This window comes from Actinoplanes utahensis, assembly GCF_016862455.1.
Lineage (GTDB): Bacteria > Actinomycetota > Actinomycetes > Mycobacteriales > Micromonosporaceae > Actinoplanes > Actinoplanes utahensis.
In genome coordinates, this window is record NZ_BOMZ01000040.1 from 1 (window position 1) to 55340 (window position 55340).

The following is a 55340-nucleotide window of genomic DNA, read 5'->3' on the forward strand; positions in this document are numbered from 1 at the left end:
GTCTCACGCCTCCCGGCGGACCAGCACCACGGCCGCCGCCAGGAGGATCACCGCGGTCCAGGCCGGAGCCGCCGCGTCGTGCTCCGGAAGCCACGGCGCGAGATCCGCGAAGCGCCCCCGGACCATCGGCAGGACCATCCAGTACGCCGTGAGCAGCACCGCCACCGTCCCCACCGGATACCGCACGATCGTGCCCACCCCCGCCGCCAGCAGCGCGTCGAGCACCAGGAACCCGGCGCCGCCCGGCTCCCCGGCCGTGCCCGCCACCACCAGCGCGACCGGGGCGGCCGTCACCGCCAGCGCGACCGCCCGTGCCACCGCCAGCACCGGCCGCCGCGGCACCGCCAGCAGCGTGGTGCGGAACTGGCCACCGCCCTGATGCTCGTGCGTGGCCGCCAGCGCGCCCAGCACCAGAACCCCCATCTGCCCGAACGCCATCGCCGACCCGGCCGGCCCGACGACGCGCACCAGCAGCGTCACCGCCCAGGTCAGCCCCACCGTGATCCACAGCGCCGGCAGCGTGACCAGTTTGAGAACCTCACCGTGCACCGCGTTCGGCCACCCCCGTCGCGGTTCCTCCCGCAGCGGCCGCAGCGCAGTGCCGGTCACGCCTCCCTCCGGTCGAACCGCCAGGCCGCCAGGACCAGGAGGGCGGCCACCCAGGCGGTCATCACGAGACCGGCCCGGACCGGCGGGATCTGGATGTCGCCGGCGCCTATCGATCGCAGGAACATGTACGGCCCCACGATGTCCGGCAGGTAGGCGGCCACCGGCGTCACCTTCGTCAGCAGGTAGGACAGCGAGACGACACCGCTGTTCACGATCAGCAGGGTCAGCGTGACGACGCCGTTGCGGAAGATCAGGGTGATCGCGTACGCCAGGAGGGCGGTCAGCACCAGGTAGAACACCGCCCCGACGGCCCGGGCCGGCTCCGGCGTGGGGATGGCGTCCCCGTACTTCACGGTGACCAGGACCAGGGTCGTGGCCGTGGTGACCGCCCCCTGCACCGCCGCCACCAGCGCCAGCGCGGCCCCCTTGGCGACCAGCAGCGGGCGCCGGCGGGGCATCGCCGCCAGCGTGGTGGTGATCTGCCTGCCGCCCTCCTCGCCGGTGGGCGTGTACTCACTGCTGACCGTCACCACGCCGAGCGTCATCACGCCCAGCACCGCGATCATGAGGCTGTGGAACGCCAGATCGCTCACGTCGCCGTAGGAGCCGTCGGCGATCGCCGCCCGGTTGGGGCCCGCGTTCAGCAGCACCAGGGCCGGCGGCGCCACCAGGCCCATCGCCAGACCGATCCAGGCGGTCCGCAGCCCGAGGAGTTTTCGCAGCTCAGCGTGGAGGAGAGTCACCATGTGACCCCCTCGGTGGCGGTCCGGGCCAGGAACGCGTCCTCGAGCGTCGCGTGCCCGGCGGTCACCTCGGCCACCGTGCCGGCCGCCACCACCCGGCCCTTGTCGATGATCACCACGTCGTCGGCGGTCTCGGCCAGCTCGCCCATCAGGTGACTGGAGAGCAGCACGGTCCGGCCGCCCGCCGCGCTGTCCCGCAGGAACGTGCGCATCCACCGGATCCCGGCCGGGTCCAGACCGTTCACCGGTTCGTCCAGGATCAGCACCCGCGGGTCGCCGAGCAGCGCCGTGGCCAGGCCCAGCCGGCGGCTCATGCCCAGCGAGAACCTCCCGGCCCGCTTGCCCGCCTCGGCGGTCAGCCCGACGATCTCGAGGACCTCGTCGACCCGGGACCGGGCCAGCCCGTTGCTCGCCGCGACCCACCGCAGATGCGCCCGCGCCGACCGGGAACGGTGCGCCCCGCTGCCGTCGAGCAGGGCGCCGGCCACGGTCAGCGGGCGATCCCACGCGGCGTAGGGCCGGCCGTCGATCAGGGCGGTGCCGGCCTGCGGACGGTCCAGGCCCAGCAGCACGCGCAGGGTGGAGGTCTTGCCCGCCCCGTTCGGGCCGAGGAAGCCGGTCACCCGGCCGGGCCGGGCGGTGAATCCCACCTCGTGCAGGATCCGGGCCTTGCCCCGGATCCGGGTGACGCCGTCGATCACAATCATGTCCCCAGTGAACCGGCGGCCGCGACCGGGCACATCGGACCTGGAACCGATCTCCGCGGCGCCGTCTCAGACCTGGGTCCGAGGGATACCGTGGTGCGCGTGTTCGGTTCCCCGCGCCCGGCGTGGCGCAATCGGGCGGCTCCGGTCGTCGCGGTGTTCGCCGTGCTCCTGCTCCTGCTGCTGTGCACGGCCGGCGCCGAGGGCCCGGCCGCCCGGATCGTTCCGCTGGTGTTCGCCGCGGGCGCGGCCGGGACGGCGTCCTGGGCGGTGTGGCGGTGGCGGACCGACCGGGCGGTCTACGAACGGCAGCTCACCGAGTGGGCGGCGACCGAGGCGGTGCTCGGCGAGCGGCTGCGGATCGCCGGTGACCTGCACGATCTGGTGTCGCACGGGCTGGGGCTGATCACCGTGCGCGCGGCGGCCACCCGGCACCTGCCGCAGTCGGCGGAGATCCGGGCGGCGCTCGGCGACATCGAGGAGGCCGGCCGCACCGCGACCGGCGAGCTGCGCCGGATGCTGACCGTGCTGCGCCGGCCGTCGGCGGACGGGCCGCGCACGCCGGCCGAGGACCTGGCGTCGCTGCCGGAGATCGTCCGGGCCGCGGAGCGGACCGGGGTGCGGGCACAGCTGCAGGCGGCCCTGCCCGGCGAGGTGTCGTCGGGTGTGCAGCTGGCGGTCTGCCGCACGGTCCGGGAGGGGCTCGCCAACACGGCCCGGCACGCCGGTCCGGTGCGGGCGCTGGTGCGGGTGCACCGGGACGGGTGCCACGTGGTGGTGAACGTGGCCGACAGCGGCCCCGCCGACGGCTGGCGGCCCACCCCCGGCGCCGGGCACGGGCTGGCCGGGCTGCGGGAGCGGATCGGCAGCCTGGGCGGCACGCTGACGGCCGGCCCGGTGGAGGGCGGCTTCCGGCTGACGGCCCGCATCCCGGACGGGCCACCGCGATGACCGCCGGATGGCGGGTCCTGCTCGTCGACGATCAGCCGCTGCTGCGGCAGAGCCTGGCGATGGTCATCGGGCACGAACCGGATCTGGAGGTCGTCGGTCAGGCGGGGGACGGGGCGGAGGGCATGCTGCTGGCCCGGGCGACCCGGCCCGACGTGGTGCTGATGGACGTGCGGATGCCGCGTCTGGACGGGCTGGAGGCGACCCGGCGGATCTGTGCCGATCCGGTTCTGCGCGGCACCCGGGTGCTGGTGCTCAGCATGTTCGAGCTGGACGAGTACGTGTACGAGGCGCTGCAGGCGGGAGCGTCCGGGTTCCTGCTCAAGGACGCGCCGCCGGAGGACCTGGTGGAGGCGGTGCGCCGGACCGGCCGGGGCGAGTCGCTGTTCGCGCCGTCGATCCTGACCCGGCTGATCGCGCACTACGTGGCGGCGCCCCGGCCGGAGCGCCCGGCCGGGGAACTGCGGCGGCTCACCCCCCGCGAGGTGGAGGTCCTCGCCCTGATCGGGAACGGTCTCGCCAACGATGAGATCGCCGAGGCCCTGAGCGTCTCGGTGAAGACGGTGAAGACGCACATCACCCACCTGCTGGCCAAGCTGTCCGCCCGGGACCGCGCCCAGCTGGTGATCGCCGCCTTCAACGCCGGGCTGGTCCGGCCCCGCTGACCGGGCCTAGTCCTCCGGGCACTTCATCCAGGACAGCCGGTAGATCGTCTCCAGGTTGCCGTCGGAGGAGTCCATGGTGATGAAACTGGTGGTCTGCGGGGGCGACCAGCCACGCATCACCCGCAGTTCCGTGTTGACGTTCAGATAGCGTTTCTCGCCGCACGGCAGGAACGACATCGACTGGATCTCCACCTTGTCGCTGATCTGCCAGTCCTTGTCCATGAATCCCTGGAACTCGTGCCGGCTGCGGGTGGTGTGCGACTCGCCCTGGAAGTAGTAGAACGCTGTCTCGGTCGCCGTCGCCCCTTCTTCCAGGCGGGCGTATCCGCGGTAGTCGGTGCCGGCGACCGCATAGGTGTATCCCTCCGGCACCTGCACGTTCAGGGAGAGTTGACACTGTTTGCGGAAGTCGGTGGATTTCGCCTCCGGTCCGACCTGTGCCACGAATTCGCTGTAGGCGACGGTGAACGCCTTGTTGTCGGGCGACACGCTGACCTCCGCGGTGCCGTCCGGGCAGCCGGAGCCGTTGGCCGACACCACGTCGATGACCATGTGCTCCGGTGGTGGCTCGGCCACCTGCCAGCCTGCGGCCGGCGCGCCGAGGGACGACAGCATCATGGTTCCGGCGGTGAACGCGCTCAGCATCGTGTGCCTCCTGGAAAGTGCTGGGAAAGTGCACGGAATTGCGCCGTCCGGGCAGCCGCGTTCGCGGAAGGGGGCGCTCGATGAGAAACGTAATTGTCGTCCGTCGGAGAGCGCAGAGATAACGCGATGCAAACGCCTGCCGGTGGGGGTCCGGGACCGTTTATTGACCGTCCGGGCGCACCGCGCCCGGCCGTCCGGGCAGATTCTCCGCGATTCCGGCCCGAACCGCATCGATCGATGCTAGGCGTCTCGACAGGCAACCGTGCCGATGCGAACGTGGCTTCATGACTGACATCGATGTCGCGGAAGAGAACAAGAGACGGTTCCTCGACGCCTTCGGCCGCTTCGCGGCCGGCGACGTCGAGGTGCTTCGCGAGATCATCCGGGAGGATTTCGTGTCGCACAGCCCGGGGGCCCCGGCGGGCCGGGACCCCTGGATCGAGTTCATCGTCGCCTCGCCGATCGCCGGGGCGCGGCTGGACATCCGGCACGTCATCGCCGACGCGGAGTTCGTCGTCGCGCACTATGACCTGATCCCGGCGGGCGCGCCGGCGGAGGTGGTCATCGACATCTGGCGGTTCGAGGACGGCCTGATCGTCGAGCACTGGGACGCGAGCCGGCCGCTGGAGAGGGGGAGGTAGGGGGTCCGGCGCATCTATATCCTACCAGTAAGATGGGGTATGCTGGCCGGACCCCGACGACTGGAGACACCATGACGACCGTGCTGGAGACAGCCGGGCAGGACCTGCGCCGTGTCGACGATGCGGCCTTCCGGCAGCTGCTGGACCGCAACGCGATCTGGAAGCGGATGGTCGCCACCGGCGACCGGCTTCCGCTGGTGCCGCTCTACGAGGTCGACCTCGGCCCGGTCCACCTCGACCGGCTGCTCGACACCGGCCCGCTCGTGCTCGTCTTCGTCCGCTACGCCGGGTCGCCGTGGTGCGAGTCGCTGCTGCGGGCCTATTCGGCGGACCTCGAGCCGGCCCTGACCGGCCTCGGCGCCCACCTGGTCGCCGTCAGCCCGCAGGCCCCGCGCCGGCTCGCCGCCGTCAAGCACCGCGACGACCTGCGGATGCTCGTCACCTCGGACCCGCGGCACGTGCTGATCGACGCGCTGCGCATCGGCTTCTCCAGCCCCGGCGCGGACAAGCCGCTGGCCACCGGGCGCTCGGTGCTCCCGTTCGCCACGGTGGTCGTCGCCGACCGTTCCGGCACGGTGCGCTTCACCGACGTCCGTCCCAACTGGCTCGATCAGCTGCCGGCCGGCCGGATCGTCGAAGCGGTTCGCCCGCTCGTCTGACCGCACCCGGAGCCGGAGGCGGATATTCGGTCGCGTACCCGGCCCGCGGGAACTACCGTGCTGGTCATGTTCACGCCCGGTTCGCAGCTGCCGCCCACGGTGGCTCCCGCGTGCGTGCTTCCCGGCGCTGATACCCGAGTCTGACCCTTCCCCACCGGCAGCAGAACCCCGGGGAAGGGTGGCTGTCCCATGCCCGGGTTCTGACACGCCCCGCCTGGCGACGGGTCCGTGTTCCACCATCCCGCCTCGCATCCAGTGAGGACTGACAAACCATGGCCAAGAGCCGGTTCCTTCGTACGAAGCCGCACCTCAACATCGGCACGATGGGTCACGTCGACCACGGCAAGACGACCCTGACCGCCGCGATCACCAAGGTTCTCGCCGACCGCGACCCGGCAACCAACCGGTACGTCGCGTTCGAGGGGATCGACCGGGCGCCGGAGGAGACCGAGCGCGGCATCACCATCACCATCGCCCACGTCGAGTACGAGACCGCCCACCGCCACTACGCCCACGTCGACATGCCCGGCCACGCCGACTACGTGAAGAACATGATCACCGGGGCGGCGCAGGTGGACGGCGCGATCCTCGTGGTGTCGGCGCAGGACGGGTCGATGCCGCAGACCCGCGAGCACGTGCTGCTCGCCCAGCGGGTCGGCGTCCCGCACCTGGTGGTCGCCCTGAACAAGAGCGACATGGCCGACGACCCGGAGCTGCTCGACCTGGTCGAGCTGGAGGTCCGTGAGCTGCTGTCCGCTTACGGTTTCCCCGGCGACGACGTGCCGGTGGTACGGGTCAGCGCGCTCCGGGCCCTCGACGGCGACCCGCGCTGGGTGGACTCGATCATCGAGCTGCTGGACGCCGTCGACGCGTACGTGCCGATCCCGCCGCGGGAGCTGGGCGTGCCGTTCCTGATGCCGATCGAGAACGTGCTGTCCATCTCCGGCCGCGGCACCGTCGTCACCGGCAAGGTGGAGCGGGGCGAGTTGCGCGCCGGCGAGCCGGTCGAGATCGTGGGCCTCGGCCCGACGGTCACGAGCGTCGCCACCGGCCTGGAGACGTTCGGCAAGGTCCTGGAGTCGGCGCAGGCCGGTGACAACGCCGCCGTCCTGCTCCGCGGGGTCAAGCGCGAGCAGGTGCAGCGGGGCCAGGTCCTGGCGGCGCCGTCCAGCGTGCGGCCCCACCGGGTCTTCACGGCGCGGATGTACGCCCTGACGAGCGCCGAGGGCGGCCGGCACACGCCGTTCGCCGCCGACTATCGCCCGCAGTTCTACTTTCACACCACCGACGTGTCCGGCGGTTTCGACCTCGGCGACCGTGACCTGGTCATGCCCGGCGACACCCTGGACACGGTGACGGTGACCCTGGGCCGGCCGGTCGCCCTGGAGGTGGGTCTCGGCTTCGCGGTCCGCGAGGGCAACCGCACGGTCGCGGCCGGCACCGTCACGGCTCTTCCGGACTGACCCGGCGGAGCCAGGCGCCGAGGCCGCGGGCCTGGTCGTCGCGGCCCGCGGCCGTCGCCGGCCCGGTCAGCGTCTCTCGCCACGCCCGGCGGCCACCCGGTCACCGTCGGCGGCCGGGCCGGGCACCGCGGAAACGGTGCCCGGCCCGGCCTGGCCGTGATCGAGGAGGATCACGAGGGGTGAGTTGTCTGTCACGGCGGTCCACGAGGCGTCGAGAGATCGAACGGTACGAACTCGCCGCCAGGGTAGGGGCCGCCTCCGACGGTTTCGGTCAGCGCAGGCCGGGCACGTCGAGGACGATCAGCTCGGTGTCGTCGGCGCGGCCCGGGATGCGGCCGTCGTTGCCCGGGAAGTTGTTGTCGTTGGCGACCAGGACCCGGTTCCCGCCGAGCGGCAGCACGGACTCGACCGACTGCAGCGGGAAGGAGAACAGCTCGCCGACGCCGTACTCGCCGGGGCGGGCCGGGGTGGACACGCCGGACCGGTCGGCGATCCGCATCAGGTCGGCGACGGTGCGCCGGGGCAGCGTCCCGTTCACGGCCTCGTCCAGGTCGGCCACCACGAGACGCTTGACCAGCGAGGTCGGTCCCATGCCGTTGTCGCGCTCGATCAGCAGCAGCCGGTTGCCGTCCAGCATGGCCGCGTCGCCGACCAGCAGCGACGCGTCGTCGGCGAGGAACGTCCAGGTGCGGCCGGTGTACCGGTTGGCGGTCACCGAGAACTCGTAGACGATCCGGCGCCGCTGGTTCGCGTCGTCGGTGCGGGCGCCTTCGAGGATCGGGTAGAGGGTCTTACCGTCGCGGCTGACGGCCATCGCCTCGAAGCCGCGGCTGCCGGGCACGGTCGCGGTCTCGCCGGCGGCCAGGTCGGGCGACTGCGGCGACTTCCCGCCGTCCGGCAGCGGGATCGGCGCCTGCAGCACCTTGCCGGTCCGGTCGGTCTTGATCAGGTACGGCCCGAACTCCTCACCGATCCACAGGTTCCCGCGCGCGTCCCGGGCCAGCGACTCGATGTCGAAGTCGGCCCCGGTGAGCAGCCGCTCCCGGGTGTTCTCGTTGACGATCGCGAACGGCACCTTGCGGTCCGGGTCCCGGAAGCTGATGAACCCGTTGACCCGCACCTGGTGGCGGCGGTAGTCCGGGGTGATGTCGTACGCCCGCAGCAGGAAGTCCGCCGAGTTGTTCTTCGCCCCGAACCCGTTGTCCGGCATGGCCAGCAGCCGGGACCCGCCGGAGGTCAGCGGGATCACCGCCGAGAACCCGGGGATCGGCTGGCCGGGGAACGGCGCGGTGATGCCGTTGACCGGCGCCGTCGACAGCTGGGTTCCGGAGACCGGCCCCGGCTGGTACGCGGTCGCCGGCAGGATCGCCCGGCTCCTCAGCGTCACCTCCGGCCGGATCGTGACCGCGAGGGTGTAGAGCCGGGTGATCTGGGTGGCGCTGCCGTTGTCGTCGGAGATCAGGTGCAGCACCCGGCGGCCACCGGGCAGCGTCCCGCCGAGCGCCGCGCCCTCGATGTTGTCCAGCAGCGGGTTCGGCTGCGGCTGCTTCGCGGTGGCGCCCGACGCCGGGCAGTTCGCGATGTCGGCGATCAGGGTCTTGCCCAGCCAGACCCGCGGGTCGGTGACCGTGGACAGGGACGCGACACCGGTGACGTCGCCGGCGCCGGTCGCCGACACCTGGTAGATCCGCACCGTGTTGCCGGTGCCCGCGGTGAAGCCCCGCTCCACCGCGATCAGCTGGTCCCCGCCGAGCGCCACCAGCTCCACCAGGCCGAGCCCGGCGTCCGTGCGATACGCGTGCTGGGCGGTGCTCCCGCGCTCGTAGCGAAGGATCCGGTTGTTGCCGGCGCCGTCGGTGGACAGCGCGCCCTCCATGCCCGCGTAGATCACCCGGTGATCGGGTGTCGCCGTCAGCGCCTCGAACGTCTGGTTGGTCGCGGCCTCGCCGGCCGGCGCGACCTGGAACCGGGACGGCACCGGCAGCGCGCCGATCTCCCGTCCGTCGGAGAGCCGGAACCGCCGGATCGACGGCTCCCTCTCCGAGCTCGCCAGGATCGTCCGGCCCCCGGCCTCCACGATCAGACCTTCACCATCGAAATCACTTCCGGTGTACGGGGAACCGTCCGCCCGGGTCAACACGGTGACGCCGGTGATCTTCGGTTTCGCCAGGTTCACCGTGTAGACCCTGGCCGGGGTCGTGCCGATGTTGTCCACCAGCGCCAGGCCGCGGTCCCGCCCGGTCACCGCCAGCGCCGACAATCCGGCCACCGGCGTGCCGGCGAACGTCGTCTTGTCGAGCGCGTCGGAGAAGCCCAGCAGGGACGCCTCGGGAGAGCACACCGCGTTCTTGAGGGGTGCGGTCGCGGGTGCAGTCGCGTGGGCCGGGGCCGCCGGAACCAGAAGGAGCGCGGCGGCCGCGGACGCGAGAATCGCTTTGTCAGCCACGTCCCGAGACGATCCGATGCCGGTCCGAACAGGACGTGAACACCGTCCCTGCCCCGGGTATCCGGCTGCCATATGCTCGACTGCCGACCCGGGTTCAGGCCGGTTGGAAACGGCGCAGGCGCAGGCTGTTGGCGACCACGAACACCGACGAGAACGCCATCGCGGCCCCGGCGATCATCGGGTTGAGCAGGCCGGCCGCCGCCAGCGGCAGCGCCGCCACGTTGTAGGCGAACGCCCAGAACAGGTTGCCCTTGATGATGCGCAGCGTACGGCGGGACAGCCGGATCGCGTCCACCGCGGCGGTCAGGTCACCGCGCACCAGGGTCAGATCCGACGCCTCGATCGCCACGTCGGCGCCGGTGCCCATCGCCAGTCCCAGATCGGCCTGCGCCAGGGCGGCCGCGTCGTTCACCCCGTCACCGACCATCGCCACCACCCGGCCGTCCCGCTGCAGCCGCCGCACCTCGGCCACCTTGTCCGCCGGCAGCACCCCGGCGATCACCCGGTCGATGCCGACCTCGGCGGCCACCGCCCGGGCCACGGTCTCGTTGTCGCCGGTCAGCAGCACCGGGGTCAGTCCCAGCCGGCGCAGTCCGGCGACCGCGTCGGCGCTCGTCGGCTTGACCGTGTCGGCGACCGCCAGGACACCACGGGCCGTGCCGTCCCAGCCGGCGACGATCGCGGTCCGGCCGGCCGCCTCCTGCTCGGCGGCGAACCCGCGGATCTCGTCGGAGACCGTGAAACCCTCCCGCTCCAGCAGGGCGATCCGGCCGGCCAGGACGTCGTGGCCGGCTACGGTTCCCCGTACCCCCAGGCCCTCCAGACCGGTGAAACCGCTGACCGGAAGAGGGTCGCCCACCTCGGCGGCGATCGCCTGGGCGATCGGGTGCTCCGACGCCGCCTCCAGCGAACCGGTGAGCCGGAGCAGCAGCTCCTCGCCGCCCTCCGGGAGGACCGCGACCAGCTTCATGTTCCCGCTGGTCACCGTGCCGGTCTTGTCCAGCACGACGGTGTCCACCCGGCGGGTCGACTCCAGCGCCTCCGGCCCCTTGATCAGGATGCCGAGCTGGGCGCCCCGGCCGGTGCCGACCAGCAGCGCGGTCGGCGTGGCCAGGCCGAGGGCACACGGGCAGGCGATGATCAGCACGGCCACGGCAGCCGTGAACGCCGCCGTCCCGCCCGCGCCCGTGCCGAACCACCAGCCCAGCGTGGCCACGGCCAGGGCGATCACGATCGGCACGAACACCCCGGAGATCCGGTCGGCGAGCCGCTGCACCTCCGCCTTGCCCGCCTGTGCCTGCTCGACCAGCCGGGCCATCTGCGCGAGCTGCGTGTCCGCGCCGACCCGGGTGGCCCGCACCACCAGGCGGCCGCCCGCGTTCACCGTCCCGCCGGTCACCGCACCGCCGGGACCGACCTCGACCGGCACGCTCTCCCCGGTCAGCATCGATCGGTCCACCGCCGACGAGCCCTCCTCGACGACGCCGTCGGTGGCGATCTTCTCGCCGGGACGGACCACGAACCGGGCGCCGGGGGCGAGCTGATCGACCGGTACGCGTACCTCCCGGCCGTCGCGCAGCACCGCGACCTCCTTCGCGCCCAGCTCCAACAGCGCCCGCAACGCGTCACCGGCCCGCCGCTTCGACCGGTGCTCGAAATAGCGCCCGGCCAGGAGGAACATGGTCACCCCGGCGGCCGCCTCCAGATAGATCGCGCCGGCCCCGTCGGTGCGGCCGATGTCCAGGCTGAACGGGTGCGTCATCCCCGGCTCCCCGGCGGTGCCGAGGAACAGCGCCCACAACGACCAGCCGAACGCCGCCAGGGTCCCCAGCGACACCAGCGTGTCCATGGTCGCCGCGCCGTGCCGCAGGTTGACGGCCGCCGCCCGGTGGAACGGCCAGCCGCCGTACACCACGACCGGCGCGGCAAGCGTCAGCGACAGCCACTGCCAGTAGGTGAACTGCCAGGCCGGCACCATCGCCAGCACGATCACCGGCACGCTCAGCACGATCGCCGTGATCAGCCGGTCGCGCAGCGGATCCCGTACCGCCGCACGTTCTTGCTCCCGGTCCGGGATCTTCGCGGTGTAGCCGGTCTTCTCGACCGTGGCGATCAGATCCGCGGCGGTGACACCCGGGTCCACGGTGGCCGTCGCCTTCTCGGTCGCGTAGTTGACCGTGGCGCTGACACCGTCCATCCGATTCAGCTTCTTCTCGATCCGGGACGCGCAGGACGCGCACGTCATCCCGCTGATCTCCAGTTCGATCAGCGTGGCAGCGGTCGGCACGCTCATGGCTTCCCCTCAGTCGTGCGTGTGGTCGTCGGACCCGTGCCCGGGGCTCTCGTCCCCGGCCGGGCTCGGGGCGCCGGCGGATGCAGCGGTGGCAGCGGTGGCTGCGGCTGTGGCGGCGGTGAACTCGGCGGTGCGCACCTTCCCACCGTGCTGGAAGTCCAGATAGAGACGGTAGACCCCCTCCGACGGCACCTCGGCCTGGAAAGCCAGGGCGTCCTCGCTCGTCGGATGGACGTGCAGGTAGGCCAGGTCGCCGTCGCGCAGCACCACCAGGTGGCCCAGCGCGCCCAGGTAGGACTCCAGATCGGTGACCGGCTTCCCGTCCCGGCTCACCGCCAGCGTCAGATCGGCGGCGGCGCCGGCCCGCAGGTCCCCGGTCAGCGTGACCGTGTAACCGTCCACCTCGGCGGTCCGCGCCGGCGCCGGCAGCGGCGCCGGCTGATAGTCGCCGGGCGCCGGGACGTCCACGCCCAGCGTGATCGCCTCCGGCATGGCCGTGGCCTGGAAATCGGCGAGCACCCGATACTGCCCGGGGGTATTCACGGCGAGCGGGACCGACCAGGTGCCGTCCGCGCCCAGCACCGGGTGCAGATGTTGATAGCCGGAGAGATCCCGCCGGGCGACGATCAGGTGCAGATCCCGGTCATGGTTCTCGGTGTAGCCGGTGACCGGCTTCCCGTCCGGCCCCAGCACCTGGAATGCGAACGGCCGCGCCGAGCCGACGGACAGCCGCGTGGTCAGCGGGACGAGCCGGTAGCCGTCCTGCGCCACCTGCAGCCCACCGGGCAGATGCTCCCCGTCGCCGTGCCCGGCGGTCTCGCCGCTCCCGGCCGGGTCGGCATGCCCCTCGGTGTGGGCCGGCGCCGGCGCGGGCGCCTGGTCCGGGCCGATCACGCGGCCCGCGCCCAGCGCCGCGCCGAAGACCAGGACGAGCCCGGCGCCGTACGCGGAAAGCCTCGTCGCCGTCCTCATGAGGCGCCGCCCAGCTCGTAACCGGCCTCGTCGACCGCGGCTCGGACGGTCTCGCGGTCGATCGCCCGGTCCGCGCTGACGGTGACCGTGCCGCCGGCCAGATCGACGGCGACGTCGGTGACGCCGGGGATGCGGGACACCTCGGCGGTCACCGAGGTGACGCAGTGGCCGCAGGTCATGCCGGTGACGGGGTAGGTGGTGGTCTCCATGGCGGATGTCCTCTCGTCCGGTGTCCCTCCACCATACACATACCCGGTAGGGGTATGGCAACCTGACGCGCCATACCCCCGGGGGGTTGTACTATCGGCGGCATGACCAATCCTGCCCCGACCCGCGGTTACACGGCCTCCAAGGACAACCTGCAGTCGCGACTGCGCCGCATCGAGGGCCAGGTCCGCGGCATCGAGCGGATGGTCGACGAGGACCGCTACTGCATCGACATCCTCACCCAGATCTCCGCCATCCAGGCCGCCCTCGACAAGGTCGCACTCGGCCTGATGGACGGCCACGCCCGCCACTGCATGCACGAAGGCGCCAAGGAGGGCCGCGCCGACGAGATGGCCGGCGAACTGATGGCCGCCGTCGGCCGCCTGATGAAACGCGGCTGACCGACCCGTCACGCTCCGGCCGGGGCAGCGACGGCGTGATGTCTGCCATAACCCCTTGTCGTCCGGTTCGGGTTCACCGAAGAGTGCTGGTACCCGCTGGTAACAAGTGGCCGGCCACAGCTCGCGACGAGGACCGACATGACGCAGCACGCCCCGATCGTCCTCGTGGCGCCCGCCATGGGCATCGGCTCCCGGTTCTACCGGCTGCTGGTCGAGGCGTTCCAGGCGCGCGGCTGGACCGCGCGGCCACTACCCCGGCGCGGGTTCGAGCCGGCCGACGCGCCGGCGTCCCGGCAGGTGGACTGGACGTACGCCGACGAGATCGACGTCATCGCCCGAGCCGTCGCCGACGCCCGGGCCGAGACACCGGCCCGGCCCGTCATCCTGCTCGGCCACAGCCTCGGCGCCCAGCTGTCGGTGGCGCACCAGATCAACCATCCGGCAGCGGACGGCCTGGTCACCGTGGGCGGATGCCTGCCGTACCACCGGCACTACCCGCTCGCCGGCCTGCCGATCATGATCCAGGCCGGAGTGATCGTTCCGGTGCTGACCGGGCTGTTCGGGTTCCTGCCCAAACCGGCGTTCGGCGGCCCCGGCGCACGGACCCAGATGCGCGAGTGGGCCCGGATGGCGCTGACCGGCCGTACCCCGTTCCCGGCCGCCGAACCGGTCCGCAGCCCGTCCCTGGTGGTGGCCCTGGAGGGCGACCGGCTCGCCCCGGAAACCGCCGTGGAACGCTTCGCCGCCGGGCTCTTCGCCCCGGAGAGCGTCACCACCTGGCACTACCGGCATACCGACGTGCCGCCCGGCGCCAGCAACGACCACATCGGCTGGGCCCGTCGACCCGAGCCGGTCGTCGACCGGGTCATCACCTGGTGGAGAACGGTTGCGGAGGCGCACGGCTCACCCAGCGAGGCCGAGGCCCCGGCCTGACCTCGGCCACTGCTTATCCCGGGTCGCTGCCTCATCGCCGGTCACTGCCGGATCCCGGGTCACTCCTCGCCGGAGAAGCGCTCCCAGGCGGACTGCCGGGTGATTCCGAGAGCGGTACCGATGCGGGTCCAGGTCACCTTGCGGCCGCGGAGGACGGTGATCAGGCGCTGCAGGCTCGCCTCGATCTGCGCGCCGACGGCGGCGACGCGGGGGAGCAGCTCCAGCAGCTGGTCCTCGGTCATCGACTCCTCCCAGACAGGAAGGGGCGTGCCCGGCCCGTCCGGTTTCTGCCGCTCGATCTCCAGGACGTCGTTGCACAGCTGGACGCACTCGTTGCAGATGTAGACGCCGGGCCCGGCGATGATCTTCTCCACGGCTGAACCCGGCTTGGCGCAGAACGAACAGTTGATCTGTAGATCGGTCACGACGGCCTCCCGGCATGAATTCGTCAGGCTCAACCTGACGCTTGTCAGGCTCGACCTTACGGCTCCCCACGCGGGAGGGCTACCGCTCCGGTGTGCCGTCAAGCGGCATTCATGCGGGCGGTGAGGGCGTTCCGGGGTGCCGCATCGGCGACCTGCCGGAGTTCGCCCGCGCGGTGGGCGATCAAGTGGTTCCCAGAAGCCGCTGCGGGTGCGGTTGCCGGCTAGACGGCGCAGGCGCCGGTCTCCAGCGAGTCGGTCCAGGTGGCAGCCGTCGATGAGGCGGTGCACAGGAGCCGCGGGCTGGTACTACGGCGGATCCCGGCGGTGGAGCGGGTCGGTTGCGGTTTTTGCCCGGCTGGTTGTGGTTGCTGTCTCAGCTGCGCTGAGACAGCAACCACAACCAGCCGGGGATACCCGGGACGGGCATGCATGACCCGCCCGCGGGGGACGGTCGGGAGGGAACGCCTGCCGTGGCCGCCGCGAGGCACGGGACGCTGCGTGGGCCGTACCGGAGCCTGGTGTGAGAGAAGTCCGGCGGACCGGAAGTGGGCGACCGCCGTAGCGGTGTCAGGGGGTGGGGTCGTGGATGGGGGCGGTCAGGCCGGTCAGCGGGGCGCCGGAACCGCCCCAGGAGAGGGCGACGATCTCGGCGGCGATGGCGACGGCGGTCTCTTCGGGGGTACGGGCGCCGAGGTCCAGGCCGATCGGGGCGCGCAGGCGGGACAGGGCGGTCTCGGAGACGCCCTCCTCGCGGAGGCGGCGCAGGCGGTCCTCGCACGTGCGCCGGCTGCCCATGGCGCCGATGTAGCGGGCCGGGGTGTGCAGGGCGACCTTCAGCAACGGGATGTCGAACTTGGGGTCGTGGGTGAGCACGCACAGGACGGTGCGTTCGTCCACCGCTGTCGACTCCAGGTAGCGGTGGGGCCATGCGACGACGACCTCGTCGGCGTCGGGGAAGCGGGCCGGGGTGGCGAAGACGCCGCGGGCGTCGCAGACGGTGACCTGGTAGCCGAGGAACTTGCCGATCCGGGCGACGGCGGACGCGAAGTCGATCGCGCCGAAGACGATCATGCGGGCGGGGGCGGCCCAGGACTGGACGAACACCTCCCGCTCGCAGGCGGTGACGATGGCGCTGCGGCCGTGTGCGAGGAGTCCGCGCGCCTGCTCGCCGGCGATCCGATCCAGCTCCGCGCCATCGAGACGACCGCCCGGGAGATCGCTGGGGGAGTCGACGTCGCCCGGGGTTTCGGGGCCGGGGGCGGCGGAGGCCGGGGAATCGGTGGGGGGCCGGGGGGTCAGGGTTCCTTCGGTCCGGTCGGGCCAGACCACCAGCTGGGCGTCGGGCAGCGACACCGTGGCGACGGGGCGGCCGGCGGCGATCGCGGCGAGGACGTCGTCGAGGGCGTGCAGGGCGACGTCCGGCTGGATCATGATCTCGATGGTTCCGCCGCAGGTCAGGCCGACGGAGAGGGCGTCACCGTCGCTCACCCCGTACGTGTGGGTCTGCGCCTTTCCGGTGGTGATGACCTCCTGGGCGGCCGCGTAGACGGCACCCTCGACGCAACCGCCGGAGACGCTGCCGAGGACGTCGCCGTGCTCGCTGACGGCCATCGCGGCGCCCGGCCGGCGCGGGGCCGAACGCCAGGTGTGCACGACCGTGGCCACGGCGAAGGAGGTGCCGGCGGCACGCCAGGCCAGCAGGCCGTCCACGATCTCGCGCATCCGAGCACCTTCCGTGATCGTCGGCGGGGAAGTCAACGGTCGGTTAAGAGTTCCCTTAGGTTGTTGTTGACATTGGACGCCCGGCACGCGAGGGTCTGCGCGACTTCGCGGGAGGTGCAGGGTGCAGGTGCCGGCTCCGTTCGAATACGAACGTGCCACAAGCGTGGATCAAGCCATTGGTCTGCTGGAACGGCTGGGCGGTTCGGCGAGGCTGGTGGCCGGCGGCCACAGCCTGCTGCCGATGATGAAGCTCCGGCTCGCCGATTTCGAATATCTCATCGACATCAACGATCTGCACGGCGAGCTCGGCTACATCAGGCTCAGCGACGGCGAGGTGCGGATCGGCGCCATGACGCGGCACCGTGAGCTGCTGGAGTCGGACGTGCTGGCCGAGGTGTTCCCGATCTTCCGGGACGCGGAGAAGGTGATCGCCGATCCGATCGTGCGCAACCGGGGCACGCTCGGCGGCTCGCTGTGCCAGGCGGACCCGTCGGAGGACCTGTCGGCGGTCTGCACGACCCTGGACGCCAGCTGCGTCATCCGGGGCCCGGGCGGCGCGGAGCGGGTGGTGACGATGGAGGAGTTCCACGTCGGGCCGTACGAGACGGCGGTCGGGGACAGCGAGATCCTCACCGAGATCCGGATCCCGCGGAAGCTGGAGCGGGCCGGGAGCGCGTACGCCAAGGTCGAGCGCCGGGCCGGCGACTGGGCCGTGGTGTCGGCGGGCGCCGCGGTCTGGCTGGACCGGGGACGGATCGTGGACGCCCGGGTGGGCCTGGCCGCGGTCGGCCCGAACACCACCGGCATTCCGGAGATCTCGGCGGCGCTGCGCGGGCACGAGCCCAGCGAGGAGTTGTTCCAGGTGGCCGGGGCGATCGCGGCACGCAGCTGCGACCCGGTGACCGACACCCGCGGCAGCGCGGACTACAAGCGCCACCTGGCGGACGAGCTGACCCGGCGCACCCTGCGCAAGGCTGTGGAACGGGCGAGGAGCTGAGGCATGCAGGTCACGATGACCGTCAACGGGACCGAGTACACCCGTGAGATCGAGGGTCGCATGCTGCTCGTGCACTTCCTGCGCGACGTGCTCGGCCTGACCGGCACCCACTGGGGCTGCGACACCAGCAACTGCGGCGTGTGCGTGGTGTGGCTGGACGGGGAGCCGGTCAAGAGTTGCACGGTGCTCGCGGCGATGGCGGGCGGGCACGAGGTCCGTACCGTCGAGGGTCTGGCGAACGGCGCCGAGCTGGACCCGATCCAGGAGGGCTTCCGGCAGTGCCACGGCCTGCAGTGCGGGTTCTGCACGCCGGGCATGCTGATGACCTGCCGCGCCCTGCTGGACAAGAACCCCGACCCGACCGAGGGCGAGATCCGCGAGGCCATCAGCGGCCAGATCTGCCGGTGCACCGGTTACTCCTCGATCGTCCGCTCGGTCCGCTGGACCGCGGTGCACGAGGCCGAGGCCCGCAACGCGAAGGAGGAGGTGGCGCAGGCATGACGGACCTTCAGGACTCCAAGCTGACGGAGTTCGAGGACAACGACCAGAAGCCGGTCGGGTTCGGCCGGATGCTGCGCAAGGAGGACGCCCGTCTGCTGCGCGGCCGGGGCCGGTTCGTCGACGACGTGCAACTGCCCGGCATGCTGCACCTGGCGATTCTTCGGTCGCCGTTCGCGCACGCGACCATCGTCAGCATCGACACCAGTGCGGCCGAGGCGTCGCCCGGGGTGAAGGCGGTCGTCACCGGCGAGACGCTGAAGGGCCTCGGCCTGGCCTGGATGCCGACCCTCTCCAACGACGTGCAGGCCGTGCTGGCCACCGACAAGGTGCGCTTCCAGGGCCAGGAGGTGGCGTTCGTCGTCGCCGAGGACCGGTACCAGGCCCGCGACGCCCTCGAACTGATCGACGTCGAGTACGACGTGCTCGACCCGGTCATCGACGTCCGCAAGGCGCTCGAACCGGACGCCCCGATCATCCGTACCGACCTCGAGGGCAAGACGAACAACCACGTCTTCGACTGGGAGACCGGCGACGAGGAGGAGACCGCCCGGGTCTTCGCCGAGGCGGACGTGATCGTGCAGGAGGACATCGTCTACCCGCGCGTGCACCCGGCGCCGATGGAGACGTGCGGCTCGGTCGCCGACTTCGACCCGGTCGAGGGCAAGCTGCGGCTCTGGTCGACCACCCAGGCCCCGCACGCGCACCGCACCCTCTATGCGATCGTCGCCGGCATCCCGGAGCACAAGATCCAGGTGATCGCGCCGGACATCGGCGGCGGCTTCGGCAACAAGGTGCCGATCTACCCGGGTTACGTGCACTCCATCGTCGGCTCCATCGTCACCGGCAAGCCGGTGAAGTGGATGGAGGACCGCTCGGAGAACCTGATCAGCACCGGGTTCGCGCGGGACTACATCATGCGCGCGGAGATCGCGGCCACGAACGACGGCAAGATCCTGGCGATCCGTACGAACGTGCTGGCCGACCACGGCGCGTTCAACGGCACGGCCGCCCCGGTGAAGTACCCGGCCGGCTTCTTCGGCGTCTTCACCGGCAGTTACGACCTCAAGGCCGCGCACTGCAAGATGACGGCGGTCTACACCAACAAGGCGCCGGGCGGTGTCGCGTACGCCTGCTCGTTCCGCATCACCGAGGCCGTCTACCTGGTCGAGCGGATCGTCGACGCCCTCGCCTACCAGCTGGAGATGGACCCGGCCGAGCTGCGGCTGAAGAACTTCATCCAGCCCGAGCAGTTCCCGTACACCACCAAGACCGGCTGGGTGTACGACTCCGGCGACTACGAGCCCACCATGCGCCTGGCCATGGAGATGGCCGGGTACGACGAGCTGCGCCGCGAGCAGGCCGAGAAACGGGCCCGCGGCGAACTGATGGGCATCGGCATCTCGTTCTTCACCGAGGCGGTCGGCGCCGGCCCGCGCAAGAACATGGACATCCTCGGCCTGGGCATGGCCGACGGCTGTGAGCTGCGGATCCACCCGACCGGCAAAGCGGTCGTCCGGCTGTCGGTGAAGACCCAGGGCCAGGGCCACGAGACCACGTTCGCGCAGATCATCGCCGAGGAGCTGGGTATCCCGCCGGCCGACATCGACGTGCTGCACGGCGACACCGACAACACCCCGTTCGGTCTCGGCACGTACGGCTCCCGGTCCACCCCGGTCTCCGGCGCGGCGGCCGCGCTGGTGGCCCGCAAGGTCCGGGACAAGGCGAAGCTGATCGCCTCGGCGATGCTCGAGGTGTCGGTCGCCGACCTGGACTGGGTCAAGGGCGCGTTCCAGGTCAAGGGCGACCCGGGCCGGTCGGTGACGATCCAGGACATCGCGTTCCGGACGCACGGGGCGGGCGACCTGCCGGACGGCGTCGAGGGCGGCCTCGAGGCGCAGATCTGCTACAACCCGTCGAACCTGACGTACCCGCACGGGGCGTACATCTGCGTCGTCGACATCGACCCGGGCACCGCCGAGGTGAAGGTCCGCCGCTTCATCGCGGTCGACGACTGCGGCACCCGGATCAACCCGATGATCATCGAGGGCCAGGTGCACGGCGGTCTCGCCGACGGCGTCGGCATGGCGCTGATGGAGATGATCTCCTTCGACTCCGACGGAAACTGCCTCGGCGCCTCGCTGATGGACTACCTGATCCCGACCGCTCTGGAGACGCCCGACTGGGAGACCGGCTACACGGTCACCCCGTCGCCGCACCACCCGATCGGGGCCAAGGGCATCGGCGAGTCCGCCACCGTCGGCTCGCCGCCGGCGATCGTCAACGCGGTCGTCGACGCGCTCAAGCCGTTCGGTGTCCGGCACGCCGACATGCCGCTCACCCCGTCCCGGGTCTGGGACGCCATGCGCGGCCAGGCCACGCCGCCGATCTGAGGCGACACCCCGGGGGTCACCGTCCGCGGTGACTCCCGGGTTCGTTCCCACCCTCAAGACCTTCGAGAGGTACGTGATGACGCCGATCGCCGAGCGCGCGCACGAGCTGACCGTCGCCCGCCGCCCGTTCGTGCACGCCACCGTGGTCCGTGCCCAGGAGCCCACCTCGGCCCGGGCCGGCGACGACGCGGTGATCCTGGCCGACGGGTCCATCGAGGGTTTCGTCGGCGGGGTGTGCGCGGAGACGTCGGTGCGGGCCGCCGCCATGGAGACGCTCCGCGACGGCAACACCGTGCTGCTGCGGGTGCTGCCGGAGGACGCGGCCGAGTTCCCGGAGGCGCCCGGCGCGCGGGTCGTCGTCAACCCCTGCCACTCCGGTGGGGCCATCGAGATCTTCCTGCGGCCGGTGCTGCCGAAACCGCTCGTCGCGGTGGCCGGGAACAGCCCGATCAGCACGGCCGTCGTGTCGCTGGCGGAGTTCCTGGACTTCGAGGTGGTGAGCGGGTCCTACGCCGGGGTCACCGCGGTCGTGGTGGCCGGGCTGGGCCGCGACGAGGAACGCGCCGTCCGCGACGCCCTGGACGCCGGAGTCGGGCTGATCGCGCTGGTGGCGAGCAACACCCGGTCGGCGATCCTGCTCGACGCGATGGGAGTGTCCGCGGACGAACGGGCCCGGGTCAGGGCGCACGCGGGAATCGACATCGGTGCCCGTACCCCCAAGGAAATCGCTCTCTCGGTCCTCGCCGAGATCATCCGGGAGATCCGGCGCGGCGACCTCGCCCCCGCCTCCCTCTCGCCCGCCTCCCAGGCTGCGTCCCATGCCGAGGCCGCCGCCTTCGCGAAGGCCGGGCCCGCATTCGTGGCCGGTCCGACTCTGCCCGTCGGGCCGGCCACCCCCGACGTCCCCGCGGCGACCGCGATCGACCCGGTCTGCGGAATGACCGTGATCATCGGGCCGGACACCCATCACGGGGTGGTCGACGGGCAGGACTACTGGTTCTGCTGCCCCGGCTGCCTGAAGAAGCACACCCGCGGCAGGTCATGAGCCGGCTGCCGATCGATGGTGCACACCCGAGAAGACGACGAGCGGCTGCTGAGGCATGAACAATCCTGACGAGGTCATCGAAGGGCTCGACGCCGCCGACTACCTGGCCGACGACGGGCTCGCCATGGCCGTCTTCCTGGCGCTGCGTCTCGGCAGGCCGCTGCTGCTGGAAGGCGAACCCGGCGTCGGCAAGACCGCGGCCGCGAAAGCCCTGGCCCGGGCGCTGGACACGCCGTTCATCCGATTGCAGTGCTACGAGGGCCTGACCGCCGGCGAAGCCCTGTACGAATGGAACTACCAGCGGCAGCTGCTGCACATCCGGCTCGCCGAGGCCCGCGGCGTGTCCGTCGACGACGCCGACCTGTTCACCACCGACTTCCTGCAGGAACGGCCCATCCTGAAAGCCGTCCGGCACGCCGGGCCCACCCCGCCGGTGCTGCTCATCGACGAGATCGACCGGGCCGACGACGAGTTCGAGGCGCTGCTGTTCGAGTTCCTCGGCGAGGCGTCGGTGACCGTTCCGGAACTCGGCACCTTCGCCGCCACCCGGCCGCCGATCGTGGTGCTCACCTCCAACCGCAGCCGCGACCTGCACGACGCGCTGCGCCGCCGCTGCCTCTACCACTGGATCGAATTCCCGGCCCCGGACCGCGCGGCGTCGATCGTGCGCCGCGCGGTCCCGGGCGCCACCGCGCCGCTGATCCGGGACGCCACCGAGTTCATCGGGCGAGTGCGGGGACTCGACCTGGACAAGGCGCCGGGACTGGCGGAAAGCATCGACTGGGTGTCGGCGCTGGCGGCTCTCGGCGTCACCGAACTCGCCGCCGCGGACGTCTGGCGGACCATCGGCGCGATCGCCAAGACACCCGACGACCGGGTCGCCGTCGCGGCCGCCCTGCCTCCGCCGCCGACGCGGTGACGGTGCTCACGGCGTACCGCTGCACCTGTCTCTCGATCTTGTCTGACGCACCTCAGGAGAGCCCCCATGAAGATCAGTAACGAGTTCACCGTGCAGATCCCGATCGACCGGGCGTGGGAGGCGCTGACCGATCTGGAAGGTATCGCGCCGTGCCTGCCGGGCGCCCAGCTCACCGGGGTGGAGGGCGAGGTCTACCAGGGCAAGGTGAAGATCAAGGTCGGGCCGGTGATCTCCGACTTCTCCGGGACCGCGCGGTTCACCGAGAAGGACGCGGCGGCATATCGAGCGGTCATCGACGCGAAGGGACGTGACGCGCGGTCGGCGGGGAACGCGTCGGCGTCGGTCAGCGCCTTCCTGACGGCGGTGACCGAGACCAGCACCAAGGTCACCGTCGACACCGACCTGAAGATCAGCGGGAAGCTGGCCCAGTTCGGCAGCGGCATGATCAAGGAGGTGTCGTCGAAGCTGCTGGCCCAGTTCGTCGCCAACCTCGAAGCCCGGCTCGCCGCCGACCTGGCCGGGGGTCCTGCCACCGGCGCGTCTGAGGCTTCTGTCGCCGGCACGGCTGAGGCTTCTGCCGTCGGGTCGGCTGAGGCTTCTGCCGTCACGGGGACTCCGGCGGCTCCTTCCACTACAGCCGATTCCGTCGCCGGCAACGGGGCTTCGGCGGCGGCGGTGGCGACCGCGCCGGACACTGCGGTGGCACTCGGGGCGGCCGCTCCCGCGAAGACCGTCGAGGTGGGTGCCGAACCGGCGGCGGCGGTCGTTCCCGACCCCTCCGCGGGTGAGGTCGAGCCGGCGGCGGGACGTATCGAGACGGCGGAGGGCACGCCCGAGCCGGTCGCCCCGCTCCGCACGCCGGACGCGAACCTGTCGGCCGTCGCTGCCGGCTCTGCTTCCAGCGCTGCCCCGGCCGCTTCACCGGCAGGCGGCTCTGGTTCGGTCGAGGGTTCTGCTTCGGCCAGCGGCTCTGGTTCGGTCGAGGGCTCTGCTCCGGCTGGCGGTTCTGCTTCGGCCGGCGGCTCTGCTCCGGCTGGCGGTTCTGCTTCGGCCGGCGGTTCTGCTTCGGTCGGCGGGGAACGAGCCATCGAGAGCGCGGAGCCCGCGCCGATCGATCTGCTGGACGTCGCCGGCGGGTCGATCTACAAGCGGGTCGTTCCGGTGGCCGTCGGGGTGGCCGTCGTGGCCGCCGCCGTGATCGCCTGGTTCGTTGGCCAGGGCTGAACAGCCCCCGCTGCTGTTGCGGGGCACCGACCGGGCCGCGTTCGCCGTGGCGTTCACGGCCCGGTTACGCCGCGCCGGCCTGCAGGCTGGGATCACCGAGACCGACGACCTGGTACGGGCGCTGGCGGTGAGCCCGCCGACCTCACGGACCGCGCTCTACTGGACGGCGCGGATCGCGCTGGTCCGCCGCCACGGTGACCTGGCGGTGTTCGAGCGCGTCTTCGCCACGGTCTTCAACGACACTCCGCCGTTGCCGTTGAGCCGGTCGGCCGTACCCCCTCGTCGCCGTGACGACGGCCTGCACGTCGCCGTCCCCGGAACCGGAGACGAGGGCGCCGCCGCCGGTGGCGGCCTGCCCTGGGCGACCCTGCCGCCGGCCGTCGCCGCCGACGATCCGGACCTCCCCGGCGAGGGCCTCGACCTGCCGGACCTGCGCCCCAGCGATCTGGCCGCGCTCGCCGACCGGCCGTTCGAGGAACTGGATCAGGCGCAGACCGAAGCGCTCGGGACGGCGTTGCGCGCCGCCCTGACATCGTGGCCGCAGCGCCGCAGCCGCCGTCACCGCGCCGACCCGGCCGGCCACCGGGTGGCGTTACGGCCGACGATCGCCCGCGCCCGGCGCACCGGCTGGGAGGCGATCACGGTGGTCCGGGAGCGCCCGGTCCCGCGCCCGCGGCGGGTGGTGATGCTGTGCGACGTGAGCGAGTCGATGCGCTCCCAGGCAGCCGCTTGTCTGCAGCTCATGCGGGCGTTCACGACGGTCGCCGACGCTGAGGTGTTCGCGTTCGCGACCCGGCTGACCCGGCTCACCGTCCCGTTGCGCCACACCTCCGCCCGAGAGGCGATCGAGCAGGCCAGCGACGCCGTCGACGACCGGTTCGGCGGAACCCGGATCGCCGCCAACATCGCCGCCCTGCTCGCCTCCCACCACGGCAACACGGTCCGCGGCGGCGTGGTCATCATCGCCTCCGACGGTTGGGACAGCGATCCCCCCGAGGCGATGACCGCCGTGATGACGCGGTTGCGCCGGCGCGCGTACCGCATCCTGTGGCTGAATCCCCGCGCGGGCGCCGCCGGTTTCGCCCCACGGGTCGGCGGGATGGCCGCCGCCCTGCCGTTCTGCGACGACCTGCTCCCGGCCGCCACCTTCACCGACCTCACCGCCGCCACTCACCACCTGCGAACCCTCACCAGGTAAGCGACCTCGTCATCGTGCTGGTCGCCATCGGCCTCACCGTGACGATCACCGCGGCGCTCATCCGGCGGACCGTCCGGAGCCGGATGGCCGGCCCATACGACAGGGCGCAGACGCGCTTGACGTTCATCTGCGCCGTCGTCGGCATCCGGCAGGGCTTCAACGACGGCCCGCTCGACCGATGGACCGTCGAACGGGGCTACCGACGTGGTCGAGCTGGTGCTTGCACAGGCCAAGGGGCTCGTACATCGCCGGCGCAATCGGTCTCATGGCCGAGCTGCCCCTCGGACGGATCGGAGACGCCACGATGGCCGTCATGGGGTTGTACTCGCGGGTCGGATCGCCCATCCCCGCCCTCGTGTTCGGGGTCGCGTAATGCTGATCACCGCTGCCGCAGTGGCCGAACGAGGATGGGCGAACAAAGGTGTAGCCCTCGGACGAGGGATGCTCGCGGCGGCCAGGCGTGCGTACGGTCGACGGCGGGGACACTCCAACAGGCCCCATCCCCGGCGCCCGGCTGAGACCCGGAGAGGAACCCGTGACCCCCGAAGAACACAGCGAAGAAGCCTTGGAACGGACGGTCCGCCGCCTGTTCGCACGAGAGCCGTCCAGCCTGGAGCGCCTCGGCCATCGGGTGCTGTCAGGGCAGACAGAGCCGTTGCCACCGAGGCTGACACATGACGGCGTAGACCTCGACACCTTCGATGACAGTGACGGCGACCCGGGTTTCAAGATCGGTGGCAGCTAGCCAGTACGCGAAACAGCCCGGAGAGGGGGTCTCCGGGTTGCTCGCTGCTGGGGTTCGAGGCGGTCAGTTGCCGCCGGCCGGGCTACCGCTGCCCGTGTTGCCGCCGCTGCCGCCCTCGCCGCCGTGGGCCAGTTCGAGAATGCTCATGGCTTCCTCCTTCGTCCTGGAGCGACCCGGCAAGGCCGCCCATTGATGAGCCCCACTGTCGGGGACGGCTGGAACCGCAAGGGGGACGCTGTCTCCCCCTGGGTACTTTCTCCCCCTTACCGGATCTCCGCGATCGCTGAAACGTGTAACGCCCCGCGATAGCCCGGCGCGCTACCGCCGACGACGGCGGCCGGGGTAGCGGCCGGCCGCCTCACCCCGACCGCTACCAGGGGAGCCGCCGCCATGACCGACCCCGTCGACGCCGCCTTCGGAACCCGGCACCGCGCCCTACGTGAGCGTGCCGGGAAAACCCGCCCCGTCCTCGCCGGCCTTGTCGGCCGCTCACCCGATTGGGTCAAGGCCCAACGCCGCCCGAGCGGATTTCAGCGAACTGCCGAAGTACTGCCTCTGGCCGGGAGTGGACCTGGCCGGGCGAGGAGAAGGAGCGCAGCAGATCCTCGCCGTCGACAAGCCGCTCTCCACCGCTCCCAGCAAGCTCGCCCGGTACCGGATCGCCGACAGCAACCTGCGCCTCGGGTTTCCAGCCGGGGACCAGCGGCCTGGTCGTCGTGAGCCGTTCCGGGGCCGACCTCCCGGCCGGAGCCGTGGACCTGGTCTGGGGCCCGGACGACGTCGTTCGGGCCTGGTCCGCCTGAGGGGTGGGCGGTCAGCGGTCGCGGTCGTCGAGGTAGGCGAGGACGGCCAGGACACGGCGGTGGTGACTGGTCGACGGGGGCAGGCCCAGCTTGGCGAAGAGGGCGTTGATCAGGTTGCTCACCGACTTCTCGGTGATGGTGAGGTGGGTGGCGACGGCGGCGTTGGAGTGCCCCTCGGCCATCAGGCGCAGGACATCCTGTTCGCGATGGGTCAGGTCGGTCAGGGAGTCGCGGCCGTGCAGCAGACGGGCGATCACGTCGGGGTCGATGACGGTGCCGCCGGCGGCGACCTGGTGGAGCGCGGCGACGAACTGGCGGACGTCGCCGACCCGATCCTTGAGCAGGTAACCGACCGCGCCGGCGCGGTCGGCCAGCAGTTCCCGGGCGTAGAGGCGCTCGACGTACTGGGACAGGACCAGGATCGGCAGGCCGGGCACCTGCTCGCGGGCGGTGAGAGCGGCGCGCAGCCCCTCGTCGGTGAACGTGGGAGGCAGCCGGACGTCGACGACGGCGATGTCCGGGCGGACCTCGACGAGGCGTTCGGTGAGGCCGGTGCCGTCGGCGGCGGTCGCGACCACGTCGAAGCCGTACGCGGTCAGCATGCGGGTGAGACCGTCGCGCAGCAGCGCCTGGTCCTCGGCGATCAGGACCCGCACGGCAGCTCCATCTCGAGCACGGTCGGGCCGCCGGCCGGGCTGCTGACCCGCAGCGTGCCGTCGAAGGCGGCCATCCGCCGCTGGATGCCGAGCAGGCCGGTGCCGCGGGCCGGATCGGCGCCGCCGTGCCCGTCGTCGCGGACGGTGATGTGCAGGGCGGCGCCGGCGTCGAGGACGGTGACGTGCACGCGGGTGGCGCCGCTGTGCCGGCCGGCGTTGGCGAGGGCCTCGGCGACGGCGAAGTAGCCGGCGGCCTCGACCGGGGCGGCGAGCCGCCGGTCCAACCGCAAATCCAGGTCGGCGGGGTACGCGGTGTCCAGCACCAGCGCCTCGACGGCGGCGGCCAGACCCCGGTCGGCGAGCACGGGCGGGTGGATTCCCCGTACCAGATCGCGTAGTTCGGCCAAGGCCGTGCCCGCACCGGCCCGGGCCTCCGCGACCAGGGCCTTCGCGCCGGCCGGGTCGGTGTCGATGACGTCCTCGGCGACGCCGAGACTCATCGACATCGCGACCAGTCGCGCTTGCGCGCCGTCGTGCAGGTCCCGTTCGATGCGGCGCAGTTCGGCGGCGGAGGCGTCGACGGTGGCCGCCCGGGCGACGGTGAGACGGCCGACCCGTTCGGCCAGCACCGCCGTCGAGCCGGGGCCCAGGAGCGCGGCCGCGAGACGGGCCTGGCCGCGGACCAGGCGGCGGGGCAGCCGGTACGCGACGACGGCCACTCCCACCCCGATCGGCACCAGGATCCAGCTCAGCACCGGCGACCGGCCGGTCAGTTCCAGCACCAGCGGGTCGTACCCGGCCCGCCGCGGCAGGACCGCCTGCAGCACGGGCGCCGTCAGGCACTGCGCCGCGCCCAGCCACAGGGTGGCCGACAGCACCAGGCTGCCGAGCCCGGCAACGAACTGGCACGCCGCCCAGGCGAAGTCGAACCAGGTCGCCCGGTCGCGCAGGACCACCCGCAGCCGGGCGAGCGCCCCGGCCGGCAACGGCCGGTACGGCTCCGGCACCGGCGCACCGAGCACCGCGGCGGCCCGGCGGCGCTGGACCCCGGCGAGCCGGCGGGTCACCCACACGGCGGCGGCGAAGAACCCCACCCCCAGGCCGGCCACCACGCTCGCCGGAACCGACGCCACGACCAGGAACAACAGCACGGGCGCGGGCAGGCCGATCATCGCGCTCACCGCCAGCCAGCCCAGGTCACGTCCATGACTACGCATGCTCTCCACGGCACCGACAGTAGAGCGGCGTCGATCTCACCGGCAGGGTGCCTGCACCCCGCCGGTTCCGGGGGTGCGCGCCCTGTCCGCCGGGCGGCGCGACGGCCAGGCTGAACACCGACGTACCGAGATCGACCGGGGGAGACAGAGATGCGAAGAATCGTCACAGCCGTGCTGGTGGCGCTGGCCGTCACGGCGCCGGCGCCGGCCCACGCCGACACCACGACGGGGACCGGGGACGTGATCGCCACCGCTGTCGACTTCACCGGCGCGGGCGGCGTGACGCTGCACGGAACCGTGCTGACGCCGGCCACCCCGGCGGGACCGGCCCGGCGGCCGGCGATCGTGATGCTGGAGGGCGCGGGCAACCGCGGCCGGGACTACCTGATGCCGGAGGCGCGGGCCTACGCCCGGCACGGCATCACCACGCTGGTGTACGACAAGCGCACCGACGGCTATTCGATGCTGGACCGCGACTACGGGCTGCTCGCCGACGACGCGCTCGCCGGGCTGCGGATGCTGCGGTCCCGGCCGGACGTCGACCCGGAACGGGCCGGTCTGTGGGGGCTGTCCGAGGGCGCGTTCGTCGCCCCGATCGCCGCGAACCGCTCCGATGACGTGAAGTTCCTGATCACGGTCGGTGCGGTCGGTGTCACCCCGGCCGAGCAGACAGCCTGGGCGTACGGCACCTACCTGCGGCATGCCGGTGTCGGCGGCTCCCTGCCGGACACCATGCGCGGTGTCACGGTCCGTACCGCGATCGGGGCGGGCATCTTCTCCGAGTCCGGTTTCGATCCGGTGCCGCACTGGGAGCGGGTTCGCCAGCCGGTCCTCGCCCAGTGGGGCCGCCTGGACCGGGACGCCGTGCCGGGGGAGAGCAGCCGGCTGATCCGCGGGGCCCTGGAACGCGGCGGGAACACCCGGCACACCGTCCGGATCGTCGACGGCGTCAACCACAACCTGCACCGCACCGCCGACGACGGCTTCGACCGCCTGCCCGGACTGCCCGCCGGTTACGGCGACGTGGAGGCCCGCTGGATCGCCGACCCGGCGCCGGGGACCGTCCCCGCCGGTGACTTCGGTGCGGAGCCGGCCGCGCCGGCCATCGGAGACCCGGCCTGGTACGAGTCGCCCGTGATCCTGCTGGTGGCGCTCCTGGCGATGGTCGCCGCCCTGATCATCCGCCCGCGCGTGCGGGGTCTCCGGGCGGCCCGCTGGCTCGCCGTGCTCGGCCCGGTCACCGTCGCCGGCACCCTGCTGTACCTGCTGGCGCTGCTCGCCACGGCCGCGAAGGTCACCGGCCCGGTGCTGCTGGGCCGGCCGGTCGTCTGGCTCGTCCTGCAAGCGCTGGCCTGCGCCACCGTCGCGGCCACGGTCGCGGTGGGGTACCACCTGCTTCGCCACCGTCCCGCCCAGCGGATCCGCCCGGGCCTGCTCCTGGCGGCCGGCCTGCTGTTCATCCCGTGGGCGGTCCAGTGGGGTCTGCTGATCCCGTGACGTATCCGAGGCCGAGCGGTGAACGGTTCCGGCTCACGACGGCACGGGGAAGCGCAGTGGCAACTCGTTCGGGCCGTGGGTGCCGATCGCCGGCCGCCAGGTCACCTCGCCGGCGATGACCGGCGGCCCGAACCGGCGGGCGAGGATCGGGAGGGCTTCGCCGAGCTCGGCGCGGGCCAGCGCGGCGCCGAGACAGTAGTGCGGGCCGGCGCCGAACTGGAGCAGGGGCGCCTCCCGGACGGCGGTGACGTCGAAGGACCGCCCGGCGGGATAGGCCCGCGGATCCCGCTGGGCGGTCCGCACGGCCACGGTCACGAAGGTCCCGGCGGGCAGGGGCAGACCGTGGAACGCGAAGTCCCCGGCCACGCGACGGAACAGGCTCGCCGCCGACGGCCGCCAGCGCATCGTCTCGGTGACGGCACGGCCGGCCAGTTCGGGACGGTCGCGCAGCAGGGTCCACTGGCCGGGGTGCTCGGCGAAGGTGACCATCGTGTTCGAGAACTGGTGACGGGTGTTGTCGTGGGCGCCGAAGACCAGGGTGACCAGCAGGTTGCGGAGTTCGCCGCGAGTGACCGTCCCCTCGGACCGCCAGGCGGCGACCATCGTGGAGATCAGGTCGTCGGCCGGATGCTTCGTCTTCTCGTCGATGAGCACGTCCAGGTAGCCGTCCAGTCCCGTGACGGCTCGTTCCACGCGTGCCGCGGCGCCGCCGCCGGCGGCCAGCGCGAAGATCAGGCCGATGTCGCTGGACCAGGCGCTGAAGACGTCGTGGTCGGCGGCGGGCACACCGAGCAGCTTCCCCATGACGGCCAGCGGCAGCCGGTCGGCGAACGCCTCGACGAACTCGGTCGCGCCGGTGCCCGCGAACTCGTCGGCCAGCGCCTCGGCCGTCGCCCTGATGAACGGGCGCAGCAGGTCGACGGTGCGCGGGGTGAAGGAACGGCCCACCAGGCCGCGGAGCCGGCGGTGGTCGGCGCCGTCCCGGTTGACGATCATCGGGACCCACCAGTCGTGGATCGGCCCGGAGGTGATGCCGTTGCGTCGCAGGTAGTCGTCGCCACCGTGGTCGAGACGGCGGTCGCGGAGCAGCTCCTGCGCCTCCGCGTGGCGCAGCACGAGCGGGCCGAGCGGGCTGTCGGCGTACCACCCGGCGTCCTGGGCGGCCAGCACCTCCGGCGCGGTGAAGTCGAAGGCCGGATCGAGAACGTCGAGGAAGGTCATGGGAACCCCGCCCGGTCGGGTGTGTGTCACCGAGTGTGCTGCACCGGCTGCCAAGAGCGGAATGTCGGCCGGCGGACAGCGGCGCTACCCGCGCTGACCGGACGGCGCCGTCGCCGGGGTGAACGCGGCCGCGAAGTCGTGGGCGAAACCGGCGATCCCGCGCGCCGGACGGCCGGTGATCGCCCGCACGTCGCCGGTCGCCCGCTCGAAGCCGCCGGCGCGGATCACGCCGAAGACGCCGGCCAGGTGGGCGGCGAGCCGGTCCGGCAGGCCGTTGCCCTCGAACCGTGGCCGCGCCTGCTCCTCGGTCAGGTCGACGGAACGGACCGGATGCCCGGTCGCCTCGGTGAGCGCCGCCGCCACGTCCGCGAAGGTGATCGGCGCGGGGGTTCCGTTCATCAGCCGGGTCGCCTGCGGCTCCATCCACGTGGTGACGAACGTGGCGGCGTTCATCCGGGCGTTGCCGTCGAGCATCAACTCGTCATGGATGACCTGGTAAGCCGTCTCCGGATCGAGTTCGTCGACGGGGATCTCGTGGCGGGGGATCGTGCGGTCCGCCAGCCCGAATCGCGGGGTGACGGCGAGCTTCTCCGGTGCCGGGCGGGTGGTGGCCTCGGGATGCTTCAGCGTCACGTCATCGAATCGGCGGGCGGCCGTGCCTCCTCCACCACGGATGAGACGGCCGCGGAGGAGACGGCCGCGGACGAGACCGTCTCGGATGAGGCGGCCGCGGGTGGACCGGGGCGGAACGTGCCGTCAGGTGAGCCGCAACGGGGTGGAGGAGCCGACGGTCTGGAGGACGCTGAACGACGTCGCCTTGCCGTTGACCTTGAGTTTCGCTCCGGAGAGGGACATCTTCAGGGTGCCGGTGGTGAAGTTCGCGGGGACCTGGACGACGAAGTCGTACTGGTAGCCGGAGCGGCGGTGGCTGCCGGCGACCGGGGTCAGGCCGCCGATCCGCAGCCCACTCGAGGGGAGGGTCGCCTCGGCACGGTCGTCGTCGTGGCCTTTGCCCTGCTCGGGAGCGGCGGACACGTCGACGGACACACTCAGCCAGGCCTTGCCCTTCGGCGCGTATCCGCGGCCCTCCATCCACGGCAGGCGTTTGACGATGTACGAACTGACGAAGATCGCGTAGTTGCGGCCGCCGGCCCGGACCCAGGAGTAGTTGCCGATCCGTTCCGGAGCGTGGTTGCTGGTGATCCAGTTGTCGACGATGACGTCGTAGCGGCCCGGTTCGGCGCCGTACCGCCGGCCGGTCCGCATGTCCTGCGCCTGCCGGTGACCGTTGTCGCCGACCTCCAGCAGGACCTTCGTCTTCGGGGCGGCGGCCACGACGAGCAGGGCGCCGTCGCCGGGATCGCCGAGCGGGTAGGACTTCGCGCCGATCCGGATCGCCGGCCGGACGAGCTTGCCGTCGGTCTTGGCGAGCAGGAACTCGCGGCCGGCGCCCGGCTTGAGGTGGATGCGCTCCCACGTGCCCGGCGCCGGCTCCGGCGGGAACCTCCCGGCGTCCGCGGTCAGGTGCAGCGTCGCGAACTCGTCGGGATCGGCGACGAACTCCTTGCGGGCGGCCACCGTGGTGATCGCGGCCCGGTAGCCGGCGCCGATCATCTCGTTGCTGAAGACGGTCTGGTCACCCAGGTCGAGGGTGTCGGGATCATCGGCGAACCAGCCGACGAACGTTCCCGGCGCGTCGTGGGACACCTCCACCATGGTGGGACTGGCGGACGGCGTCGGGGTGACCGCGGGGGACGTCGGCGCGGCCTGCGGCTCGGCGGCGTTCTCGCAGCCCGCGAGGGCGATGACCACGGCAGCGGCGGCGATCTTCTTACGCATGTCGTCCAGTATCGATGTCCGGATCATCGGGCGGGACCCCGTGGGCGCCCGGTTCGAGGGCGGCGATGTTGGCAGCTTCGCCGGGATCGGGGGCGGGCGTGTCGAGGAAGGCGTGCAGGATCTCCACCGCCACGTCGGGGGCCAGCCGTTTGAGGCTCATCGCCAGGACGTTCGCGTCGTTCCACAGGCGGGCGCCGCGGGCGATCCACGGGTCCCAGGCGAGGGCGGCGCGCACCCCGGGGACCTTGTTGGCGGCGATGGCGGTGCCGGTGCCGGTCCAGCACATGACGACGCCGTAGTCGGCGTGGCCGGCGACGACGGCCCGGCCGACGAAACGGCCCAGATCGGGCCAGTCCGGAGAGCCCTCGGGGCGGAGGATGTCGTGGCCGGCGCCGGCCAGGGCCTCGACGACGGCGCGCGTCGTCTCGTTCTCGTCGTCACAGGCGAACGCGATCCGCATGGCCGAAGCCTATGCGGGCCGGCCGGCGGCGGCGAGGAGGCCGAACCCGGCGAAGGCCCCGGTGAAGGCCGCCACCATCGCATCCGGCCCGGTGGCCGCGGTGTCGGCCGCGACCACCGGCCCGCCTCGCGTGGACCGTCACGGGAGACGGGGTCCGGCGGGGGCGGCCCACGGCGTACCGGGAGAAGGTTTCAGGGGGTGTTGAGGAACTCGGTCAGCTCCGCGATGAAGGCGGGGACCCGGACCGCGCCGAGGTGATCGCCGTCGGTGACGGCCAGGCGGGCGTCCGGGAGGGCCTTGGCGAGCAGTTCGGGCCGGGTCGCCAGGACGTCGTCCCGGCCGGCCAGGACCAGCGTGGGGACGGTGATCGTGGCCAGCGGGATCGGCTCGGCGTGCAGCGCGGCGGCCTGCGCGGCCAGGGCGGTACGGTCACCGCCCACCGTGTCCACGAAGGACCGGAAACCGGCCGCGGCCGGCGAGGTGATCGTCGCCGGGTCGGCGGCCTCGAAGGCCTCGCGGAAGTCCGCGGCCGGGATCACCCGGGTGTCGACGCCGCCGAGCTCGACCACCGCGGAGCCCACCCCGCCGATCGCGAGACGGCGGATCCGCTGGTCCCGGGTGGCCAGCAGGAGCGAGACGATCGCGCCCATCGAGTACCCGGCCACGTCGACGCGGGTGATGCCGAGCAGGTCCAGCAGGGTGGACACGTCCTGCGCCATCCGGGCCTCGCCGTAGAAGGCGGGATCGTGCGGTTTGCCGGACCGCCCATGACCGCGGGCGTCGATGGTGACGACCCGGCGGCCGGTGGCGGTGAGGGCCGCCACCACCCCCGGCAGGACCCAGTTGGTGACGCCGTCGGCGATGAAACCGTGGTGCAGCAGGACGGGCGGCAGGTCGGAGGGACCGTCCCATTGTTCGTAGTGGATCTCGACGCCATCGGTGGCCTGGAAGGTCGGCATGACGGGAAGGGTAGGCGATCGCCCCGGCACCGGGGATCGGCAAGATCGCCGGTGTGGCGGCGCTCGGTGATTGTTGATCGCGATACATTTTCGGATGAGACTTCCCAACCTGATCCGTGAGGGGATGACGGGCTGTGACCCCCACACAGTTGCGTGCCTATTCCGCCGTCGTCCGGTGTGGCTCGGTCAAGCAGGCCGCGGCCCAGCTCGAGGTCTCCGAGTCCGCGGTGTCGCTGCACATCGGCCAGCTGCGCAGGGAGCTGGGCGATCGGTTGTTCTCCCGGACCGCGTCCGGCCTGACGTTCACACCGGGCGGGCTGCGGCTGGCCGGCCGGGCCACCGAGCTGCTCGGCCTGCAGGACATCACCGTCCTGGAGGTGAGCGCGGCGGCCCGGGGGCGGCGGCTGCTGCGGGTCGGGGCGTCGTCGCTGTTCGCCGAGCACGCGGCGCCGGGCCTGATCGAGCTGTTCGCCAGCCGCCGCGGACCTGGACCTCGAGTTGAGCGTGCGGAACCCGGGCTCGTTCGCGGAGTCGCTGATCGAGCGGAGCGTCGACATCACGATCGGCCCGGCGCCCGCCGATCCTGATCCGGGCGTCACGTGCCGCCCGGTGATGTACTACAAGATCGTGACGGTGGCCGGCCCGGATCATCCGCTCGCCGGCACCCAACCGTCGCCGCGCCGGCTGCGCGAGCAGACGTGGCTGCTCGGCCCGTCCGCGGCCGCCGACCACGGCGCGATCCCGGCCCTGCTGCGCCGGCTCGGCGTGCCGGACCACCGCCAGCAGATCTTCCAGAGCCACGCGGCCGCGCTGGAGGAGGCCAAACGCGGGCGCGGCGTGGCGGCGGCCCTGTCGTTCACCGTCGCGCCGGAGGTGCGCAAGGGGCATCTGGTGCAGTTCTGCGGGCCGCACACCGGCATCGAGGAGGTCTGGCACTCGATGATCCTCGCCGACGGCGGCAGCCCCTCCGCCGCCGCCGAGCTGGCCCGTTTCGCCTCCACCCCGCGCGCGATCCAGGCCATGATGCGCGGCACCGGGATCAACGTCGCCCGCTTCAAGCCGTCCATCCACGTCACCCTGTGGAGCTGACCGCCCGGCACGACGGGCCGAGGCCGAGGTGCAGCTCGCGTTCGATCTCGAGGCGGACGGTGAAGCCGCGGGCGTGGCTGGGCGAGCGGGTCTCCGGGAACGCGGCGGTGGCCACCTCACCGGGCCGCAGGCGCCGGCCGAAAGCGTCGTCGCGGGCGAACTCGACCGGCTGGGCCTCGCCGAAGCGCAGTTCGGCCACGTCGTCGGCGAGGGGATGGCCCATCGCGGTGCGGACCGTGCCGGGTACGAACCGCACCTCGAGCACCTGATCGAAGCCGGGGCGCCGGTGGGCCAGGTACACCCGGTCGCCGTGGCCGAAGCAGAGGTACGACAGCGGCGCCGCCGGCCCGGGCCGGCCGTCCAGGCGCCGGAACCAGACCACCCGCCGCAGCCGCATCTCCACGCCCTTGGCCATCGGCGGATCGCCGCGGCCGGTGTGCCCGCGCACGATGGCCCCGGTCACGGTGGTCCGGGCGGGCAGACCGTCGACCGGTTCCAGATCGACGGCCGGGTCGGGGTCGAAGGTGTACGGGCCGTCGCCCCACCGGGCGCGGTCGATGCCCATGGCGTCCACGGTCACCTGCGGCAGCGCCGCCTCGAGAAGGAACTGGAGGTCGTCCGGGCCGTCGGCGGCCGGGAGACGGGACAGATAGATCGGACCGGTGCCGAGCATCAGCAGGCTGCCGTGGTCCGTGGTGTGGTCAGACATGTCCGAACGGTCGCCCTCGCATCTGCGCGCGCACCTTGCGGCCACCTTGCGGTCCGGGAAAGCATGAGGCGGAGACGTCGCGTCACCTAATGATCACCGAGGGTTCCGATGGATGTACGGCTGCTCGGAGAGGTGCAGGTGATCGCCGCGGGCCGGGCGCTCGACACCGGCACCCCGCGGCAACAGGCCGTGTTCGCGGCGCTCGCCGTCGACCCCGGCAAACCCGTCCCGATCGAGACGCTCGTCGACCGGGTCTGGGGTGACGCGCCGCCGGCCGAGGCCCGCAATGTGCTCTATTCGCACATCAGCCGAATCCGCCGGTTGTTGGGGCAGGCCGCCCGGCTCGGCGACGGCACCGGCCGCCTCGACCGCCGGTACGCCGGCTACGTGCTCGACCTCGACCCCGGCACGGTGGACCTGGACCGGTTCGCGGGCCTCACCGACCAGGGCCGGGATCCGTCCCGCCCGCCCGCCGACCGGGCCGCCCTGCTGGCCCGGGCGCTCGGCCTGTGGCGTGGCCCGCCGCTGGCGGCCCTGACCGGCGACTGGGCCGACGGCGTCCGGGAGGCCTGGCACCGGCGCCGGCTGGACGCCGCGGTCGGCTGGGCCCGCGCCGAGCTGGGTCTCGGCCACGCCGACGCGGTGATCGCCGCCGCCCCGCAGCTGATCACCGAGTACCCCCTCGCCGAGCCTCTCGAGGCGCTGCTGATGGAGGCGCTGCACGCGGCCGGCCGGGACGCCGAGGCGATGGACCGGTACGCCGCGGTCCGGGCCCGGCTGGCCGACGCGCTCGGCGCCGATCCCGGCCCGCGGCTGCGCGCCCTGCACCAGACCATCCTGCGCGGCGAGCCCCGGGCCGCACCGGCGGCCCGGGTGGTGACCGTCCCGGCCCAGCTGCCGCCGGACGTGTACGGGTTCGCCGGCCGCGGCACCCACCTGCGGGAGCTCGACGCCCTGCTCCGCGACTCGCCGGGCCGCCCGGTGACGATCGACGGGATGGCCGGCATCGGCAAGACCGCCCTGTCCGTGCACTGGGCGCACCGGGCCGCACGGCACTTCCCGGACGGTCAGCTCTACGTCAACCTGCGCGGGTTCGACCCGGCCGGCGTCCCGGTCGCGCCGGACGAGGCGGTCCGCGGTTTCCTCGACGCGTTCGCGGTGCCGCCCGGCCGGGTCCCGGCCGGGCTGGAGGCCCGGGTGGGACTGTTCCGCAGCCTGCTCGCCGGCCGCCGGGTGCTGCTGCTGCTCGACAACGCCCGCGACGCCGACCAGGTCCGCCCGCTGCTGCCCGGCACACCCGGCTGCCTCGCCGTGGTGACCAGCCGCAACCGGCTCGCCGGGTTGGTCACCACGGCCGGCGCGTACCCGGTCAGCCTGGACCTGCCGTCGGCCGCCGAGGCCCGGGAACTGCTCGCGCAGCGGATCGGCGCCGGCCGGGCGGCCGGCGAACCGGCGGCCGTCGACGAGATCGTCGCCCGCTGCGCCCGGCTGCCGCTGGCGCTGGCGATCGTGGCGACCCGGGCGGCGGTGACGCCCGGTCTGACGCTCGCCGGGCTGGCCGGCGAGCTGCGGCAGGCGCGGGGCGGGCTCGCCGAGTTCACCGACCCGGACCTGGAGAGCAACGTCCGGGCCGTCTTCTCCTGGTCGTACCGGCAGCTCGGCCCGGCAGCGGCCACCCTGTTCCGGCGGCTCGCCGCGCATCCCGGGCCGGATCTCGGCGTGCCCGCCGCGGCCGCGCTGTCCGCAGCGCCGGCCGGCGAGGTCCGCCCGGTCCTCGACGAGCTCACCCGGGCGCACCTGCTGGAACGGGCCGGTGTCCGGTACACGCTGCACGACCTGCTGCGGGCCTACGCCACCGAACTGGCCGGCACGACCGACCCGGAACCGGAGCGGACGGCGGTACGCGAGCGGCTGCTCGGCTGGTACGTGCACAGCGCGTACGCCGCCGACCTGCTGCTCAACCCGATGCGTGACGATCCGGTGACCGCGCCGCCGCCGCTGCCCGCCGGGGTCCGCCCGGAACGCCCGGCCGGCCTGCCGGAGGCGCTGGCCTGGTTCGGCGCCGAGTACCACGTCATGCTGACGGCGGTGCGCGGCGCCGGCGACGACGCGACGGTGTGGCATCTGGCCTGGGGCCTCACCCGCTACCTCGCCTACCAGGGCCGGTGGCACGATTCGATCGAGGCGCTGACCGCCGCGCTGGACTCCGCCGCCCGCCCCGCCGAGGCGGCCTCGGCCCACCGGTCGCTGGGCTGCTCGTACCTGCGCCTGCACCGGCTGGACGAGGCCGGCCGGCACCTCGCCGCGGCGCTGCGGATGTCCACCCTGGCCGGTGACGTCACCGGCCAGGCGCACACCCACCGCTATCACGCCTGGCTGCTGGAGGTGCAGGGCCGGTACCGGGAGGCGCTGGGGCACGCCGAACGGGCCGTCGCCCTGTTCACCGCCGCCGGCCACCTCTCCGGGCGGGGCCGCGCCCTCAACGCGATCGGCTGGTTCCACGCCATGCTCGGCGACTACGCCGAGGCGGTCGCCGTCTGCCGGGAGGCGCTGCGCCTGCAGGACGAGGCCGGCGACCGCCTCGGGCAGGCCGAGACCTGGGACAGCCTCGGCTACGCCGCCCAGCGCCTGGGCCGGCACACCGAGGCGATCGGCGCGTACCGGACCGCGGTCGCCCGCTACCGGGAGTTCGACGACCTCTACAACGAGGCCGACAGCACCGCCGCACTCGGCGACGCCCACCACGCGGCCGGTGACGCCCCGGCGGCCCGCGACGCGTGGCGGGCCGCGGCCGAGCTCTTCGACCGGATCCACCATCCCGGCGCCGCGGCCGTCCGGGCCCGCGCCGACATCCCGGCACCGCCCGACGAGGAGGAACACCATGGATGAGGTAGTCGTTCGCCGTACCGACATCGACGCGCTCGCCGCGATCGCCGACCGCGGTGAACTGCCCGCGGCGGATCTGATGCACGCCCTGGTCACCGCGATCCGGACGGCCTTCGGCCGGGACGACGTAGCAGGTGTGAGCGTCGAGGTGGAAGCCGTCGCCGAGGAGTTCGACGCCGCGTACCGGGCCAAGGGGCGGCGCCAGGTGAACGTCACGGTCCTGAAGATCGGCCGCTGACCGGCCGTGCGCACCGTGCTGGTCGCCATGCCGTTCATGAGCGCGGACCGGCCGTCGATCCAGCTCGGGCTGCTGCGGGCGATCGGCGCCGGGCACGGGTTCGACGTCGGGACGCTGCACGCCAACCTGGACCTCGCGGCCCGGATCGGCGCGGACTTCTACCGTACGATCGCCGACGCCCGTGGTCCTCTGATCGGTGACTGGCTGTTCGCCGTGGAGGCGTTCGGCGAGCAGGCGCCCGACCCCGGCGCCGGGCTGCTCGACGAGCTCGGCATCACCGGACCGGAACGGGACCGGCTGCTGCGCGCCCGCGCCGAGGACGTGCCCGCGCTGCTCACCGACCTGGCCGGCGCCCCGGACTGGGCGGACGTCCAGGTGGCCGGGTTCACCTGCACGTTCCAGCAGAACACCGCCTCGTTCGCGCTGGCCCGGCGACTGAAGGCGGAGCACCCGCACCTGATCACGGTCTTCGGCGGCGCCGGATTCGACGGCGGGATGGGTCGGGAGCTGCTGCGGCGTGTCGCGGCGATCGATCTGGTGGTGTCCGGGGAGGCGGACACCGCGTTCCCGGCTCTGCTGCGGGTCCTCGCGGACGGCGGGGACCCGGCGACCGTGCCGGGCGTGGCCCGCCGGGATCGCGCCGCCCCGCCCGCCCCGCCGCACCGGGATCTCGACGCGCTGCCCGCACCGGACTACCACGAGTACTTCGACCGTGCCGAACGTCTGGGCCTGCTGCCGGAGGCCGGGAGCGGGGAGGTGTGGCTGCCGTTCGAGAGCTCCCGCGGCTGCTGGTGGGGCGCCCGGCACCACTGCACGTTCTGCGGGCTCAACGCGACCACGATGAGCTATCGCAGCAAGTCGCCGCAGCGGGTCCTGGACGAACTGGCCACCCTCGCCGGCCGGCACCGCACGCTGCGCTTCGAGGCGGTCGACAACATCCTCGACATGCGGTACCTGACCTCGCTGTTCCCGGCCGCCGCCGACGGCCGGCACGACTACGAGCTGTTCTACGAGGCCAAGGCGAACCTGACCCGCGAGCAGGTGCGGGCCCTGGCGCACGGCGGGGTGACCCGGCTGCAACCCGGGCTGGAGTCGCTGAGCTCGCACGTGCTCGCCCTGATGGACAAGGGCGTGCGCGCCGCGCAGAACGTGAACCTGCTGCGCTGGGCGCGCTACTACGGCATCGACGTGGCCTGGAGCATCCTCTGGGGCTTCCCCGGCGAGACCCCGGACGACTACGCCGAGCAGGCCGCCGTCGTGCCGCACCTGGCGCATCTGCAGCCGCCGGAGGGCTCCGGCCGGGTGTGGCTGGAACGCTTCAGCCCGCTCTTCGCGACCGCCCGCAACCGGACACCGCAGCGCAGTTACCGGCACGTCTATCCGGCCGGGTTCGACCTGGACCGGCTCGCCTACTTCTTCGACCACGACCCCGCGGACGAACTTCCCGACGAGGTGTACGCCCCGCTGCGGACCGCTCTGGACACCTGGTCACGGGACTGGCGCCGGGATCCGCGCCCGTCGCTGACGTACCGGTCGGCGCCGGGCGTCCTGCGGATCGACGACGACCGGCACCCGGACAGTGCGGGCGCCTACACGTTCAGCGGCCCGATCGCCGAGGTCTACCTGGCCTGCGTGGACCGCCCGGCCGGGCTCCCGGCGATCTACCGGCGGCTGCGCCCGAAACCACCCGGGTACGTGGACGAGGTGCTCGCCGAGTTCACCGCCCGCGGCCTGATCTTCCGCGACGGTCCGCTGGCCGTGGCCCTGGCCGTCCCGGCCGTGCCCGGCCGCTGAACGGGTCGACCACGGGGCCCGTCACCGGGAAGCGGTCTGCCCGACGGAGGCGATCACACCGTCGACGGCGTCGTCGTCGATACCCTCCAGTTCGATGATGAGCCGGGTCACGCCCACGTCGGCGTACCGGCGGACGGTGTCCGGGCCGGGCAGGCCGGGCGGAGTGAGGGTGATCTCCAGCTCGCCGAGATCCGCCGGGCGCCCTTCGCGGCGGGCGGTCTCGGCCAGGGCCTGCAGCGCCTGTTCGGTCTGCTCGACGTCGAGACCCCAGCCGTACCAGCCGCTCCCGTGCCGGACAGCGCGGCGGTACGCGGCGGCCGAGTGCCCGCCGACCAGGATCGGCGGGTGCGGGCGCTGAACCGGCGACGGGTGCTGGACGACACCGGAGAACGACACGAACCGGCCGGCGAACGACGGGTCGGCCTTCCACAGCGCACGCATGGCCGCCAGGTACTCCTCGGTGCGGGCGCCCCGTTCAGCGAGCGTCACACCCATCGCGTTGAGTTCCGGCTCGACGTAGCCGGCGCCGACGGCGACGGTCAGCCGGCCGCCGGACAGCACGTCCAGCGAGGTGAGCTGTTTGGTCAGCAGCACCGGCTGGCGCTGCGGGAGCACGATCAGGCCGACGCCGAGACGGACCCGGCTGGTGACGGCCGCGAGGTAGGACAGCGCGACCATGGCTTCCAGCCGGGGCGGGTTGCCCTCGCCGGCGGGAAGCGCGATGTGGTCGCCCACCCACAGCGACTCGAAGCCGGCCTCTTCGGCGAGCCTGGCCCTCCGGGCCAGGACGCCGGGGTCGACGTTGCGGTCACGGTGCAGCCCGTACAACCCGAACTTCATCGATCGGCCACCTCTCGTCACGGCTGTCTGATCAGCACAGTACGGCCCGAGCCGGATCTCGTGGCCGCCGAGCGCCGCACGGTTCCAGGGGGGACCTCGCCGCCGAGATCTTCCGGCTGTTCCCGGGCTGCCCGGCGGAGCGGGCCGCGGCGATCAGCCGGCACACCGGCGAGCGGGGCAGCGGCCGGGTCGGGCGCAGCGCCGCCGGCCGGGCCCTCGACCCGGACGCGGTCACCCGGGCGGTGGTGGCATCGGTGCGGCACGAGGACACCGGGTACGACGAGATGCTGATGTCCGGTGTCCCCCCGGGACGTGGCCCGGGAACGGATCCGTGCCGACATCGACCGCGTACTGGACGACTGGCGGCGAACCGCATAGATAATCGCCACTATGAGCGACCATGCCACGACAGTACGGGAATACCACCTGTCCACCCCGGAGGCCATGGCTGACCCGAACGCCTACCTGCACCGGATCCGCGCGGAGAGCCCGCTCGCCCGGCTTCCTCAGCTCGGCGCCCACCTGCTCACCCGGTACGCCGACGTCAGCGCCGCGCTCCGCGACAAGCGGATGGACAGCGCCAACATGCTCCGGGTGCTGCAACGCCTGACCCCGGCCGAGCAGGCCGAGCTCGAGCCGGTCCGCCGGGCCGTCGAGATGTGGATGGGACACGCCGTCCCGGCCGACCACGTCCGCTTCCAGCAGCTGCTCAAACGCTATTTCACCCCGGCGACGGTGGACCGGCTGCGGCCCCGGGTGCGCGAGTTCACCGAGGAGCTGCTCGACGCCGTCGCGTCGAAGGGCGAGATGGACGTGGTACGCGACCTCGCGTACCCCCTGCCCGCCAACGTGATCGCCGAGATGCTCGGCATGCCGATCAGTGATCGGGAGCAACTCCAGGCGTGGTCGCGCGACATCCTGCCGGTCTTCGGCGACGGCGACCTGGCGAGCCTGCGCGAGGCGCAGCGCAGCATGCTGGAGATGCACGACTATCTGCGGGCGATCGCCGCCGACCGGCGCCGGCATCCGCGCGAGGACGTGCTGAGCATGTTCATGGCCGCCGAGGCGGAGGGGATCGTCACCGAGGACGAGGCGGTCGCCAACTGTGTCCTGCTGCTCTTCGCCGGCCACGAGACCACCGCCAACCTGATCGCCAACGGTCTCGTCCTGCTCTTCGAGAACCCGGATCAGCTGGCCCGGCTGCGGGCCGACCCGGACCTGACGCCGCAGGCGGTGGAGGAGATGCTGCGCTGTGACGGCCCGGCGGGGGTGATCGGCCGGGTCGCCACCGAGCCGGTCGAGCTGGCCGGGCACACCGTGCCGGCCGGGGAGCACGTCCTCCTCGCCCTGATGGCCGCCAACCGGGATCCGGAGGTGTTCGAGAACCCGGACGTCTTCGACATCACCCGGACCCGCAACCGGCACCTGAGCTTCGGGATGGGCACCTACTACTGCCTGGGCGCGGCGCTGGCCCGGATGGAGACCGACGAGTGCCTGCGGATCCTGCTGCGCCGCTACCCGGATCTGCGGCCCGCCTACCAGGTCCCGGACCGGGCGCCCGCACCGCCGTTCGGTCATCGGCTGATCTCGCTGCCGGTCGCCTTCTGACGGGAGCGGGCCCGGCCGCATCCGCGCCGGGCCTGCTCCCGGGGCCGTGCGCCGGTGCGCGGTATCGCTTCCGCACCGGGTACTGGGGCGACGGGATCACATGTCGGCGGAGAAGAACCTCACCGGCGCCCGCCGGTCACGGCCACGTGGCACGGCGGAGGGGCAGGACAAGGGCACCGCGCGCGACGAGTCGCGTTCCGCGATCCTGCCGGGGTTGTGGAGTCCGGCCGAGTTTCGGTCGTGAGCCGCGCCGACCTCGCGCGGACTGCCACGGTTCCTTTCATGGCCCGTACGACATCCGGGTCTTCGCCATCGCCTCGGCCGCCATCTCCAGCAACGCCTGCACCGCATGGTCCGCCGCCGCCGGCGGGGGGATCGGAGTGGGATCGAGGCAGCGGTCGAGGAGCAGCTCGACCAGCGCGGCCCGGTCGACGATCTCGTCGGCGTCGATGGCTCCGGGGAGGATGCGGATCTCCACCGTGTCGCGGATCGGCGTGTCGGTGAGCAGCTGGGTCAGGTTGACGTCGAAGAACTTCGAGATCTCACCGGCTGCGGCGGCCTGACGTATCTCGGTCATGGACGGGGCCCGGTCCCCGGCCACGGCGTCGACGAGCGGGGCCGGCAGCGGGGCCAGGCGGCGGCAGGCCGGGTTGGTGGCCAGCAGGTGCCGCAGCGGCTCACGCCAGTGCGCGAAGAGCCGGACCAGGTTCGCCAGGGCGGCCGGCTCGCGGAACGGCCCGCCGTCCAGGTGCAGGTGCACGGCCGCCTCGCGCGGCACGACGAAGCCGAGCTCGCGTGCGGCGCCGAGCAGCGTGGACAGGGCGTCGTGATGATTCTCGGACAGCGGCGGGGTGACGATCTCGCAGGGACGTTCCCGTTCGCCGCCGGCCGGGGAGGCCAGCGCGATGGTGACGCCCGCCGCGTCGTTCAGGCGGACGATGTCACCGTGGCGTTCGGTGGTGACACCCCACAGGCGGGCCGCCGGTTCGAGCACGTCGCGCAGCGGGGCGCCCGGATCGCAGTGCGCGGCCAGCAGCCGCAGCAGCCGGGCGTCGTCGGTGAGGATCCGGTGCCAGCCGGGGATCGCCGGGGCGGCCCGGTCCAGGCCGTGCAGCAGGGTGACGTCGTCGACCAGGGTGCAGAGCGGTGCACCGTCCGGACGGCGCACCTCGAACCCCTGGGTCAGGTGCAGGAACCGCCCCAGGCCCGGGACCAGGGACGGTTCGCTGTCGTGGTGCCAGATCGGCCGGGCGTGGCCCCCACCGCGCCCGGCCAGGTGCTCCGCGAGGGTGCGCCGGCTGACTCCCGGGGGAGCCATCAGCTCGATCTCGAAGCCGATCCGCCGGCGCAGCACGGTCACGGCCGGATCGGCAGTCTCTTGCCGGCCAGCAGCCGCTTGCCGCCCTCGACCTTCGCCTCGTACGCGTTGTCCAGCTTCCACAGCCCGGCCAGTTTCGCGGCGTCGTCGTAGTCGTACCCGGCGTTGAAGAACGCGTCCACCCGCCGGGCCTCCTGACCCGCCTTGACGTCCGCCGGGTCCGGGGTCACCGGCAGCTTCTTCTCCCCGGCGAGCAGCCGCCGCCCGGCCTCGATCTTGGCGGCGTACGGGTCGGCCAGCTTCCAGATCTTCGCCAGCTTCACCGCGTCCTCGTAGTCGTAGCCCGACTGGAAGTACTCGGTGATCCGCCGGTCCTGCTCGGTGGGGCCCCCCACCTCGCCGGTCGGGTTCGGCACCGGCTGCACCGGCAGCGTCTCCCCGGCCAGCAGCTTCAACCCGGCGAGCGCCTTGACGTCGCCGACGTCGTCCTCGTTCAGGTTCCACAGCCCGGCCAGTTCGACCGCGTTGTCGTACCCGAACCCGGCCTCGAAATAGGCCTTGTGCCCCCGCTCGATGTCCGCGTCGCTCAGCACCGGCGGAACCGACGGGCTGGGCGCGGCGGCCGGCTGGAACGCCGGGACGGTGGCGGCCGGGGTCACCGACGGCCCGGCCGGCAGGATCGCCGGGAGCTGGGTGACGCCGGCGATCAGGCCGGCGCTGAGCGCGACCCCGCCCGCGGCCTGCGCGCCGCGGCGGCGCCAGGTGTATCGCTTGGCCAGTTCCTCGACGCGGGCGTAGACCGCAGCGGGATCCGGCGTCTCGTTCTCGTGCTTGGTGAAGGCTTCGCGCAGCCGGTCCTGGTGCTCGGTCACAACCTCTCCTCGGCGGGTACTCGTTGTTCCGACTCGCGGTCGAGCCGGAGGTTCCTCAATGCCCTGGACGCATGGCTGCGTACCGTCGCGGGCGCGCAGCCGAGCAGGTCGGCGATGGCGTCGTCGTCCAGTTGCTCGTAGTAGCGCAGCACCAGCACGGCGCGCTGCTTGCGACCGAGGGTCTTCAGCCGGTGCCACAGCGCGTCCGCCTCGACCACCCCGTCGGCGTGGTCGCGGACCCCGCCGCGAGCGTCGTCCAGCTCGATCAGCCGTTCCCCGGCGGCGTGCACGTGCCGGGCGGCCCAGCTGCGCCGCCACGACAGGTACTCGTTGAGCACCATGCGCCGGACGTACGCCTCCGGTGAGTCGGCGTCACTGATCCGTTTCCACCGGACCTGGGCCCGGGCCAGCACCTCCTGCACCACGTCCTGGGCGAGATCCCGGTCGCCGGTGAGGACGACCGCGTAACGCAACAGGCTGGGCAGGCGGGCCAACGCGAATTGCTCGAAGGTCACACCTCATCGACGCACGCCGGGCGCCCGCTGTGCACTCGTTACGAAGATTATTTTCCCCGCACTAGATAGAGAGCCTGCTAAGCAGCTAGCCTGCTTAGCATGACACCGCGGCCGTGGCTGCACGGCTTCCTCGATCTCTGCCTCCTCGCCATGCTGCGCGAGCGGCCCGACTACGGCTACGGGCTGGCCCAGCGCCTGGCCGCGGCCGGCGTCGCCGACGTGCCCGGCGGCACGCTCTATCCCGCCCTGCTGCGCCTCGAGCAGCAGGGCCTCGCCTCGCCCAGCTGGGCGCCGTCCGAGGCCGGCCCGCGCCGTAAGTATTACGAGATCACCCCGGCCGGCCGGGCCGCGCTGGACGCCCAGGCCGCCGAGTGGCGAGGGTTCCGCGACGGCGTCGACTCACTGATCGGAGAGCACGTCCGGTGAACGACTGGCCCCTGCGATTCGAGGCCGAGCTGGTCCGGCTCGGCGTCCAGCCCCAGCGCGCCCGGCAGCTCAGCGTGGAGACCGCCGCGCAGGCCGGCGAGCACGCGGCCGACCCGGACGGCTTCTTCGGCCCGGCCCACCTCTACGCCCGGCACCTGGTCGCCGAGCTGCGGGCCCCACTGCCGGACACCCGCTGCCCCACCGGCCGGGTCATGCTCCGGCTCACCGGCGTCGGCAAACGGTTCCGGCGGCGCACCGTCCTCACCGGCGTCGACCTGACCGTCCGCGGCGGCGAGGTGGCCGCGATCGTCGGCGCCAACGGCTGCGGCAAGTCCACCCTGCTGCGCATCTGCGCCGGGCTCACCACGCCCACCAGCGGCACGGTCCACCGCACCCGCCGGGTCGGGTTCGTGCCGCAGGACGGCGGCACCGCCGGGTGGCTCACCGCCGACGAGCACTTCACCCTGTTCGGCGTGGCCGCCGGGATGACCCCGCGCAAGGCCCGGTCGACCGGCACCCACCTGGCGTCCCTGCTGGCCTGGCGGCCCGGCCGCACCCAGCCGGTCCAGGAGCTGTCCGGCGGCACCCGGCAGAAACTCAACCTGATCCTCGGCGAGCTGCACGGGCCCGACCTGCTGCTGCTCGACGAGCCGTACCAGGGCTTCGACCAGGGGGCCTACCTCGACTTCTGGCGCCAGGTCCGCAGCTGGCGCGACGCCGGCCGCGCCGTCGTGGTCGTCACCCACCTGCTGCACGAGCTGCAGCACGTCGACCACGTCCTCGACCTGGGAGCCGCCGCATGACCGCGTTCGTGGTGGCCGGGCTGTCCGCCCGCGAGGTGTCCCGCCGCCGGGCCGCCCTGCTGCTGATGATCACCCTGCCGCTCTGGTTCTACCTGGCCCGGCGCGACCTGACCGGCCAGTCCACCCGCATGCTCACCCTCGGCATGGCCTGGGCCGTCTCCACCGTGACCCTCTTCGTGGTCAACGCGGCCCGCGGCGTCGACCCGCGCCTGCGCCTCACCGGCGCCTCGGTGCCCGGCATCTTCGGCGGGCGGCTGCTCGCGATGAGCGGGTTCGGCCTGCTGCTGACCGCGATCTACCTGACCCTCGTCACCCTCGACCAGGACTTCCTGCGCCCCTGGGCAGTCGGCGTGATGATGCTGGTCACCGCCCTGGTCGCGGCGCCGTTCGGCAGCCTGATCGGCGCCCTGCTGCCCCGTGAGCTCGAAGGCGCCCTGGCCCTGTTCAGCGTCTGCGCCGTCCAGATGCTCGCCGACCCGGCCGGCACGGTCGCCAAGTTCCTGCCGTTCTGGTCCTCCCGGGAGATCGGCTCCTACGCCGTCGACGGCGGCGGCGCCGACGTGCTGTGGCGTGGCCTCGCCCACGCGGCGCTGGTCTGGCTGCTCTGCACCGGCCTCACCCTGGCCGTCTTCGCCCGCCGCCTGCGGGTCGCCCGCTATCCCGAGCCGGAGTCGTGACGGCCGGCGCGGCGTTCATCTCCGGGCGTTCCCTGCCGATGGGGGAGATGTCCGGTCTGTCGTGAAGTGGCGTGTCACAGAGGTGGAAGATGAGCAACGGTACGGCTGGTTCGATCTCCCTTCCCGGCGGGGAGGGAGCGGTGGAGATGCCGGAGATCGGGACGCCCGTGTTCCTCGTCGTCGGGGAAGGGCTGAATCTGCGCTCGAAGCTGGAAGCGGTCGACGGCACGGCGCTCACCGTGACCGCGCCGCTGGAGACCGTCGGCCTGCAGATGTTCGAGCCCGGCCGGGAATTCGAGATCTTCTGGGCGCCGCCGCGGAGCCGGGTCGTGCTGCCCTGCCGGCTCGCCGCGGTGACCGAGAAACCGCCGATGCGCTGGACGCTCGTACCGACCGCGCCGGCCCGGCACGACAACCGGCGCGAGTTCGTGCGCGGCGGGGCGGGCGCGGTCGTACGTCTCGACGCGGCGATCAGCGGCCAGCCCAAGGAGGGCGTGCTCCTGGACATCAGCGAAGGCGGGCTGCGCTGCTGGGTCGACGAGCCGGTCACCCTCGCCCCCGGCGACCAGGTGCAGGCGACGGTGTGGCTGGGCACCGCGGAGGCCCGGTTGAGCGGGCTCGTGCACACGGTGCGGCCGGCGCCCTACGGCGATCCGGGCGAACACCTCATCCTCACCTTCGACACCAAGGAGGAGGTGGGCCGCATGATCCGCCAGTACATCATGGCCTGGGAGATCGGCGAACGCCGCCGCAACCACCGCACCACCCGCTGAGCTCGCCGAATCGCCCGCTCCGGCCGGTGGCGGCGGTTCGATCCGAGGCGGCGATGGTGCGGCTGAGGCTGCGAGGGTGCGGCTGAGGCTGCGAGGGTGCGGATCAAGGCTGCGACGGTACGGCCGGGGGCTGCGACGGTGCGGCTGAGGGCTGCGACGGTGCGGCTGAGGGCTGCGACGGTACGGCCGGGGGCTGCGACGGTGCGGCCGGGGGCTGCGACGGTGCGGCTGAGGGCTGCGAGGGGTGCGGCTCAGGGCTGCGACGGGCGTACCGGAACGGGGTCGTGGGGTCTGCTCTGCCGACGCCCGGACCGGGAAGCCTGCGGTGACCGGCGGCGGTCTCGGCCCAGCGATCAGCGGCGCCGGCGGCGCACGATGGAACGGGCGACCAGTAGGGCGACGATGGCGACCAGTTGGCCGCCGATGGCGAGTCTGTTGACGTCGACGGCGGGGCGCCAGAGGGCGTCGCCGTTGCGGATGACGTAGACGCCGGCCGGGCGGGCGGAGAATCCGAAACCGCCGCCGGAGCCCTCACCCTGTGGGGTCTCGGAGTCCTCGCCGGTGGCGGCGGTGCCGCTGCCGCCACCTCCTCCGCCGCCTCCGGTGACGGTGGCCACCGGGACGACGGTGACGCCGTCGCGTTCGATCGGGGCGCCGAAGACCCGGCTGACCATTGCTGATTCGGTGCCTGCGCGGGCCCGGTCCAGGATCTCGCCGACACTGATTTTCGATGGCATGTGGTTCCACCCTCCGCGTCGAGTTCTCCCCTCAGGGTCCGCCGGGAAGCCGGATCGCGCAGCCCCGCTTCGTCCCGGACCGGACTTAGGCATGTGGAGTTCGGGCGCGTATGACGGCCGAACTCCACATGATCGACTCATCGCCGGCCGCGTGCCTGGTTCACACGTCGGGCCGCACGCCTGGCCCACGTCGGGCCGCAAGCCGGCTGCACATCGGGCTGCACGCCCGGCTGCACGCCTGGTTCACGCCGGCCGCGCGTCGGGCCGCACGCCCGGCTCACGCCCAACCACCCCGGCTCACGCCCAACCACCCCGGCTCACGCCCAACCACCCCGGCTCACGCCCGGCCCACGCCCGGCCCATGCCTGGCTCACGCTGGTCGTACGCCGGGGGTGGGTTGGCTGGTCAGGCGGGGGGTGGGGCCGTGCTGGCGCGGGTGACGAGGCGGGTGGGGACCAGGTCGGTGCCGGGGCCGGCCGGTTCGGCGTGGATCTGGCGTAGCAGCGCCTCGACGCAGCGCCGGCCGACCTCCGCGAAGTCCTGGTGGACGGTGGTCAGCGGCGGCAGATAGGAGGCGGCGTCGGCGATGTCGTCGAAGCCGGCGACGCTGACGTCGGCGGGGACGCGGCGGCCGCTCTCGTGCAGGGCGCGGAGGACGCCGAGGGCCATCTGGTCGTTGGCGGCGAAGATGGCGGTGCATGCCGGGTCGGCGGCCAGCCGCAGGCCGGCGTGGTAGCCGGAGTCGGCGGACCAGTCGCCGCGTTCCAGTGGCGGGACGGGGCGGCCGGCCTGTTCGAGGACTTGGCGCCAGGCGCCGGCGCGGCGTTCGGCGGCGAAGGACTCGGCGGGGCCGGCGACGTGCCAGACGGTGCGGTGACCGAGGTCGAGCAGGTGGCGGACGGCCTGGCGGGTGCCGTCGGCCTGGTCGGTGTCGACGACGGGATAGCGGTCTCCGGCGTCGGAGTCGACGACGACCACGTGCACGCCGGGCGGCAGCGCGACGGCGGTCGCGTCGAGCAGGTGTACCTCGATGATCAGGATGACGCCGTCGACGGCCAGCTCACCCATTCTTGTGAACGCTCCCATGACGTTGTCCTGGGTGGGCACGCCGACCGGGATGAGGGTTATCGCGTAGCCCTCGGCGGCGGCGTGCGTGGCGATCGCCTCGACGGTGCGGCTGTTGCCGGTGGAGGAGAGCCCGAACAGGATGACGCCGATGGTGTTGAACCTGCCGTAACGCAGCGAGCGGGCCGCGCTGTTGGGCCGGTAACCCAACTGGCTCATGGCGGCGAGCACCTGCTCGCGGGTGGTTTCGACGACACCGGGCAGGCCGTTGGCGACGCGCGAGACGGTCTGCGAGGAGACCCCGGCGAGGCGGGCCACGTCGGCCATGGAGACGCGTTGCTTGCGCCGGCCGCCGGGGACGTCCGAGGCGGCACGGAGCCGGGGCGGTTCGATCTTGATCACTCCTTGACCGTGATTTGTGGCCCGTGCCACTATACGGCAGCCATGTTTACGTAAACATGGCGCTCATGTTTACGTAAACACCCTACAGAGGGGGAAGTGGTGACCCGGCGTTCATGGATCGGGTGGCAGTTCACCGGTCCGTTCCTGGCGGTGTTCGCACTGGTGTTCCTGGCGCCGATCGGCTACTCGGCGTACCTCAGCGTGTTCCGCACCAAGCTGGTCGGCGGCACCGGCTTCGTCGGGATGGAGAACTACACCAAGACGTTCAGCGACCCGCAGTTCTGGGAGGGCGTGAGCCGGGTCGCGATCTTCCTCGCCGTCCAGGTTCCGATCATGCTCGGGCTGGCGCTGCTGGTGGCCCTGGCCATCGACAGCGGGCGGCTCTACGGGACCGGGTTCTTCCGGGTCTCGATCTTCCTGCCGTACGCGGTGCCGGCCGTCGTCGCCACCCTGATGTGCGGCTTCCTGTACGGCATCCGGTTCGGCCTGGTCGGCAGCCTCAACGAGGGGCTCGGGCTGAACATCCCGGACCCGCTCGCCCCGGACTGGATCCTCACCACCATCGGCAACATCGTGACCTGGGAGTTCGTCGGCTACAACATGCTCATCCTGTACTCCGGCCTGCGGGTGGTGGACACCGCGCTGTACGAGGCCGCCGCCATCGACGGGGCCGGCCAGTTCCGGATCATCCGGGCGATCAAGCTGCCGGCGCTGCGCGGGCCGCTCGTGGTGGCGACGATCTTCTCGATCATCGGCAGTTTCCAGCTCTTCACCGAGCCGCAGATCCTCAAGTCGATCGCCCCGAACGCGATCACCACCTACTTCACGCCGAACGTGTACACGTACCAGCTGTCGTTCACCGGGCAGCAGGTCAACTACTCGGCGACGATCGCGCTGGTCATGGGCGTGGCGACGATGATCGTGGCGTACCTCTTCCAGCGCCGCTCCCTGAAGGGGGTGGACTGAGTGACCGCCGTGCCCACCATCCGGCCGGCGGCCCGCCGCCCCGGCCACGCCCCGGCGCCGCCGGTCTCCCGCCGGCCCCGCGCCCGCAGCCGCACGCTGACCGTCGTCACCGGCGTGATGGTGATCTACACGCTGCTGCCGCTGGCCTGGCTGGCGATCAGTGCGACGAAGAATCAGGAGGACCTGCTCGGCACGTTCGGGCTCTGGTTCGGCGGGGAGTTCGCGCTCCTCGAGAACATCGGCCAGACCTTCACCTACCAGGACGGCATCTTCGGCCGCTGGATGCTCAACACCGTGCTGTACGTGGCCGTCGGCGCGGGCGGCGCGACCCTGCTCGCCGCCCTCGCCGGGTACGGGCTGGCCAAGTTCGACTTCCCCGGCCGGCGGGGCGTCTTCGCCGTGGTCCTGATCGGCATCGCCTGCCCGTCGACCGCGCTGGCCGTCCCGACGTTCCTGATGTTCGCCAGGATGGGGCTCACCGACACCCCCTGGGCGATCATCATCCCGTCGCTGGTGTCGCCGTTCGGCCTCTACCTGATGTGGACGTACGCCACCGAGGCCGTGCCGAACGAGATCCTGGAGTCGGCCCGGGTGGACGGGGCCGGCGAGTTCCGTACCTTCTTCACGATCTCCCTGCCGTTGCTCGCACCCGGCCTGGTCACCGTCCTGCTCTTCAACATCGTCGCGACCTGGAACAACTTCTTCCTCCCGCTGATCATGCTGAAGGACCCCGACCTCTTCCCGCTCACGCTCGGCCTCTACTCCTGGAACATGCAGGCCAACACGGTCGGCGGGGACGTCGTCTTCGATCTCGTGATCACCGGTTCGCTCCTCACCATCGTCCCCCTCATCGTGGCGTTCCTGCTGCTGCAGCGGTACTGGCAGTCGGGTCTGGCCGCGGGAAGCGTCAAGCAATAGAAGGGATAGTCATGTCGATCACCCGTCGGCGCGCACTCCTGGGCGCCGCCCTGTCGATAACCCTCCTGGCCGCCGGTTGCGGCGGCTCGGACGAGCCGGGCGCCGCCACCGCCACGGCCGGCGCGTCCGAGGCGGACGTGAAGGCCGCCCTGGAAGCCGGCGGGGAGCTGACCGTCTGGGCCTGGGACAGCACGATCGAGCCGGTGGCCGCCGAGTTCATGAAGAAGTACCCCGGGGTCAAGGTGAAGGTGGTCAACGCCGGCACCAACAAGGACGAGTACCTGGCGCTGCAGAACGCCGTGCAGGCCGGTTCGGGTGTGCCGGACGTGGTGCAGCTGGAGTACTACGCGCTGCCGCAGTTCGTGCTGTCCAAGACGGCCGCCGACCTGACCGCGTTCGGCGCGGGATCATTGGAGAGCGCGTTCACCCCGGGCACCTGGAACGCGGTGCGCTCCGGCGGCAAGGGCGTGTACGGCCTGCCGATCGACTCCGGGCCGATGGCGCTGTTCTACAACAAGGAGGTCTTCGACAAGCACGGCATCGCCATCCCGAAGACCTGGGAGGAGTACGCGGCGGCCGCGGAGAAGCTGCATCAGGCGGACCCGAAGGCGTACATCACCGCCGACGCCGGCGAGGCCGGGTTCACCACCAGCCTGATCTGGCAGGCCGGCGGCAAGCCGTACACGGTGAACGGCACCGACGTCACGGTGAACCTCGCCGACGCCGGCAGCCAGAGGTTCACCGGCGTCTGGCAGGGGATGCTCGACAAGAAGCTGCTCTCCCCGGTGGTCTCCTGGACCGACGAGTGGTTCAAAGGGCTCAGCGACGGCACCATCGCCTCCCTGGTGATCGGCGCGTGGATGCCGAGCAACCTGGAGAGCGGCGCGGCGGCCGCGAAGGGCAAGTGGCGGGTCGCGCCGATGCCGCAGTGGGAGAGCGGCGGCAAGGCGGCCGCCGAGAACGGCGGCAGCTCCCTGGCGATCACCGAGGCCGGCACGAAGAAGGCGCTCGCGTACGGATTCCTGAAGTACATCGCCGTCGACGAGGGCGCGCAGTCCCGGGTCGACAAGGGCGCCTTCCCGGCGACCACCAAGGAGCTCAACGCGGCCGCGTTCAAGGGCAAGGAGTTCCCGTACTTCGGTGGCCAGAAGGTCAACGAGGTGCTCGCCGAGTCGGCCGCGCAGGTCGTCCCCGGCTGGAACTACCTGCCGTTCCAGGTCTACGCCAACAGCATCTACGGCGACACGGTCGGCAAGGCGTACCTCGGGCAGGGAAACCTCACCGACGGGCTGAAGGCCTGGCAGGACGCCTCCGTCAAGTACGGCCAGGAGCAGGGCTTCACGGTCAAGTGACACCGGGTCACGACCCGAGCCGGCGCCGACTCCCCGGCTGAGTTCCGGTGTGTGGAGCCGGGACGGACGGTGCGCCGGAACTCCACAGGGAGCCTGATCGCCCCCGGCTGGATGGGCCAGCCGGGGACGATCAGAGCGCGGTCCGCGGTTCGAGGGCCAGCGCCCTCGCCGCGCTCGTCTCGGCGATCCGCAGCGAATCCCGTCCGGCGACCACGAAGTGGTCCGGGTAATTGACCGACCGCAGCGCCAGCCCGGCGCCTCCGCGAATCGTCACCGGGCAGAAAGTCGCGTCCTGACGGAATAGCTCCGAGCGGTCGTTCCGGTCGAGACGAATCTCGAAATTCCGATGGCGGAGATAATAGCCGGGAAAGTTCACTGATTCGAGTGACACACACCCGGAACCGGCCAGCCCGGTGCGCACGCGGAAATTCGAATCCGCCTGCACGGCATCGCTGTCCGCCGGTCCTATCGAATCCAGGCGGGCGCGGTGATCCCGGTGCCGCACCCGATGTCCGGGACGGTCCGCGGCCTCCAGCCCGACCGTCGTGCCGGTCGTGAGCGACACCGGCGCGGTGGTCGCCCGGGGCGGCGCCGCGGTCGTCCGGGTCGCCGTCGGGCCGGCCGGGGACGCCGGCGTGTGGCGTGCCGAGGTGGCCGGCGGCGCGGGCGGGATCGGGGCCGTCGAGGTCACCGAGGGTGACGGCTGGACGCTGACCGGCACGTCACCGGTGGTGGGCTCGGCCGGTGCGGACAGCTCGAACGGTGGGGCCGGCTGGGGGAAGGTGAACTCGGCGGCCACCGGCTCGGGCCTGCGCGAGCCGTCGAGGAGTACGGCCACGGCGGCCGTGGCCGCGCACGCGAGGCAGATGGAGGCGGCGAGGACCAGGCGTGGGCGGGTCAGCCGGCGCCCCTCGGACCGGGGGAAGGGGGCTCCCGGGCGAGGCCGGCCACCGAAGGCCTGCCGGGTCTCGGGCCGGAGTGGCCCGGCGGCGCCACCGCCGGGCGAATAGGGCGGAATCCAGCCGCCGACCCGCAGTCCGTCGCGGGTATCGTCTTCCGGCATCAAATCGCTTCCTGGGGAACGTTCACATGGGGACTTAATGATTTGATAAGGATCTACCCGACCGGCGGCGGTGAGGGCAAGGGTGTAGCGATAACAATTAGCCTGGGAGCGCGCCCAGTTGATCCGATCGGCGTTCCCGTCC

56 protein-coding genes and 1 pseudogene are annotated in these 55340 nt (G+C 72.4%); 32 read left to right on the forward strand and 25 right to left on the reverse strand.

The window, feature by feature from the left end; translation table 11 throughout:
- Positions 1-3: 3 nt before the first annotated feature.
- The 3 genes from Aut01nite_RS14460 to Aut01nite_RS14470 are packed head-to-tail and all read right to left on the reverse strand — an operon-like array spanning position 4 to position 2059.
- Positions 4-609, reverse strand: coding sequence for a hypothetical protein (locus Aut01nite_RS14460; protein WP_052163346.1), 606 nt, complete (start codon positions 607-609; stop codon positions 4-6).
- Complete coding sequence (locus Aut01nite_RS14465; RefSeq protein WP_043523417.1) at positions 606-1355, reverse strand: ABC transporter permease; 750 nt, start codon at positions 1353-1355, stop codon at positions 606-608. Before Aut01nite_RS14465 ends, Aut01nite_RS14460 begins: the two co-directional genes overlap by 4 nt.
- Positions 1349-2059 carry an ABC transporter ATP-binding protein gene (locus Aut01nite_RS14470; RefSeq protein ID WP_043523418.1) on the reverse strand — a complete coding sequence of 237 codons (711 nt, stop codon included), beginning with the start codon at positions 2057-2059 and terminating at the stop codon, positions 1349-1351. Before Aut01nite_RS14470 ends, Aut01nite_RS14465 begins: the two co-directional genes overlap by 7 nt.
- Positions 2060-2158: 99 nt before the next feature.
- On the opposite strand from Aut01nite_RS14470, the gene Aut01nite_RS14475 reads away from it, so the two are divergent.
- Both Aut01nite_RS14475 and Aut01nite_RS14480 read left to right on the forward strand, forming a co-directional pair.
- On the forward strand, positions 2159-3007 hold the full coding sequence (locus Aut01nite_RS14475; RefSeq protein ID WP_043523537.1) for a sensor histidine kinase: 849 nt from the start codon (positions 2159-2161) through the stop codon (positions 3005-3007).
- Complete coding sequence (locus Aut01nite_RS14480; RefSeq protein ID WP_043523419.1) at positions 3004-3669, forward strand: response regulator; 666 nt, start codon at positions 3004-3006, stop codon at positions 3667-3669. Before Aut01nite_RS14475 ends, Aut01nite_RS14480 begins: the two co-directional genes overlap by 4 nt.
- 6 nt (positions 3670-3675) lie before the next feature.
- Here Aut01nite_RS14480 and Aut01nite_RS14485 read toward each other — a convergent pair whose 3' ends face one another.
- Positions 3676-4314: a DUF4360 domain-containing protein gene (locus Aut01nite_RS14485; protein WP_043523420.1), complete on the reverse strand. Its 639-nt coding sequence runs from the start codon at positions 4312-4314 to the stop codon at positions 3676-3678.
- Positions 4315-4598: 284 nt separating this feature from the next.
- Here Aut01nite_RS14485 and Aut01nite_RS14490 point away from each other — a divergent pair, with 284 nt between their 5' ends.
- The 3 genes from Aut01nite_RS14490 to tuf all read left to right on the forward strand — a co-directional run bounded on the left by Aut01nite_RS14490 (position 4599) and on the right by tuf (position 7077).
- The gene (locus Aut01nite_RS14490; protein WP_052163347.1) at positions 4599-4955 is read left to right on the forward strand and encodes a nuclear transport factor 2 family protein; all 357 of its coding nucleotides are present in this window, start codon (positions 4599-4601) and stop codon (positions 4953-4955) included.
- Between the two features lie 71 nt (positions 4956-5026).
- Positions 5027-5614, forward strand: coding sequence for a redoxin domain-containing protein (locus Aut01nite_RS14495; RefSeq protein ID WP_043523421.1), 588 nt, complete (start codon positions 5027-5029; stop codon positions 5612-5614).
- Positions 5615-5886: 272 nt separating this feature from the next.
- On the forward strand, positions 5887-7077 hold the full coding sequence (gene tuf / locus Aut01nite_RS14500; protein WP_043523422.1) for an elongation factor Tu: 1191 nt from the start codon (positions 5887-5889) through the stop codon (positions 7075-7077).
- A 271-nt stretch (positions 7078-7348) separates the two neighbouring features.
- Here the strand turns inward: tuf and Aut01nite_RS14505 are convergent, their stop codons facing one another.
- The 4 genes from Aut01nite_RS14505 to Aut01nite_RS14520 all read right to left on the reverse strand — a co-directional run bounded on the left by Aut01nite_RS14505 (position 7349) and on the right by Aut01nite_RS14520 (position 12997).
- A complete protein-coding gene (locus Aut01nite_RS14505; RefSeq protein WP_043523423.1) occupies positions 7349-9523 on the reverse strand; it encodes an esterase-like activity of phytase family protein in 2175 nt (724 codons plus the stop codon).
- Positions 9524-9617: 94 nt separating this feature from the next.
- On the reverse strand, positions 9618-11816 hold the full coding sequence (locus Aut01nite_RS14510; RefSeq protein ID WP_043523424.1) for a heavy metal translocating P-type ATPase: 2199 nt from the start codon (positions 11814-11816) through the stop codon (positions 9618-9620).
- Positions 11817-11825: 9 nt separating this feature from the next.
- Positions 11826-12788, reverse strand: coding sequence for a DUF8832 domain-containing protein (locus tag Aut01nite_RS14515; RefSeq protein WP_043523425.1), 963 nt, complete (start codon positions 12786-12788; stop codon positions 11826-11828).
- Positions 12785-12997 carry a heavy-metal-associated domain-containing protein gene (locus tag Aut01nite_RS14520; protein ID WP_043523426.1) on the reverse strand — a complete coding sequence of 71 codons (213 nt, stop codon included), beginning with the start codon at positions 12995-12997 and terminating at the stop codon, positions 12785-12787. Before Aut01nite_RS14520 ends, Aut01nite_RS14515 begins: the two co-directional genes overlap by 4 nt.
- 102 nt (positions 12998-13099) lie before the next feature.
- Here Aut01nite_RS14520 and Aut01nite_RS14525 point away from each other — a divergent pair, with 102 nt between their 5' ends.
- Both Aut01nite_RS14525 and Aut01nite_RS14530 read left to right on the forward strand, forming a co-directional pair.
- Positions 13100-13396: a metal-sensitive transcriptional regulator gene (locus Aut01nite_RS14525; protein ID WP_043523427.1), complete on the forward strand. Its 297-nt coding sequence runs from the start codon at positions 13100-13102 to the stop codon at positions 13394-13396.
- A 138-nt stretch (positions 13397-13534) separates the two neighbouring features.
- The gene (locus Aut01nite_RS14530; protein ID WP_043523428.1) at positions 13535-14329 is read left to right on the forward strand and encodes an alpha/beta fold hydrolase; all 795 of its coding nucleotides are present in this window, start codon (positions 13535-13537) and stop codon (positions 14327-14329) included.
- Between the two features lie 59 nt (positions 14330-14388).
- Here the strand turns inward: Aut01nite_RS14530 and Aut01nite_RS44805 are convergent, their stop codons facing one another.
- Together Aut01nite_RS44805 and Aut01nite_RS14540 are read right to left on the reverse strand one after the other, a co-directional pair.
- Positions 14389-14754 carry a ClpX C4-type zinc finger protein gene (locus tag Aut01nite_RS44805; RefSeq protein ID WP_043523429.1) on the reverse strand — a complete coding sequence of 122 codons (366 nt, stop codon included), beginning with the start codon at positions 14752-14754 and terminating at the stop codon, positions 14389-14391.
- Between the two features lie 567 nt (positions 14755-15321).
- Complete coding sequence (locus tag Aut01nite_RS14540; RefSeq protein ID WP_204037533.1) at positions 15322-16476, reverse strand: XdhC family protein; 1155 nt, start codon at positions 16474-16476, stop codon at positions 15322-15324.
- A gap of 127 nt (positions 16477-16603) precedes the next feature.
- Here Aut01nite_RS14540 and Aut01nite_RS14545 point away from each other — a divergent pair, with 127 nt between their 5' ends.
- From Aut01nite_RS14545 to Aut01nite_RS43450, 9 genes and pseudogenes are all read left to right on the forward strand, one after another.
- On the forward strand, positions 16604-17473 hold the full coding sequence (locus Aut01nite_RS14545; protein WP_268871688.1) for an FAD binding domain-containing protein: 870 nt from the start codon (positions 16604-16606) through the stop codon (positions 17471-17473).
- A 3-nt stretch (positions 17474-17476) separates the two neighbouring features.
- A complete protein-coding gene (locus Aut01nite_RS14550; protein WP_043523431.1) occupies positions 17477-17974 on the forward strand; it encodes a (2Fe-2S)-binding protein in 498 nt (165 codons plus the stop codon).
- A complete protein-coding gene (locus tag Aut01nite_RS14555; RefSeq protein WP_043523432.1) occupies positions 17971-20364 on the forward strand; it encodes an aerobic carbon-monoxide dehydrogenase large subunit in 2394 nt (797 codons plus the stop codon). The genes Aut01nite_RS14550 and Aut01nite_RS14555 overlap by 4 nt, the downstream gene beginning before the upstream one ends.
- Positions 20365-20392: 28 nt before the next feature.
- Positions 20393-21409 carry an XdhC family protein gene (locus tag Aut01nite_RS14560; RefSeq protein WP_236642574.1) on the forward strand — a complete coding sequence of 339 codons (1017 nt, stop codon included), beginning with the start codon at positions 20393-20395 and terminating at the stop codon, positions 21407-21409.
- Between the two features lie 55 nt (positions 21410-21464).
- Positions 21465-22328: an AAA family ATPase gene (locus tag Aut01nite_RS14565; RefSeq protein WP_043523433.1), complete on the forward strand. Its 864-nt coding sequence runs from the start codon at positions 21465-21467 to the stop codon at positions 22326-22328.
- Positions 22329-22394: 66 nt separating this feature from the next.
- The gene (locus tag Aut01nite_RS14570; protein ID WP_043523434.1) at positions 22395-23552 is read left to right on the forward strand and encodes an SRPBCC family protein; all 1158 of its coding nucleotides are present in this window, start codon (positions 22395-22397) and stop codon (positions 23550-23552) included.
- Positions 23539-24750: a vWA domain-containing protein gene (locus Aut01nite_RS14575; protein WP_152628539.1), complete on the forward strand. Its 1212-nt coding sequence runs from the start codon at positions 23539-23541 to the stop codon at positions 24748-24750. The genes Aut01nite_RS14570 and Aut01nite_RS14575 overlap by 14 nt, the downstream gene beginning before the upstream one ends.
- A gap of 535 nt (positions 24751-25285) precedes the next feature.
- The gene (locus Aut01nite_RS14580; protein WP_152628540.1) at positions 25286-25495 is read left to right on the forward strand and encodes a hypothetical protein; all 210 of its coding nucleotides are present in this window, start codon (positions 25286-25288) and stop codon (positions 25493-25495) included.
- A 390-nt stretch (positions 25496-25885) separates the two neighbouring features.
- Positions 25886-26005 (forward strand): annotated as a pseudogene (locus Aut01nite_RS43450) (helix-turn-helix domain-containing protein); the annotation flags it as partial.
- A 304-nt stretch (positions 26006-26309) separates the two neighbouring features.
- On the opposite strand, the gene Aut01nite_RS14585 reads toward Aut01nite_RS43450, so the two are convergent.
- Both Aut01nite_RS14585 and Aut01nite_RS14590 read right to left on the reverse strand, forming a co-directional pair.
- Entirely contained in the window at positions 26310-26954 is a 645-nt protein-coding gene (locus tag Aut01nite_RS14585; RefSeq protein WP_043523436.1) for a response regulator, read from the reverse strand.
- Positions 26942-28171, reverse strand: a complete 1230-nt coding sequence (locus Aut01nite_RS14590; RefSeq protein ID WP_043523541.1) for a sensor histidine kinase — start codon at positions 28169-28171, stop codon at positions 26942-26944. The genes Aut01nite_RS14585 and Aut01nite_RS14590 overlap by 13 nt, the downstream gene beginning before the upstream one ends.
- Before the next feature lie 150 nt (positions 28172-28321).
- Between Aut01nite_RS14590 and Aut01nite_RS14595 the strand changes: the two genes are divergently transcribed.
- A complete protein-coding gene (locus Aut01nite_RS14595; RefSeq protein ID WP_201775456.1) occupies positions 28322-29668 on the forward strand; it encodes an alpha/beta hydrolase family protein in 1347 nt (448 codons plus the stop codon).
- Positions 29669-29701: 33 nt separating this feature from the next.
- Here Aut01nite_RS14595 and Aut01nite_RS14600 read toward each other — a convergent pair whose 3' ends face one another.
- From Aut01nite_RS14600 to Aut01nite_RS14620, 5 genes are all read right to left on the reverse strand, one after another.
- On the reverse strand, positions 29702-30889 hold the full coding sequence (locus Aut01nite_RS14600) for a cytochrome P450 (RefSeq protein ID WP_043523437.1): 1188 nt from the start codon (positions 30887-30889) through the stop codon (positions 29702-29704).
- Positions 30890-30973: 84 nt separating this feature from the next.
- Positions 30974-31522 carry a Rossmann-fold NAD(P)-binding domain-containing protein gene (locus tag Aut01nite_RS44810; protein WP_043523438.1) on the reverse strand — a complete coding sequence of 183 codons (549 nt, stop codon included), beginning with the start codon at positions 31520-31522 and terminating at the stop codon, positions 30974-30976.
- A gap of 123 nt (positions 31523-31645) precedes the next feature.
- Positions 31646-32728 carry a hypothetical protein gene (locus Aut01nite_RS14610; RefSeq protein WP_043523439.1) on the reverse strand — a complete coding sequence of 361 codons (1083 nt, stop codon included), beginning with the start codon at positions 32726-32728 and terminating at the stop codon, positions 31646-31648.
- The gene (locus tag Aut01nite_RS14615) at positions 32721-33188 is read right to left on the reverse strand and encodes an RpiB/LacA/LacB family sugar-phosphate isomerase (protein WP_052163349.1); all 468 of its coding nucleotides are present in this window, start codon (positions 33186-33188) and stop codon (positions 32721-32723) included. Before Aut01nite_RS14615 ends, Aut01nite_RS14610 begins: the two co-directional genes overlap by 8 nt.
- Positions 33189-33379: 191 nt before the next feature.
- Positions 33380-34147, reverse strand: a complete 768-nt coding sequence (locus Aut01nite_RS14620) for an alpha/beta fold hydrolase (protein ID WP_043523440.1) — start codon at positions 34145-34147, stop codon at positions 33380-33382.
- A gap of 134 nt (positions 34148-34281) precedes the next feature.
- Between Aut01nite_RS14620 and Aut01nite_RS43460 the strand changes: the two genes are divergently transcribed.
- Positions 34282-34734, forward strand: a complete 453-nt coding sequence (locus tag Aut01nite_RS43460; protein ID WP_236642575.1) for a LysR family transcriptional regulator — start codon at positions 34282-34284, stop codon at positions 34732-34734.
- Positions 34652-35236 carry a substrate-binding domain-containing protein gene (locus Aut01nite_RS43465; RefSeq protein WP_236642593.1) on the forward strand — a complete coding sequence of 195 codons (585 nt, stop codon included), beginning with the start codon at positions 34652-34654 and terminating at the stop codon, positions 35234-35236. Before Aut01nite_RS43460 ends, Aut01nite_RS43465 begins: the two co-directional genes overlap by 83 nt.
- On the opposite strand, the gene Aut01nite_RS14630 is transcribed toward Aut01nite_RS43465, so the two are convergent.
- Positions 35220-35945 (reverse strand): hypothetical protein, encoded by a 726-nt coding sequence (locus Aut01nite_RS14630; protein WP_052163350.1) that lies wholly within the window; start codon positions 35943-35945, stop codon positions 35220-35222. The genes Aut01nite_RS43465 and Aut01nite_RS14630 overlap by 17 nt on opposite strands.
- Before the next feature lie 108 nt (positions 35946-36053).
- Here Aut01nite_RS14630 and Aut01nite_RS14635 point away from each other — a divergent pair, with 108 nt between their 5' ends.
- The 3 genes from Aut01nite_RS14635 to Aut01nite_RS14645 are packed head-to-tail and all read left to right on the forward strand — an operon-like array spanning position 36054 to position 40863.
- Positions 36054-38834 (forward strand): AfsR/SARP family transcriptional regulator, encoded by a 2781-nt coding sequence (locus tag Aut01nite_RS14635; RefSeq protein WP_043523441.1) that lies wholly within the window; start codon positions 36054-36056, stop codon positions 38832-38834.
- Complete coding sequence (locus Aut01nite_RS14640) at positions 38827-39069, forward strand: hypothetical protein (protein ID WP_043523442.1); 243 nt, start codon at positions 38827-38829, stop codon at positions 39067-39069. The genes Aut01nite_RS14635 and Aut01nite_RS14640 overlap by 8 nt, the downstream gene beginning before the upstream one ends.
- Before the next feature lie 6 nt (positions 39070-39075).
- Positions 39076-40863: a RiPP maturation radical SAM C-methyltransferase gene (locus Aut01nite_RS14645; RefSeq protein ID WP_043523443.1), complete on the forward strand. Its 1788-nt coding sequence runs from the start codon at positions 39076-39078 to the stop codon at positions 40861-40863.
- A gap of 21 nt (positions 40864-40884) precedes the next feature.
- Here the strand turns inward: Aut01nite_RS14645 and Aut01nite_RS14650 are convergent, their stop codons facing one another.
- Positions 40885-41703 (reverse strand): LLM class F420-dependent oxidoreductase, encoded by an 819-nt coding sequence (locus Aut01nite_RS14650; RefSeq protein ID WP_043523444.1) that lies wholly within the window; start codon positions 41701-41703, stop codon positions 40885-40887.
- Positions 41704-41855: 152 nt separating this feature from the next.
- On the opposite strand from Aut01nite_RS14650, the gene Aut01nite_RS44815 reads away from it, so the two are divergent.
- Together Aut01nite_RS44815 and Aut01nite_RS14660 are read left to right on the forward strand one after the other, a co-directional pair.
- Complete coding sequence (locus Aut01nite_RS44815) at positions 41856-42155, forward strand: DUF2293 domain-containing protein (protein ID WP_373871493.1); 300 nt, start codon at positions 41856-41858, stop codon at positions 42153-42155.
- Positions 42094-43311: a cytochrome P450 gene (locus Aut01nite_RS14660; protein WP_052163351.1), complete on the forward strand. Its 1218-nt coding sequence runs from the start codon at positions 42094-42096 to the stop codon at positions 43309-43311. The genes Aut01nite_RS44815 and Aut01nite_RS14660 overlap by 62 nt, the downstream gene beginning before the upstream one ends.
- A gap of 280 nt (positions 43312-43591) precedes the next feature.
- Here Aut01nite_RS14660 and Aut01nite_RS14665 read toward each other — a convergent pair whose 3' ends face one another.
- Genes Aut01nite_RS14665 through Aut01nite_RS14675 form a run of 3 tightly spaced genes read right to left on the reverse strand, consistent with a single transcriptional unit; the run spans position 43592 to position 46016 of the window.
- On the reverse strand, positions 43592-44671 hold the full coding sequence (locus tag Aut01nite_RS14665) for an amidoligase family protein (protein WP_043523445.1): 1080 nt from the start codon (positions 44669-44671) through the stop codon (positions 43592-43594).
- The gene (locus Aut01nite_RS14670) at positions 44668-45501 is read right to left on the reverse strand and encodes a hypothetical protein (protein WP_043523446.1); all 834 of its coding nucleotides are present in this window, start codon (positions 45499-45501) and stop codon (positions 44668-44670) included. Before Aut01nite_RS14670 ends, Aut01nite_RS14665 begins: the two co-directional genes overlap by 4 nt.
- Positions 45498-46016 carry a SigE family RNA polymerase sigma factor gene (locus tag Aut01nite_RS14675; RefSeq protein ID WP_043523447.1) on the reverse strand — a complete coding sequence of 173 codons (519 nt, stop codon included), beginning with the start codon at positions 46014-46016 and terminating at the stop codon, positions 45498-45500. Before Aut01nite_RS14675 ends, Aut01nite_RS14670 begins: the two co-directional genes overlap by 4 nt.
- Positions 46017-46115: 99 nt before the next feature.
- Between Aut01nite_RS14675 and Aut01nite_RS14680 the strand changes: the two genes are divergently transcribed.
- The 4 genes from Aut01nite_RS14680 to Aut01nite_RS14695 all read left to right on the forward strand — a co-directional run bounded on the left by Aut01nite_RS14680 (position 46116) and on the right by Aut01nite_RS14695 (position 48695).
- Entirely contained in the window at positions 46116-46442 is a 327-nt protein-coding gene (locus tag Aut01nite_RS14680) for a PadR family transcriptional regulator (RefSeq protein WP_043523448.1), read from the forward strand.
- Entirely contained in the window at positions 46439-47245 is an 807-nt protein-coding gene (locus Aut01nite_RS14685; RefSeq protein WP_236642576.1) for an ATP-binding cassette domain-containing protein, read from the forward strand. Before Aut01nite_RS14680 ends, Aut01nite_RS14685 begins: the two co-directional genes overlap by 4 nt.
- Complete coding sequence (locus tag Aut01nite_RS14690; RefSeq protein WP_043523450.1) at positions 47242-47922, forward strand: hypothetical protein; 681 nt, start codon at positions 47242-47244, stop codon at positions 47920-47922. The genes Aut01nite_RS14685 and Aut01nite_RS14690 overlap by 4 nt, the downstream gene beginning before the upstream one ends.
- Positions 47923-48011: 89 nt before the next feature.
- On the forward strand, positions 48012-48695 hold the full coding sequence (locus Aut01nite_RS14695) for a PilZ domain-containing protein (protein ID WP_052163352.1): 684 nt from the start codon (positions 48012-48014) through the stop codon (positions 48693-48695).
- A gap of 353 nt (positions 48696-49048) precedes the next feature.
- On the opposite strand, the gene Aut01nite_RS14700 is transcribed toward Aut01nite_RS14695, so the two are convergent.
- Together Aut01nite_RS14700 and Aut01nite_RS14705 are read right to left on the reverse strand one after the other, a co-directional pair.
- Positions 49049-49432 carry a spore germination protein GerW family protein gene (locus tag Aut01nite_RS14700; protein ID WP_236642577.1) on the reverse strand — a complete coding sequence of 128 codons (384 nt, stop codon included), beginning with the start codon at positions 49430-49432 and terminating at the stop codon, positions 49049-49051.
- Between the two features lie 405 nt (positions 49433-49837).
- On the reverse strand, positions 49838-50899 hold the full coding sequence (locus tag Aut01nite_RS14705; RefSeq protein WP_236642578.1) for a LacI family DNA-binding transcriptional regulator: 1062 nt from the start codon (positions 50897-50899) through the stop codon (positions 49838-49840).
- A gap of 99 nt (positions 50900-50998) precedes the next feature.
- Here Aut01nite_RS14705 and Aut01nite_RS14710 point away from each other — a divergent pair, with 99 nt between their 5' ends.
- Genes Aut01nite_RS14710 through Aut01nite_RS14720 form a run of 3 tightly spaced genes read left to right on the forward strand, consistent with a single transcriptional unit; the run spans position 50999 to position 54135 of the window.
- A complete protein-coding gene (locus tag Aut01nite_RS14710) occupies positions 50999-51865 on the forward strand; it encodes a carbohydrate ABC transporter permease (RefSeq protein WP_307837508.1) in 867 nt (288 codons plus the stop codon).
- The gene (locus Aut01nite_RS14715) at positions 51866-52783 is read left to right on the forward strand and encodes a carbohydrate ABC transporter permease (RefSeq protein WP_043523452.1); all 918 of its coding nucleotides are present in this window, start codon (positions 51866-51868) and stop codon (positions 52781-52783) included. It abuts the gene before it with no gap.
- An 11-nt stretch (positions 52784-52794) separates the two neighbouring features.
- Positions 52795-54135: an ABC transporter substrate-binding protein gene (locus Aut01nite_RS14720; protein ID WP_043523453.1), complete on the forward strand. Its 1341-nt coding sequence runs from the start codon at positions 52795-52797 to the stop codon at positions 54133-54135.
- Between the two features lie 130 nt (positions 54136-54265).
- Here the strand turns inward: Aut01nite_RS14720 and Aut01nite_RS43470 are convergent, their stop codons facing one another.
- Complete coding sequence (locus Aut01nite_RS43470; RefSeq protein WP_161790591.1) at positions 54266-54700, reverse strand: AbfB domain-containing protein; 435 nt, start codon at positions 54698-54700, stop codon at positions 54266-54268.
- Between Aut01nite_RS43470 and Aut01nite_RS43475 the strand changes: the two genes are divergently transcribed.
- The gene (locus Aut01nite_RS43475) at positions 54690-55145 is read left to right on the forward strand and encodes a hypothetical protein (protein ID WP_161790592.1); all 456 of its coding nucleotides are present in this window, start codon (positions 54690-54692) and stop codon (positions 55143-55145) included. The two genes, Aut01nite_RS43470 and Aut01nite_RS43475, sit on opposite strands and share 11 nt — an antisense overlap.
- The last annotated feature ends 195 nt before the right edge of the window (positions 55146-55340 follow it).

Excerpts from the sequence above, each read along its gene's own strand:
- Aut01nite_RS14465 (WP_043523417.1), bottom strand. The coding sequence starts at position 1,355 with ATGGTGACTCTCCTCCACGCTGAGCTGCGAAAACTCCTCGGGCTGCGG.
- Aut01nite_RS14470 (WP_043523418.1), bottom strand. The coding sequence starts at position 2,059 with ATGATTGTGATCGACGGCGTCACCCGGATCCGGGGCAAGGCCCGGATC.
- Aut01nite_RS14480 (WP_043523419.1), top strand. The coding sequence starts at position 3,004 with ATGACCGCCGGATGGCGGGTCCTGCTCGTCGACGATCAGCCGCTGCTG.
- Aut01nite_RS14485 (WP_043523420.1), bottom strand. The coding sequence starts at position 4,314 with ATGCTGAGCGCGTTCACCGCCGGAACCATGATGCTGTCGTCCCTCGGC.
- Aut01nite_RS14490 (WP_052163347.1), top strand. The coding sequence starts at position 4,599 with ATGACTGACATCGATGTCGCGGAAGAGAACAAGAGACGGTTCCTCGAC.
- Aut01nite_RS14495 (WP_043523421.1), top strand. The coding sequence starts at position 5,027 with ATGACGACCGTGCTGGAGACAGCCGGGCAGGACCTGCGCCGTGTCGAC.
- tuf (WP_043523422.1), top strand. The coding sequence starts at position 5,887 with ATGGCCAAGAGCCGGTTCCTTCGTACGAAGCCGCACCTCAACATCGGC.
- Aut01nite_RS14510 (WP_043523424.1), bottom strand. The coding sequence starts at position 11,816 with ATGAGCGTGCCGACCGCTGCCACGCTGATCGAACTGGAGATCAGCGGG.
- Aut01nite_RS14515 (WP_043523425.1), bottom strand. The coding sequence starts at position 12,788 with ATGAGGACGGCGACGAGGCTTTCCGCGTACGGCGCCGGGCTCGTCCTG.
- Aut01nite_RS14520 (WP_043523426.1), bottom strand. The coding sequence starts at position 12,997 with ATGGAGACCACCACCTACCCCGTCACCGGCATGACCTGCGGCCACTGC.
- Aut01nite_RS14525 (WP_043523427.1), top strand. The coding sequence starts at position 13,100 with ATGACCAATCCTGCCCCGACCCGCGGTTACACGGCCTCCAAGGACAAC.
- Aut01nite_RS14530 (WP_043523428.1), top strand. The coding sequence starts at position 13,535 with ATGACGCAGCACGCCCCGATCGTCCTCGTGGCGCCCGCCATGGGCATC.
- Aut01nite_RS14540 (WP_204037533.1), bottom strand. The coding sequence starts at position 16,476 with ATGCGCGAGATCGTGGACGGCCTGCTGGCCTGGCGTGCCGCCGGCACC.
- Aut01nite_RS14550 (WP_043523431.1), top strand. The coding sequence starts at position 17,477 with ATGCAGGTCACGATGACCGTCAACGGGACCGAGTACACCCGTGAGATC.
- Aut01nite_RS14555 (WP_043523432.1), top strand. The coding sequence starts at position 17,971 with ATGACGGACCTTCAGGACTCCAAGCTGACGGAGTTCGAGGACAACGAC.
- Aut01nite_RS14565 (WP_043523433.1), top strand. The coding sequence starts at position 21,465 with ATGAACAATCCTGACGAGGTCATCGAAGGGCTCGACGCCGCCGACTAC.
- Aut01nite_RS14570 (WP_043523434.1), top strand. The coding sequence starts at position 22,395 with ATGAAGATCAGTAACGAGTTCACCGTGCAGATCCCGATCGACCGGGCG.
- Aut01nite_RS14590 (WP_043523541.1), bottom strand. The coding sequence starts at position 28,171 with ATGCGTAGTCATGGACGTGACCTGGGCTGGCTGGCGGTGAGCGCGATG.
- Aut01nite_RS14595 (WP_201775456.1), top strand. The coding sequence starts at position 28,322 with ATGCGAAGAATCGTCACAGCCGTGCTGGTGGCGCTGGCCGTCACGGCG.
- Aut01nite_RS14600 (WP_043523437.1), bottom strand. The coding sequence starts at position 30,889 with ATGACCTTCCTCGACGTTCTCGATCCGGCCTTCGACTTCACCGCGCCG.
- Aut01nite_RS14610 (WP_043523439.1), bottom strand. The coding sequence starts at position 32,728 with ATGCGTAAGAAGATCGCCGCCGCTGCCGTGGTCATCGCCCTCGCGGGC.
- Aut01nite_RS14615 (WP_052163349.1), bottom strand. The coding sequence starts at position 33,188 with ATGCGGATCGCGTTCGCCTGTGACGACGAGAACGAGACGACGCGCGCC.
- Aut01nite_RS14620 (WP_043523440.1), bottom strand. The coding sequence starts at position 34,147 with ATGCCGACCTTCCAGGCCACCGATGGCGTCGAGATCCACTACGAACAA.
- Aut01nite_RS14630 (WP_052163350.1), bottom strand. The coding sequence starts at position 35,945 with ATGTCTGACCACACCACGGACCACGGCAGCCTGCTGATGCTCGGCACC.
- Aut01nite_RS14635 (WP_043523441.1), top strand. The coding sequence starts at position 36,054 with ATGGATGTACGGCTGCTCGGAGAGGTGCAGGTGATCGCCGCGGGCCGG.
- Aut01nite_RS14640 (WP_043523442.1), top strand. The coding sequence starts at position 38,827 with ATGGATGAGGTAGTCGTTCGCCGTACCGACATCGACGCGCTCGCCGCG.
- Aut01nite_RS14650 (WP_043523444.1), bottom strand. The coding sequence starts at position 41,703 with ATGAAGTTCGGGTTGTACGGGCTGCACCGTGACCGCAACGTCGACCCC.
- Aut01nite_RS14660 (WP_052163351.1), top strand. The coding sequence starts at position 42,094 with ATGAGCGACCATGCCACGACAGTACGGGAATACCACCTGTCCACCCCG.
- Aut01nite_RS14680 (WP_043523448.1), top strand. The coding sequence starts at position 46,116 with ATGACACCGCGGCCGTGGCTGCACGGCTTCCTCGATCTCTGCCTCCTC.
- Aut01nite_RS14690 (WP_043523450.1), top strand. The coding sequence starts at position 47,242 with ATGACCGCGTTCGTGGTGGCCGGGCTGTCCGCCCGCGAGGTGTCCCGC.
- Aut01nite_RS14695 (WP_052163352.1), top strand. The coding sequence starts at position 48,012 with ATGAGCAACGGTACGGCTGGTTCGATCTCCCTTCCCGGCGGGGAGGGA.
- Aut01nite_RS14700 (WP_236642577.1), bottom strand. The coding sequence starts at position 49,432 with ATGCCATCGAAAATCAGTGTCGGCGAGATCCTGGACCGGGCCCGCGCA.
- Aut01nite_RS14720 (WP_043523453.1), top strand. The coding sequence starts at position 52,795 with ATGTCGATCACCCGTCGGCGCGCACTCCTGGGCGCCGCCCTGTCGATA.